The 57,671-nt window shown below is 45.7% G+C and carries 54 protein-coding genes; 31 read left to right on the top strand and 23 right to left on the bottom strand.

From position 1 onward, the window contains the following. The coding region (locus QUA25_RS13770) for a WD40 repeat domain-containing protein (RefSeq protein WP_445305263.1) at positions 1-438 on the top strand (438 nt) is incomplete at its 5' end. Positions 439-666: 228 nt separating this feature from the next. Here the strand turns inward: QUA25_RS13770 and QUA25_RS13775 are convergent. Then, positions 667-1,869, bottom strand: a complete 1,203-nt coding sequence (locus QUA25_RS13775; RefSeq protein ID WP_333038651.1) for a phytochelatin synthase family protein — start codon at positions 1,867-1,869, stop codon at positions 667-669. 152 nt (positions 1,870-2,021) lie between these two features. Between QUA25_RS13775 and QUA25_RS13780 the strand changes: the two genes are divergently transcribed. From QUA25_RS13780 to QUA25_RS13795, 4 genes are all read left to right on the top strand, one after another. Further along, positions 2,022-2,177: a hypothetical protein gene (locus tag QUA25_RS13780; RefSeq protein WP_333038653.1), complete on the top strand. Its 156-nt coding sequence runs from the start codon at positions 2,022-2,024 to the stop codon at positions 2,175-2,177. Between the two features lie 505 nt (positions 2,178-2,682). Further along, positions 2,683-4,203, top strand: a complete 1,521-nt coding sequence (gene exaC / locus QUA25_RS13785) for an acetaldehyde dehydrogenase ExaC (protein WP_333038654.1) — start codon at positions 2,683-2,685, stop codon at positions 4,201-4,203. Positions 4,204-4,295: 92 nt separating this feature from the next. Continuing rightward, a complete protein-coding gene (locus QUA25_RS13790) occupies positions 4,296-4,730 on the top strand; it encodes a DUF779 domain-containing protein (RefSeq protein WP_333038656.1) in 435 nt (144 codons plus the stop codon). A gap of 157 nt (positions 4,731-4,887) precedes the next feature. After that, positions 4,888-5,724, top strand: a complete 837-nt coding sequence (locus tag QUA25_RS13795; RefSeq protein WP_333038658.1) for an SDR family oxidoreductase — start codon at positions 4,888-4,890, stop codon at positions 5,722-5,724. A 5-nt stretch (positions 5,725-5,729) separates the two neighbouring features. Here QUA25_RS13795 and QUA25_RS13800 read toward each other — a convergent pair whose 3' ends face one another. The 4 genes from QUA25_RS13800 to QUA25_RS13815 all read right to left on the bottom strand — a co-directional run bounded on the left by QUA25_RS13800 (position 5,730) and on the right by QUA25_RS13815 (position 7,816). Continuing rightward, on the bottom strand, positions 5,730-6,401 hold the full coding sequence (locus tag QUA25_RS13800) for a hypothetical protein (RefSeq protein ID WP_333038789.1): 672 nt from the start codon (positions 6,399-6,401) through the stop codon (positions 5,730-5,732). Then, the gene (locus QUA25_RS13805) at positions 6,320-6,538 is read right to left on the bottom strand and encodes a hypothetical protein (RefSeq protein ID WP_333038792.1); all 219 of its coding nucleotides are present in this window, start codon (positions 6,536-6,538) and stop codon (positions 6,320-6,322) included. The genes QUA25_RS13800 and QUA25_RS13805 overlap by 82 nt, the downstream gene beginning before the upstream one ends. A 415-nt stretch (positions 6,539-6,953) precedes the next feature. Then, entirely contained in the window at positions 6,954-7,505 is a 552-nt protein-coding gene (locus QUA25_RS13810) for a DUF2854 domain-containing protein (protein ID WP_333038660.1), read from the bottom strand. A gap of 164 nt (positions 7,506-7,669) precedes the next feature. Next, positions 7,670-7,816: a hypothetical protein gene (locus QUA25_RS13815; RefSeq protein ID WP_190657804.1), complete on the bottom strand. Its 147-nt coding sequence runs from the start codon at positions 7,814-7,816 to the stop codon at positions 7,670-7,672. Between the two features lie 9 nt (positions 7,817-7,825). Here QUA25_RS13815 and QUA25_RS13820 point away from each other — a divergent pair, with 9 nt between their 5' ends. Together QUA25_RS13820 and QUA25_RS13825 are read left to right on the top strand one after the other, a co-directional pair. After that, a complete protein-coding gene (locus QUA25_RS13820) occupies positions 7,826-8,086 on the top strand; it encodes a hypothetical protein (protein ID WP_006632500.1) in 261 nt (86 codons plus the stop codon). 202 nt (positions 8,087-8,288) lie between these two features. Next, the gene (locus QUA25_RS13825) at positions 8,289-8,459 is read left to right on the top strand and encodes a hypothetical protein (RefSeq protein WP_015176488.1); all 171 of its coding nucleotides are present in this window, start codon (positions 8,289-8,291) and stop codon (positions 8,457-8,459) included. A gap of 138 nt (positions 8,460-8,597) precedes the next feature. Here QUA25_RS13825 and ppk1 read toward each other — a convergent pair whose 3' ends face one another. Both ppk1 and QUA25_RS13835 read right to left on the bottom strand, forming a co-directional pair. Further along, positions 8,598-10,781: a polyphosphate kinase 1 gene (gene ppk1 / locus QUA25_RS13830; protein ID WP_333038665.1), complete on the bottom strand. Its 2,184-nt coding sequence runs from the start codon at positions 10,779-10,781 to the stop codon at positions 8,598-8,600. Positions 10,782-10,906: 125 nt separating this feature from the next. After that, on the bottom strand, positions 10,907-11,125 hold the full coding sequence (locus QUA25_RS13835) for a helix-turn-helix domain-containing protein (RefSeq protein ID WP_006632503.1): 219 nt from the start codon (positions 11,123-11,125) through the stop codon (positions 10,907-10,909). A 166-nt stretch (positions 11,126-11,291) separates the two neighbouring features. On the opposite strand from QUA25_RS13835, the gene QUA25_RS13840 reads away from it, so the two are divergent. After that, the gene (locus tag QUA25_RS13840; protein ID WP_333038668.1) at positions 11,292-11,762 is read left to right on the top strand and encodes a hypothetical protein; all 471 of its coding nucleotides are present in this window, start codon (positions 11,292-11,294) and stop codon (positions 11,760-11,762) included. Between the two features lie 105 nt (positions 11,763-11,867). Here QUA25_RS13840 and QUA25_RS13845 read toward each other — a convergent pair whose 3' ends face one another. The 4 genes from QUA25_RS13845 to QUA25_RS13860 all read right to left on the bottom strand — a co-directional run bounded on the left by QUA25_RS13845 (position 11,868) and on the right by QUA25_RS13860 (position 18,803). Next, positions 11,868-13,256 carry a UDP-glucose/GDP-mannose dehydrogenase family protein gene (locus QUA25_RS13845; RefSeq protein ID WP_333038671.1) on the bottom strand — a complete coding sequence of 463 codons (1,389 nt, stop codon included), beginning with the start codon at positions 13,254-13,256 and terminating at the stop codon, positions 11,868-11,870. Between the two features lie 127 nt (positions 13,257-13,383). Then, the gene (locus QUA25_RS13850) at positions 13,384-14,322 is read right to left on the bottom strand and encodes a UDP-glucuronic acid decarboxylase family protein (protein ID WP_333038674.1); all 939 of its coding nucleotides are present in this window, start codon (positions 14,320-14,322) and stop codon (positions 13,384-13,386) included. A gap of 578 nt (positions 14,323-14,900) precedes the next feature. Further along, positions 14,901-17,594: a helix-turn-helix domain-containing protein gene (locus QUA25_RS13855; RefSeq protein WP_333038676.1), complete on the bottom strand. Its 2,694-nt coding sequence runs from the start codon at positions 17,592-17,594 to the stop codon at positions 14,901-14,903. Positions 17,595-17,723: 129 nt separating this feature from the next. Continuing rightward, entirely contained in the window at positions 17,724-18,803 is a 1,080-nt protein-coding gene (locus QUA25_RS13860) for an AAA family ATPase (RefSeq protein ID WP_333038677.1), read from the bottom strand. A gap of 159 nt (positions 18,804-18,962) precedes the next feature. On the opposite strand from QUA25_RS13860, the gene QUA25_RS13865 reads away from it, so the two are divergent. The 4 genes from QUA25_RS13865 (at position 18,963) to QUA25_RS13880 (ending at position 20,476) form a co-directional block, all read left to right on the top strand. Then, positions 18,963-19,256 (top strand): hypothetical protein, encoded by a 294-nt coding sequence (locus tag QUA25_RS13865; protein ID WP_333038679.1) that lies wholly within the window; start codon positions 18,963-18,965, stop codon positions 19,254-19,256. A 132-nt stretch (positions 19,257-19,388) separates the two neighbouring features. Next, positions 19,389-19,586: a DNA-binding protein gene (locus QUA25_RS13870; RefSeq protein ID WP_333038682.1), complete on the top strand. Its 198-nt coding sequence runs from the start codon at positions 19,389-19,391 to the stop codon at positions 19,584-19,586. After that, the gene (locus tag QUA25_RS13875) at positions 19,586-19,975 is read left to right on the top strand and encodes a type II toxin-antitoxin system death-on-curing family toxin (protein WP_333038684.1); all 390 of its coding nucleotides are present in this window, start codon (positions 19,586-19,588) and stop codon (positions 19,973-19,975) included. Before QUA25_RS13870 ends, QUA25_RS13875 begins: the two co-directional genes overlap by 1 nt. 54 nt (positions 19,976-20,029) lie before the next feature. Next, positions 20,030-20,476 (top strand): DUF5958 family protein, encoded by a 447-nt coding sequence (locus tag QUA25_RS13880; protein ID WP_333038686.1) that lies wholly within the window; start codon positions 20,030-20,032, stop codon positions 20,474-20,476. Between the two features lie 217 nt (positions 20,477-20,693). On the opposite strand, the gene lepA is transcribed toward QUA25_RS13880, so the two are convergent. Further along, entirely contained in the window at positions 20,694-22,508 is a 1,815-nt protein-coding gene (lepA, locus tag QUA25_RS13885; protein ID WP_006632512.1) for a translation elongation factor 4, read from the bottom strand. Between the two features lie 327 nt (positions 22,509-22,835). Here lepA and QUA25_RS13890 point away from each other — a divergent pair, with 327 nt between their 5' ends. From QUA25_RS13890 to QUA25_RS13900, 3 genes are all read left to right on the top strand, one after another. Beyond that, positions 22,836-23,063, top strand: coding sequence for a type II toxin-antitoxin system CcdA family antitoxin (locus tag QUA25_RS13890; protein ID WP_015176471.1), 228 nt, complete (start codon positions 22,836-22,838; stop codon positions 23,061-23,063). Between the two features lie 569 nt (positions 23,064-23,632). Beyond that, the gene (locus tag QUA25_RS13895) at positions 23,633-25,531 is read left to right on the top strand and encodes an ATP-binding protein (RefSeq protein ID WP_333038692.1); all 1,899 of its coding nucleotides are present in this window, start codon (positions 23,633-23,635) and stop codon (positions 25,529-25,531) included. A 746-nt stretch (positions 25,532-26,277) separates the two neighbouring features. Continuing rightward, entirely contained in the window at positions 26,278-27,087 is an 810-nt protein-coding gene (locus QUA25_RS13900; RefSeq protein ID WP_333038695.1) for a GAF domain-containing protein, read from the top strand. 306 nt (positions 27,088-27,393) lie between these two features. Here the strand turns inward: QUA25_RS13900 and QUA25_RS13905 are convergent, their stop codons facing one another. Continuing rightward, on the bottom strand, positions 27,394-28,932 hold the full coding sequence (locus QUA25_RS13905) for a PAS domain S-box protein (RefSeq protein ID WP_333038698.1): 1,539 nt from the start codon (positions 28,930-28,932) through the stop codon (positions 27,394-27,396). Positions 28,933-29,252: 320 nt separating this feature from the next. On the opposite strand from QUA25_RS13905, the gene QUA25_RS13910 reads away from it, so the two are divergent. From QUA25_RS13910 to QUA25_RS13945, 8 genes are all read left to right on the top strand, one after another. Next, complete coding sequence (locus QUA25_RS13910) at positions 29,253-29,903, top strand: DUF3386 domain-containing protein (protein ID WP_333038699.1); 651 nt, start codon at positions 29,253-29,255, stop codon at positions 29,901-29,903. 279 nt (positions 29,904-30,182) lie between these two features. Then, positions 30,183-30,419 carry a NifU family protein gene (locus QUA25_RS13915; protein ID WP_006632519.1) on the top strand — a complete coding sequence of 79 codons (237 nt, stop codon included), beginning with the start codon at positions 30,183-30,185 and terminating at the stop codon, positions 30,417-30,419. Between the two features lie 172 nt (positions 30,420-30,591). Next, complete coding sequence (locus QUA25_RS13920) at positions 30,592-32,838, top strand: glycoside hydrolase (RefSeq protein ID WP_333038701.1); 2,247 nt, start codon at positions 30,592-30,594, stop codon at positions 32,836-32,838. A 354-nt stretch (positions 32,839-33,192) separates the two neighbouring features. Beyond that, positions 33,193-35,760 (top strand): PAS domain S-box protein, encoded by a 2,568-nt coding sequence (locus tag QUA25_RS13925; protein ID WP_333038703.1) that lies wholly within the window; start codon positions 33,193-33,195, stop codon positions 35,758-35,760. 26 nt (positions 35,761-35,786) lie between these two features. After that, positions 35,787-35,936 carry a hypothetical protein gene (locus tag QUA25_RS13930; RefSeq protein ID WP_333038705.1) on the top strand — a complete coding sequence of 50 codons (150 nt, stop codon included), beginning with the start codon at positions 35,787-35,789 and terminating at the stop codon, positions 35,934-35,936. Between the two features lie 182 nt (positions 35,937-36,118). Beyond that, positions 36,119-36,511 (top strand): response regulator, encoded by a 393-nt coding sequence (locus QUA25_RS13935; RefSeq protein ID WP_190655560.1) that lies wholly within the window; start codon positions 36,119-36,121, stop codon positions 36,509-36,511. A 462-nt stretch (positions 36,512-36,973) separates the two neighbouring features. After that, complete coding sequence (locus QUA25_RS13940; RefSeq protein ID WP_190655558.1) at positions 36,974-37,192, top strand: hypothetical protein; 219 nt, start codon at positions 36,974-36,976, stop codon at positions 37,190-37,192. Between the two features lie 106 nt (positions 37,193-37,298). Beyond that, positions 37,299-37,511, top strand: coding sequence for a hypothetical protein (locus QUA25_RS13945; protein ID WP_333038710.1), 213 nt, complete (start codon positions 37,299-37,301; stop codon positions 37,509-37,511). A 190-nt stretch (positions 37,512-37,701) separates the two neighbouring features. Here QUA25_RS13945 and QUA25_RS13950 read toward each other — a convergent pair whose 3' ends face one another. After that, entirely contained in the window at positions 37,702-37,845 is a 144-nt protein-coding gene (locus QUA25_RS13950; protein ID WP_015176459.1) for a chlorophyll a/b-binding protein, read from the bottom strand. Positions 37,846-38,599: 754 nt separating this feature from the next. Between QUA25_RS13950 and QUA25_RS13955 the strand changes: the two genes are divergently transcribed. The 3 genes from QUA25_RS13955 (at position 38,600) to QUA25_RS13965 (ending at position 41,056) form a co-directional block, all read left to right on the top strand. Beyond that, positions 38,600-39,361 (top strand): NYN domain-containing protein, encoded by a 762-nt coding sequence (locus tag QUA25_RS13955; protein ID WP_333038713.1) that lies wholly within the window; start codon positions 38,600-38,602, stop codon positions 39,359-39,361. Positions 39,362-39,695: 334 nt separating this feature from the next. After that, the gene (gene rnc / locus QUA25_RS13960) at positions 39,696-40,409 is read left to right on the top strand and encodes a ribonuclease III (protein ID WP_333038715.1); all 714 of its coding nucleotides are present in this window, start codon (positions 39,696-39,698) and stop codon (positions 40,407-40,409) included. Between the two features lie 218 nt (positions 40,410-40,627). Then, a complete protein-coding gene (locus tag QUA25_RS13965) occupies positions 40,628-41,056 on the top strand; it encodes a DUF1824 family protein (protein WP_333038718.1) in 429 nt (142 codons plus the stop codon). Between the two features lie 270 nt (positions 41,057-41,326). Here QUA25_RS13965 and glgA read toward each other — a convergent pair whose 3' ends face one another. The 6 genes from glgA to QUA25_RS13995 all read right to left on the bottom strand — a co-directional run bounded on the left by glgA (position 41,327) and on the right by QUA25_RS13995 (position 47,638). Next, positions 41,327-42,754: a glycogen synthase GlgA gene (gene glgA, locus QUA25_RS13970; protein WP_333038719.1), complete on the bottom strand. Its 1,428-nt coding sequence runs from the start codon at positions 42,752-42,754 to the stop codon at positions 41,327-41,329. Between the two features lie 41 nt (positions 42,755-42,795). Continuing rightward, positions 42,796-42,966, bottom strand: a complete 171-nt coding sequence (locus QUA25_RS13975) for a hypothetical protein (RefSeq protein WP_333038722.1) — start codon at positions 42,964-42,966, stop codon at positions 42,796-42,798. Positions 42,967-43,174: 208 nt separating this feature from the next. Next, complete coding sequence (locus QUA25_RS13980; protein WP_333038725.1) at positions 43,175-44,002, bottom strand: trypsin-like peptidase domain-containing protein; 828 nt, start codon at positions 44,000-44,002, stop codon at positions 43,175-43,177. A gap of 357 nt (positions 44,003-44,359) precedes the next feature. Next, positions 44,360-45,331 carry a hydroxymethylbilane synthase gene (gene hemC, locus QUA25_RS13985; protein WP_333038726.1) on the bottom strand — a complete coding sequence of 324 codons (972 nt, stop codon included), beginning with the start codon at positions 45,329-45,331 and terminating at the stop codon, positions 44,360-44,362. Between the two features lie 572 nt (positions 45,332-45,903). Then, complete coding sequence (locus QUA25_RS13990) at positions 45,904-46,932, bottom strand: hypothetical protein (RefSeq protein WP_333038729.1); 1,029 nt, start codon at positions 46,930-46,932, stop codon at positions 45,904-45,906. A gap of 145 nt (positions 46,933-47,077) precedes the next feature. Next, on the bottom strand, positions 47,078-47,638 hold the full coding sequence (locus tag QUA25_RS13995; protein ID WP_333038731.1) for a hypothetical protein: 561 nt from the start codon (positions 47,636-47,638) through the stop codon (positions 47,078-47,080). 190 nt (positions 47,639-47,828) lie between these two features. Here QUA25_RS13995 and QUA25_RS14000 point away from each other — a divergent pair, with 190 nt between their 5' ends. Together QUA25_RS14000 and QUA25_RS14005 are read left to right on the top strand one after the other, a co-directional pair. Next, positions 47,829-48,914 carry a T4 RnlA family RNA ligase gene (locus tag QUA25_RS14000; RefSeq protein ID WP_333038734.1) on the top strand — a complete coding sequence of 362 codons (1,086 nt, stop codon included), beginning with the start codon at positions 47,829-47,831 and terminating at the stop codon, positions 48,912-48,914. Positions 48,915-49,142: 228 nt separating this feature from the next. Continuing rightward, positions 49,143-49,991, top strand: a complete 849-nt coding sequence (locus QUA25_RS14005) for a phosphatase domain-containing protein (protein WP_333038736.1) — start codon at positions 49,143-49,145, stop codon at positions 49,989-49,991. 228 nt (positions 49,992-50,219) lie between these two features. Here QUA25_RS14005 and QUA25_RS14010 read toward each other — a convergent pair whose 3' ends face one another. Together QUA25_RS14010 and QUA25_RS14015 are read right to left on the bottom strand one after the other, a co-directional pair. Next, positions 50,220-51,755, bottom strand: coding sequence for a mercuric reductase (locus QUA25_RS14010; RefSeq protein ID WP_333038738.1), 1,536 nt, complete (start codon positions 51,753-51,755; stop codon positions 50,220-50,222). A gap of 16 nt (positions 51,756-51,771) precedes the next feature. Beyond that, positions 51,772-52,503, bottom strand: a complete 732-nt coding sequence (locus tag QUA25_RS14015) for a TVP38/TMEM64 family protein (protein WP_333038739.1) — start codon at positions 52,501-52,503, stop codon at positions 51,772-51,774. A gap of 77 nt (positions 52,504-52,580) precedes the next feature. Here QUA25_RS14015 and QUA25_RS14020 point away from each other — a divergent pair, with 77 nt between their 5' ends. Both QUA25_RS14020 and QUA25_RS14025 read left to right on the top strand, forming a co-directional pair. Further along, positions 52,581-53,609 carry an isochorismatase gene (locus tag QUA25_RS14020; protein ID WP_333038741.1) on the top strand — a complete coding sequence of 343 codons (1,029 nt, stop codon included), beginning with the start codon at positions 52,581-52,583 and terminating at the stop codon, positions 53,607-53,609. Positions 53,610-53,779: 170 nt separating this feature from the next. After that, positions 53,780-54,268 (top strand): hypothetical protein, encoded by a 489-nt coding sequence (locus tag QUA25_RS14025; protein ID WP_333038743.1) that lies wholly within the window; start codon positions 53,780-53,782, stop codon positions 54,266-54,268. 235 nt (positions 54,269-54,503) lie between these two features. On the opposite strand, the gene QUA25_RS14030 is transcribed toward QUA25_RS14025, so the two are convergent. Beyond that, complete coding sequence (locus QUA25_RS14030) at positions 54,504-55,526, bottom strand: cysteine peptidase family C39 domain-containing protein (RefSeq protein ID WP_333038746.1); 1,023 nt, start codon at positions 55,524-55,526, stop codon at positions 54,504-54,506. 436 nt (positions 55,527-55,962) lie between these two features. Here QUA25_RS14030 and QUA25_RS14035 point away from each other — a divergent pair, with 436 nt between their 5' ends. Continuing rightward, entirely contained in the window at positions 55,963-57,417 is a 1,455-nt protein-coding gene (locus QUA25_RS14035) for a methyl-accepting chemotaxis protein (protein WP_333038747.1), read from the top strand. The last annotated feature ends 254 nt before the right edge of the window (positions 57,418-57,671 follow it).

Raw genomic sequence — 57,671 nt, forward strand, 5'->3', positions numbered from 1 at the left:
CCCGATGGCAAGACATTGGCTTCTGCCAGCGGTGACAAGACTATCAAACTGTGGAACCTGCAAACCCAAAAAGAACTCAAAGCCCTCACCGGGCATAGCAGTTCGGTCAATAGCGTCGCATGGAGTCCCGATGGCAAGACATTGGCTTCTGCCAGCGGTGACAAGACTATCAAACTGTGGAACCTGCAAACCCAAAAAGAACTCAAAGCCCTCACCGGGCATAGCAGTTCGGTCAATAGCGTCGCATGGAGTCCCGATGGCAAGACATTGGCTTCTGCAAGCTTTGACAAGACCATCAAACTCTCGATTTGGGATGTTGATAAACTAATGGCATTAGGTTGCAACTGGCTCGGCGATTACCTCAGAACACATCCCAAAATAGCAGAAGAATACAAACCGATATGTGCTGATTACCTCAACCAAGAGTCAATCAAATAGAATTTAGGCAAAAACCGCCAGCCAGCCAGATGTTCGCACTACATTTTTTTACCACTACTTCGACTTTTTTCGTTGTCTATTCCTCACTCGCATCAGTCACAACCCTAATATTTCCCTGCGGCGAATCTTCCTCCACAACCGCCACCAGCATCGGATTATTAAATGTTTCTATTAAATTTTCACTTTTGTAGTTAGTCGAGGTTTGGGGAGTTCAAAAGGCGGTAGGTGCTAACTCTGAGGGATATTGCACTGATGTCCCTTGGAATATAAAGTGTAAAACTCCTGGAGTGCGGACATTTGTTCTCTCAATCTAGATATCTCTATATCCAAGGGAGGGAGTAGTTTCTCAAGGTGGCGAACCTCACTAAACCACAGTCGTAACTCGGGTTTGAGAGTTGCATAGAGCGTTTCGGGACACGACAGTAATATTGCTGTTATTATCTCTGCTACGAATGGCTGTTGCGGCCACTTCCCTACAACAGACATTGCATCCCCGTCATCGCTTGACAAGCATTGGTGAACAATATCAAACAGTGAATTTAACTCAATAGCTGCCCGTAATTTCTCAAGTGTCTCTGCCGTCTCTGAGGAGGTATTCACCATAGTTGTGAACTCAACAGGCCAATGGTGCAGGATGGTACTGACAAATGAAGCAATTGAATCAGGTTGCTCTTTTCTCAGAATGTCTGGCAGTATTTCTGTAAAGTAAGGAGCAACACTACGCCACTGATGTAAATCACAAGCAACATGAAAGAAGGTTTCTGGCAACCTTTCACTCTTCTGCAATGAAATATAACCTCGACATTGATTAGTGACGGGATCGACAGGTTCAAATGCTTGCCATAACAAAGGCAAAGAAACCCAGTGAGGTGGATATTTGAAACGGGCAACATCCAGCAGAAGAACTAGATCCCGCTGTGGATGATAGCCACCAATTGGTGAAAAGTGACCATCACCCGTTTGTCCCAATACCTTTCGGCTGTAGGAAACAACTAGATGAATATCACCTGACGCCGCAGTCACTTCCTCAACTGCTTGCCGAAAGTTTTCCAAGCTGCTTTGGTGGTAACGATTAGGTTTTACAACAGCACCGTTGCAACGTGCGATACAGACAAACTCATCAAAGGTGATACCGTTTTCTTTAATGACTGAAAGAGGTAAGCAACAGTCTAAAAATTCCTCTCCATACCATCTCCACACCCCTTTCCAAATGCGACCCGGATCGATGGATAAGGCATTAAGAACAACAACTAAACTACCCAATCCACAAAAAGCGGGTTCTGCTTGAGTATGAAACTGTTCAGCTAGAGCAAAATACCCTTCCATACCTCCCAATGCCAACGCTTCTCGAAATATTTGCTTTCCCTCTACCGAGGAAAAGGCAATAGCAGAATCGGGGAGTGAACGACGATAAAACCCTTGAGCCGACATGGAGTGTTTTAACCCTGATTGCTTATGGTCCTAATAAATATTATGCAAAATCGTCACCTTGATAAGGATGAATGCACTTATTTACTATTTTTTTCAATTTTAGCAATAAAACGCTGCGAAGATTTGACTTTCTGGGTGCAAATTTAAAAAACGTGACCATTTGCAAGGTACCGCCAGACATCAAGCTGATGAAAGAATTCGGCAATTTCCCACAGGTTGAGCGTTATGCAGCTCTGAGCAATCAAGCTTTTCTGAATATCCTCACTCACGCAATCGATGTTTTAGAAGAGTCAGCTCAACAGTTGTAATAGTTGCAATCCATCAAATTTAAATCTGTGATTTGGATTGGCACTGAGGTGGTTGATACTCAGGGTATTTATAGTGAGATTGGTGATAACAACAATATGGCAATTAGCAAATAAATATCTCACAGCGCCACTTTCTGCTCCCTTGTCGGTTGCCAGAACCAGCCATCTCGTCAATAATTACTCTCGGATATCGGATAATTCTAGAGCAGAAAAAAAGAGAGTTAAAGTGTTTTTTGCAAGCTGGCAAAGGTACTAAATTTCGGAGATAACTAACTTCTGCTGCGAGAGAGTTAATTAATAGTGTTTAGCGTTAGTGGACGCGGGTTTGTGAGATAGTTAATTTTAGCATGAGATTGTTGGTGAACCCGCCCCTACAGTGAGTGCAAAATAATTGAAAAATGTAAAATTTTGTATATGAATTGACCGAACTTCAGGAAAATAGACGATAGTTGATATGCAAGAGATTTTAAGCGTCGGCGAAAACAAATTTTAATCAGATAATAAAATGGTAGTAGCAGCACCTGTTCAATCCGGCAGTCAGTCGATTTTTCAAACTCGCTACGACAACTTTATCGGCGGCCAGTGGGTGCCACCGGTGAAAGGGAAATACTCGGAAAACCTTTCTCCAATTACAGGAAAATCAATTTGTCAAGTTCCCCGATCGAGCGCGGAGGATGTAGAATTGGCACTGGATGCCGCCCACGCCGCGAAAGACAAGTGGGGTAAGACTTCCCCAGCCGATAGGGCGCGGGTTTTACACAAAATTGCCGATCGCATCGAAGAAAACCTCGATCGCCTCGCCATCGCCGAAACCTGGGACAACGGTAAACCAATTCGTGAAACCCGCCTCGCAGACATACCGCTGGCGATCGACCATTTCCGCTACTTCGCAAGCTGCATCCGAGCCCAAGAAGGGTCGATCGGCGAACTCGACGGAACCACCGTCGCCTACCACTTCCACGAACCCCTAGGCGTCATCGGACAAATCATCCCCTGGAACTTCCCGATATTAATGGCCGCCTGGAAACTCGCCCCAGCCCTCGCCGCCGGCAACTGCGTCGTCCTCAAACCAGCAGGCCCCACCCCCGCGTCAATCTTGGTACTGATGGAAATCATCGCTGACTTAGTACCAGACGGCGCAATCAACGTCATTAACGGGCCCGGCGCCGAAATCGGCAAAACCCTCGCCACCAGTCCCCGGATTGCCAAAGTCGCCTTCACCGGCGAAACCACCACCGGCAGGCTAATCATGCAATACGCCTCCCAAAATGTCATCCCCGTCACCCTAGAATTAGGCGGCAAATCCCCCAACATTTTCTTTGAAGATATCTGCGCCCAAGAGGATGAATTCCTCGACAAAGCAGTCGAAGGATTAGTCATGTTTGCCTTCAACCAAGGCGAAGTTTGCACCTGTCCCTCCCGCGCCTTAATTCAGGAGTCAATCTACGATCGATTCATGGAAAGGGCGATCGATCGCATCCGCCAAATCAAACAAGACAACCCCTTAGATCCGACAACCGCCCTCGGCGCGCAAGTCTCCATCAACCAGATGGAAAAAATCGCCGAATACGTCAAAATCGGTCACGCCGAAGGCGCAGAATGTCTGATTGGCGGCGAAAGAAACATCTTATCCGGCGACTTGCAAGACGGCTATTATTTCCAGCCGACAGTCTTCAAAGGAAACAACAAAATGCGAATTTTCCAAGAAGAAATCTTCGGCCCAGTATTAGCAGTAACCACCTTCAAAGACGAAGCAGAAGCATTAGAAATTGCCAACGATACCCTCTACGGTTTAGGTGCAGGAGTTTGGACTCGCGACATCAACACCGCCTACCGCATGGGTCGCGCCGTTCAAGCAGGCCGCGTCTGGACAAACTGCTATCATTTGTATCCCGCGCACGCAGCATTCGGCGGCTACAAATCATCGGGAATCGGTCGCGAAAATCACAAAATGATGTTAGAACACTACCAGCAAACTAAGAATTTGTTAATCAGCTACAGCCCCAAAGCATTAGGTTTCTTCTAAGTCATATCAAATCCCGTACAACTGGAATCGATCTAATTCATCTGCGTTAATCTGTGTTTATCTGCCCTTATCTCCGGTTAAAAAAAAAGAATTTGTTAACCGCCGATGACAAAGGATTTACGCTGATTCACGCAGATGTCGAGCTTCCATCTTCCATTTTCCATATTCCTTCTTCTAAAATGGAAACGATCGCAAAAGTCACCGCAACAGAAGCCGCTTTAAAATTAATCAACTATCTCAAAACTCAACACGGAGAATTGATGTTTCACCAATCCGGCGGCTGCTGCGACGGTAGTTCCCCCATGTGCTTTCCCGATGGCGAATTGATCGTCGGTGAGGGTGACGTATTGCTGGGCGAAATAGGCGGTTGTCCCTTTTATATTGCAGCGCAGCAATACAAATATTGGCAGCACACGCAGTTAATTATAGACGTGGCATCGGGGCCCGGAGGCAGCGATTTTTCCCTGGAAGGGCCGGATGGAGAGCGTTTTATTACTCGTTCCCGGTTGTTTGTTAATGCTGATTAACTCGGCGTTGCATAATAGAGGGATGATCGGGAGAAAAAGTAGCAGGAAATGCCCAGAATGCAAATCCCATAAAACAGTGCGTAAAGTTTTGTAACTTTGATATATTGTTATCTTGGATGCCCTCTAGAGCCTTCTATATCAGAAGTTAAAAAAACGGATGAACGCTATAATTATTGGTTGTGGCTATGTTGGAAGTGCCGTTGCCCAGCATTGGCGGAACCTGGGTCACGTAATTACTGCAACGACGACAACGCAAGACCGCCTTGAGGAGTTACAGAAAGTTGCCAACCAGGCGATCGTCCTGAAGCGCTGCGATGAAGAGACATTACTGACGATCCTGCAAAATCAAGATGTGGTCTTCCTGAGTCTCGCTCCTACAGCAAACCAACAAGTAGATGCCGATATGTACGAGGAGACATACCTGCATACGGCCAACAACCTTGTCCTTGCCTTGAAGCATTTTCCAAACATAAAACACCTCATATATACCAGTAGTTCTGGGGTGTATGGCAATAGTAATGGAGCCTGGGTTAGTGAACTTTCACCTGTGGCACCAACTGACAGACATGGAGAGATTTTACATGAGACAGAGCAAGTTTTGCTATCAGCATCCAGCCCTGATTTGAAAGTATGTATCTTTCGCCTTGCAGCCATTTATGGACCCGATCGCGAGTTCAAGAAACGGTTAAGTGGGCTTGCAGGCACTACTCGCCCAGGCACAGGCAATCATTTTACGAACTGGATTCATCTGGACGACATTGTATCAGCAAGTGAGTTGGCGCTCGCTCGTCAATTAGAAGGAGTTTATAACGTAGTGAATGATGTTCCCATTACTGCTCGTGAATTGTTTAAACAACTCTGCGATCGCTACGAATTACCTGAAGTGGAATGGGAGGGGTCAGATACAACAAAGCGATCGAATAATCGGCGCATATCCAATCAAAAGCTTAAAGCAGAAGGATACCAGCTCATTCATCCAGTAGTGGAAATTTGAGGCTGTTAAATGGCGAATACATCAGCCTTTTGTTCGGGTTGTTCGTAGATTAAAGTACAGCTTCGGGGGGTGTCTTCAGTATCGGGAGTCCAACGCATGGAGGCATAATATGGAGTTTTGAATCGATCGCTCGAAAGAACAACCTCTATTGCATCTGGAAATTGGATTTGTAGAAAATCGCCTTGTATTTCACTCGGTTGAGGAGGAACTGGCAGTTGAGCCATCTCATCTAGTGAAACATAGGTTCCGCCTGTGGTTTGAGCAGGAAGTTTGAGGCCGTTGACTTGATCGATCCTACAGTCAGTTTGTTGGGACCACCACGGTTTCGCTACCTCTTCCTTAATCTCTCTGAAGAATGAAAACTTGTTGGGCTGAGGGCTATTTGGGGCAGATGTGTAGATTACTACCACACTGGTTCTTTTCCCTGATGCAAGGAGGTAAGGCTCAAAATAGAATCCCTGACCTGTACGATCGTGCCCAATCATTGTGTCAGAAGAATGGGGATTAAAAAGCAGATAAGCCTCTGGATCGACCGGATGGATAATCAGGGGATTACCCAAGGTCAAAACCCATTGTTTCTGCCTTACTGTGTCTGTCATCCGACTCCTGAAGTCGAGGGAATGGGTGACAGTTTGCCGATCGTCAGAAGGAATGAAGCTCCGTACAGAATCAAGAATATCGAGAACCTGCCCTGTGACATCATATCTAACCAATACCCTTGCCAACGTCCGCAGTGATGAGCCATGAGAGTCTCCCACTGCTGTTGAGCAGTTAAAGGTACTTTGGCGGTGATGGAAACTTTGTTCTCTGACATAGGCGTATCCCTGTTTTCCCTATAGATTGTTGTCAATAATTTAGTTTGGCGGATTTAACCTGCTCATTTATCCTACTCAAGACTGAGCCAGGATTATTTGCAACTGAGACTGGTATCATTGACTTCGACGCTTGTTTAACTGCAACTGACAAACCCTGATGCTATGGCGGCCATAATACCTATCCTACTCTCGGACGAAACCATTTTTGCTTCTCCTTATTTAAGATTGCCGATCGGTTCTCAACTATTATTGTAATTAAGGAAAATCTAATTTGCGCGATCGCCCAATTGCGGATTTAGTTGATGTTGATAGCGACAGGTTTCAAGCTGCCGCTAAAATCAGTATCTAAGCTGATGCAGGATTAATGTTTTATTGATGACTTCAAAATTCACGCACTCAAAACTTAAGACTACTTTAAGCTTGAGTATTTTTAATTAGAGCCACTTCAATTTTGTCACCAGTCTTTTTACTGACTTGGGCGCGCAAACCTGGTCCAAAAAAAGTAGCTATTTTGTCTTGCTTTTCTTCCCAGACTTCGATGGGCATTAGCGGCGAATAAAACTCTAGAATTAACCCATAAGCACCGTCAACATCAACTTCCCGCAACCCTTGCAGGAGGGGCCGTTCCTCGTCTGTTGGGGCCAGGCCCAGGCGCTCCAAAGCATCATCTAAGTGCGCTTGTTGGCCGTAGCGAAATCGAGTGACATCTTTGCGGACTTGGTTTTGAGTATCTGTCGCTTGACTTTCTCGCAGGAGAAGAACTTCGGGAGAAGTCGGTTCGGTGAACTCCACTGGTTCGAGTTCGGCGGCTTTCAGAGCCAAACCTCCCAGCAACAGCGGAATTCCATAAAAAAAACCGGCTAGGTTCAGGGTAGGTCTGTCTGTGAAGTAGGCTCCAAACCCGACTGCTGCTATAATACCGCCCACAACTAAGGCTAGGTTTGCTAAAGAAATTTTGCGTAACATATTAGTGAGGTAAGTAGTCGGACAGAAATAATATACTTTAATTATTATCTGTCAAAAAGTCTTGAATAAATTTAGTTTTTTTGCCAAAAGACCTGCAAAAACTGCTAGCATCTATGAGCGCGGGAGCGGTGTGCATCCACAGTCTTGTCTCTAGGTTCAGAAGCTTATCCTGCCGGACTCGCCCGGGCACGCCATCGGTAAATATCCGTGTTAATTGCGCGGCGTTGGTTCCAGAAGGCAATCGAGATCGGCAGTATCATCAAAGTATACAGAGTGGCGATCGCGATCGACACTCTTGCCCTTTCAACCATTTTTCGGACATGATTAAAGACGAAGACAAACAAACTGCTGGAGCAAACAAGGCGGTTCTGGAGCAGATTAACTCGCTCAAACGCGAAGATGAAAGGCTTTATAATATCTTAGCGATCGATGTCTGGGCCCTAGCCAAGACGATGGATGAATATCAACCGGGATTTTGGGCTGCTTTTATGAAAAACCGGGAGAAGGCCCTGAAGCGATTTTTAGCTGGAATGATGAAAAATAAACCTGCAGATACCAAGCGTCCGCCTTTTTTGCGCTAAAATTTGGCTGGAGTTTGGCTGAGGTTTTGATGTACAATCAAACTATAACACAGACCCAAAAACCCTGAGCAGGTTCATCACTTCTCATATAAAAACAGTGAAGGATTTGCCGAAAAAGGTATGTCGGTGGATTAAGAATCTCCGTCTGTTTGCAGGGGGGAATGTCAAATATTTTTGTTAATAGTAGCAAAGGCAAAAAACCATGGATGCACAAACAATCAAAGAGCGCGTAGCAGAGATCGAGAGCAAGCGGGAATCCCTCGTGCGGCTGTTAGATCGATCGGACTTGGGAGCCCTGAGAATAGATGTGAGTCAGGCGATCGAAGAAATTGACGATCTCTTAGAAGAATTCAAGCGTACTTTTAACAGTTAGGGTCATTGGGAATAGGGCATGGGGAATGGGGCATGGGGCATGGGGCATTGTTGACTGTTAACTAATAGCTAATAACCAATAACAGATAGCTAATAACCAATTCCCCATGCCCCATGCCCCATGCCCCATTCCTAATGATTAATTCATCACCATATCCATCAAAATTTGTTGAGAACTCACTTCGGGGCAATTAGCAGGCGGCCGCCGCTGAGAGTAGTGTCCTCCAGACTGCAAATCCCAAGCTTGGCGGTTGTCAGCTAGCATTACTCCCAAAATTTCTTGCAATTCCTTGGCAATTGTCGGGTCTTCCACTTGAACGATCGCCTCAACCCGTCTTGTGAGATTGCGCTGCATCCAATCTGCAGAACCAATATACACCTCTTCGTCGCCACCGTTGAAAAAATAAAACATCCGAGAATGCTCTAAAAAGCGGCCGATAATACTGATAACTCTGATATTTTCGCTAACACCCTCAACGCCGGGACGCAAACAGCAAATCCCCCGAATAATCAAATCAATTTTAACTCCCGCTTGTGAAGCTTCGTACAAAGCAACAATGATTTGAGGGTCAACTAAAGCGTTCATTTTAGCGACAATGCGGCCGCAGCTACCGATACCGCCTTCGGCCTGCAAGCGGCAGAATTCGGCCTCGCGCCGGATTAAAGCTAAAAATCGATCGCGCATATTGACCGGCGCTACCAATAATTTGCGATAAGATACCTGTCGCGAATAACCAGTCAAATAATTAAACAAATCCGTCAAATCCGAACCCAAATCCTCGCGACAACTCAACAAACCCACATCGGTATAGAGTCCGGCTGTTTTGGGATTATAATTGCCGGTGCCGATGTGGACATAGCGGCGGATATACCCTTCCTCGCGACGCACTACCATCACAATTTTGGTGTGGGTTTTGAGTCCCACCAAACCGTAAACTACGTGGACTCCCGCTTGTTCTAACTTGCGAGCCCAATTAATATTATTTTCTTCGTCAAACCTAGCTTTGAGCTCTACTAAAACCGCTACCTGCTTGCCGTTTTCCGCTGCTTGAATTAAGGCGCTGACGATGGGCGAATCACCCGAAGTGCGGTATAAAGTCATCTTAATCGCTAACACGGAGCGATCGTGCGCCGCCTCAGTAATAAACCGCTGTACCGTCGCAGCAAACGAGTGATAGGGATGGTGCAGCATCAAATCCCCCTGCCGGATGGTGGTGAAAATATCCTCGCCCTCTTCAGCATCCAACCTCGATTTGTCTAAAATCCTTGCCGATTCCGAGTTCCGCAATCGCGGTGGCACAACCGGAGTCCAAGGAGGGTCTTTCAGTTCCGGCACCGGCAGCCCCACAAAAGACATCAAATCCTTGAGGCCTAGCAGCCCCTCTACGACGTAAACATCTTGCTCACCGAGATCCAGCTCCTCCATGAGCATATCTCGCAGCGCAGGCGGCATAATCGCTTGAATTTCCATCCGCACCGCAGAACCTCCAAACCGGCGTTTGCGGAGCTCCTGTTCTATTGCCAGCAGCAAATCCTCTGCCTCATCTTCCTCCACCGTCAAATCGGAATTGCGAGTAATGCGGAACGGGTGATATTCCTCTACGTCCATCCCCGGAAACAAAGCTTCTAAATTGTGGGCAATCACCTGTTCTAGGGGCACGCCAGTCCAAACAGGAGATTTGCCCCTCTGCTGCCACTGCAAATCCCCCGGCAGCGGCACAAACCTCGGCAAAACCTGCGGTACTTTGACGCGGGCAAACAATTCTTCCCGGGTGTCGGGGTCCCTGACTACTACTGCTAAATTGAGGCTGAGATTTGAAAGGTAGGGGAATGGGTGGCTGGGGTCAACTGCTAGGGGAGTGAGTACGGGAAATACTTGTTCTTTGAAGTAGCGGTGCAAGTAATTGCGCTGTTCTTGATTGAGGTCAATGTAGTCGAGAATGTAGATTTCGCTTGCTGCTAGTTTCGGCCGCAGGGTTTGCTCAAAATACGAGTGCTGCTGAGTAACCATCGGCAAAAGCCGCTTGTTCAGGGCATCTAGCTGTTGTTGGGGGGTGCGGCCGTCGGAGGTTAATTTGCTGACTTTTGCGTGTACTTGTTGTTTGAGGGCGCCCACGCGCACCATAAAATATTCGTCTAGGTTGGAGCTAAAAATAGCGAGAAATTTGAGTCTTTCTAAAAGGGGCGTGCGGGGGTCGAGGGCTTCGTGGAGCACGCGGTTGTTGAATTCTAGCCAGCTTTGTTCTCGGTTGAAGTAGTATTGGGGGTCGCTGAGGTTGATTTCAGTGTAGGTTTTGGCGGGGGTCTTTTTTGGCTTGGGCATGGTTTGAGGGAGTCTTTGGGAGGCTCTGTTGATCGCATCTGTGAATTAGTATCGCAGGTTAAACTATTTGTTCGCATCTGCTTTTAGTCGATCGCTAAAACATTGAATTTAGGTAAAACTTTCAACTATTTTTCTAGGATTACCACGAAATCCTCAATCATCACATCAAAAGTGCGAGCCAGCTTGTGAACTGCTGCAAAGTCAACCATTGCCATCCCCTGAGAACGAGCATAATTGCTAATCGTACTGTAGCCCACGCCCGATCGCTCCGCAACTTCCTTGAGCGTCCATCCCTTCTCGGCAGCCAACTCTCGAACCCGCAATCTGACTAAGCCTTTGCTCATATTCACTATTTACAAAATTTTGGATTTAGTATAATATATCAAAAAGCGATCGCCCCCGGTCTGCAAACTAAAGACGATCGCCAGTTAAAATTAATCCCGACAGATAATTTCTGTCGATCGCACTTAGCAGAGATAGATTTAGCTACCACCACCAGATGCAACTACAATGATATCAGAAAATCAGCTAAGATCGTCAGCGATCGGCGCATCAAAAATTATTCACAAATCGTCGATCGTCAATCCGCGATCTAGATTTGTCACCGAAGAAACAGTGGCACTCCTGTTCAACATCTCACCTGAACAGATATACCGGATCGATTGCTGCCACAACGTGGTGTATGTTCATGCCAAAGGCCTCAGTCGATTTGTCAGCTACGCTGATTTCCCCCCAATCTTAGAAGTAAAACCGCCCTGTGCTCAAGATTTTGTCGCCTGGTACAAACGCTGGAAACGGACACAAGCACCAGATTTTTGGACTAAATTCTATACGTACAACTTCAAAACGGCTGTTTCAGTGGACAGCTTGCTTGAATGGGGTAAATTAGTTGCTACAGTTAAATCGGTAATTTCTGCCTCAGCGCTGCAACAGCTACGAGATGTTTACGCTCAAGAAAAAACATTGATGGAAAATTTTTAAAGCAGTTGGCGCGAGTAAACCCGCGATTGTTGGCCACCAGCAAGATAAATGTAAGGTGCGCTTCGGCGCACCCTACGAAATAGAGATTCTACTCAAAACTCTTCTTTACCTTCCAATCCCCACATATTGGAAACCAGCCGCTTCTAAAGCCTTCTTGTCTAAGAAATTGCGGCCATCAATCATCACTGGATGATTCATCAACTTCGCCATTTTATCGTAATCTAAATTGCGAAACTGTTCCCAGTCCGTCACCAACACCAAAGCATCGCAACCGTCTGCCAACCTTTCCGGGTCAGTTTCTACCAAAACTCCCGACAAACCGTGACGCATCCCAGTTTGAGAAACGATGGGATCGTAAGCTTTAACTTTCGCTCCCAACCGATTCAAATTCTCGATTAAAATCAGCGCTGGAGCATCCCGCAAATCGTCAGTATCCGGCTTGAAAGTCAAACCCAAAAGTCCGACAGTTTTACCTTTGAGAATCTTCAAAACGTGCTGCAACTTTTCAATAGCAATGAACCGCTGGCGTTCGTTAACTTCCACTGCCGCTTTCAGCAAATGTGCCTCGTAGCCGTAATCGTCAGCAGTGTGAACTAAAGCTGAGACATCTTTGGGGAAACAAGAACCGCCCCAACCAATGCCAGCTTGCAAAAACTTGTTGCCAATCCGTGAATCTAAGCCGATACCTCGGGCAACTTGACTAACATCTGCACCAACCCGATCGCAAATATTAGCAACTTCATTAATAAAGCTAATCTTCGTAGCCAAAAAAGCATTAGCTGCGTACTTAATCATCTCCGCTGAACTGATATCAGTCATCACCACAGGAACCTCCGGCAAAGACGGATTTTCTGCAAACTTGCGATCGACAATCGGCCGGTATAACTGTAGCATCATATCCATAGCCCGCCGAGAGTTGCTGCCGAGAACAATGCGATCGGGATTAAAAGTATCGAAAACAGCACAGCCCTCCCGCAAAAACTCCGGGTTGCTAACCACATCAAATACCACACCTTTTTTTGCTGCTACTTCCTCACCCGTAGCCGCATCATTGGTTTGAGCTTTTTGACGTTCCGCCAAACCGTCGAGGACAATCCTCCGCACCCAGTCCCCGGAACCGATGGGAACCGTAGATTTATTGACAATTACTTTATAATCGCCATCGAGGTGAGCTCCAATTCCACGAGCAACCGCTTCCACGTAGCGAGTATCGCTTTCCCCAGTAGGCAAAGGAGGCGTCCCCACGGCAATAAACAAAATGTCCCCGTGAGCCACTCCGGCTGCTAAATCCGAAGTAAATTCTAGATTGCCCGACGCAGATGCAGAGGACATTAATTCAGACAGTCCGGGTTCAAAAATAGGCGACTGTCCCGACTTCATTAATTTTACTTTTTCTTCGTTGTTGTCTACGCAAATCACGTGGTGGCCGATGTGGGCCAAACAAGTGCCGGTGACTAAGCCAACATATCCTGTACCGATGACGCAAACATGCATACAAATGTCCTCAAAGTTAGTAAAAAAATCAGATAGGAATTGGTAATCGCAAATCGAGAATTGGGAATTGGGAATAAGGAAGATTTTTTCTCTCCCCCACTCTCCCAGTCTCCCCCTCTCCCAGTCTCTACTTTTGGTTTCCCTCTATGCGATCGCGAAAATCCTTTATAGTCAACTCTAAACCTTGATCGAGCGGCACAGTTGGCTCCCACCCCAACCAATTTTTAGCACGAGTAATATCCGGTTGTCGCTGTTTTGGATCGTCTTCCGGCAGCGGTTTAAAAATAATTTCTGCCCCTGGATTAATCGTGTTTTGAATTTTTTGTGCCAGTTCCAATATAGTGTATTCGCCAGGATTTCCCAAATTCATCGGTCCGATTTGGTCGCTATTCATCAAACGAATAAATCCTTCCACCAAATCAGAAACGTAGCAAAAACTCCTGGTTTGGGAGCCGTCGCCGTACACAGTCAGCGGTTGATTCCGCAAAGCTTGAGCAATAAAGTTGCTCACTACTCTACCGTCATTTTCCAACATCCGGGGGCCGTAGGTATTGAAGATTCGCACAACTCGAATGTCTACCCCATTTTGACGATGGTAATCAAAAGATAAGGTTTCAGCTACTCGCTTCCCTTCGTCATAACACGATCTGATCCCGATACAATTAACGTTGCCACGATAATCTTCTGTTTGTGGATGAACGTCAGGATCTCCGTACACTTCGGAAGTCGAAGCGAGAAAGAATCTTGCTTTTACCCGTTTGGCCAATCCCAACATATTCATCGTGCCGATGACGTTTGTTTTAATTGTCTTGACAGGGTTGTACTGATAGTGTATTGGGGAAGCGGGACAAGCCAGATGGTAAATCTGATCTACCTCTAACCGAATCGGTTCCGTGATGTCGTGGCGGATTAGCTCAAAATACGGGTTGTCTAGCCATTTGAGGATATTGCGTTTAGTCCCGGTGTAAAAATTATCCAGGCAGACTACCTCATGTCCTTGGGCCATTAAGCGATCGATTAGGTGAGAACCGAGGAAACCTGCACCGCCTGTGACTAAAATTCTCATTGTGGAAACTGCCGTTCTGTTTAGGGGTAGGACTGTGGTACAAAAATTCAGTCGCTAGAATGAAACTTTCTAATAGAATAACAAAATTGCGATCGACAATGTAAAGACTTATGCGTCACTTTTATAAAATCTTTAATTAACTTAGCATTTTCAAATACTTGGAACAAAGTGCTATAATTCGCAAATGTCGGTAGCAATTTTTATTTAAGCTTTAATATTTCCGAAAAAACACTCTTGACATTAGTTAGGTTATTTGTTAGTGGTTATTGGTTATTTGATGACTTCGGTCTGAGGTTGGGCGATGCGCTAGGGGATAGCTGCGCTTCACTGGCTTATTTGAAAAAACCAGGGTCGATTTATCTGAAAAGCAATATGAGAGAAATTATGTCGATCTAAAAAATTAGGTAATAATTTCAGGAAAACTGTAGTTTTACTTGAACCGTTAGGGCAGCCAATAATGTAAATATTTGGCTTAATAGTAATATTAATTTGATAGCTTTTCTCTTAGTCCCCCTCTGCTGGGACGAGAGTTTGTGTAGGATTGGTTTCAAGCGCCGAATACTTAAAGGGATCACTAACTATTGCTTCCCTCCCCATGACATCTCAACCCAGCGGCGGAAGAGTTCGACAGTAATAGAGTAGCAACCATCAATTTCTCGAACCACATCGTGGCGTTCGAGAGTTTTTAGTGCTTCCAGTAAACTTGTCTCATCCATCCCTGTTTCTTGACTCAGCCTGTCGAGATTCATCCCTTCTAAGTGAGGTGCTAAGGCTTTTAAAATCTCCTGTTGTCCCGATGCGCCTTGCGCTGCTTGACCCCAAACTCCTGTAAAATAGTAGCGACCTCTGCTGAAGAATTCTGTGTCATTGATGACAGTTGCTACGTCTTCTAGTGCAAACATTGGATCGCGGGGGCGTCCGATTTCAAATACTTGGTCGTTGTAGAGGCGGACTAACAGAAATCCTACCAATTGCGTGAGGTAGGGTTGGCCGTGAGTTAGTTCGTAAATGCGATCGAGTGCTTCTGGTTTGTAGTCGAGGAGAAAATCATCATCGGGATTGGCTAAAACTTGGCGAGTTGCACCAAGACTCAGGAAACCTACTCGGATGGGGATAATGCTAGCAAAAAAAGGATTGAAATAATCCTCGGTCATTTCATCCAAGGTGTGCAATCCGGCAAAAGCAAAGGCTACTTTAGAACTCATTTGCACCATTCCTCGCAAAAAACCGATAAAATCTTGATTGATTTCCCCAGCGTCTATCAATTCTTCAATTTTTTCAAACTCGTCTAAAGCAACGATTAATCCACTTTCTATATTTGGTATTACTTGTTCGATGTAGCGTCCAAAAGTGACATAGGGTAAATCGAGTAAATCGCGATCGGCAGGAGGTGGAATCTTGACTGTTTTGGCAATGGCATCGGTGATGAATATTAGCAGTTCGCCGACTCCTTGAGAGCAATCTCCTACCCGCAGCAAATTCACATAAGCCACCTGTACTTTTGAGCCTAAGCAGTTGCTAGCATTCAACAAAATCGAAGTTTTCCCCATCCGCCGATGACCGTAGAGTGCCACAGATTGAAGCGGATTGCCTTTTACCCACAACTCCTCTAGCTGTCTGATGATGTCTTCTCGGCCGACAAATATCTTGCCTTGGACTGGATCGCCAATTATATAGGGGATAGTAACAGGTTGAGTAATCGAAATAGCTCCGATTTTACCTGTCAATGGTAGTAATATGTCTATCCATTGTATGACAGTTTTACCAATTAAAATTCGTTCTGCTTGTGGTATAATATCTGCATTCTTGAGGATAGTTGCAAGCTGACCTAATGCTCGGTTGAGGGCAAGGGAACGGGCAGAATGAGATACGCTATTCTGGACGACTTGAACATCGGCAATTACCCGCCGTAGAGAAGCAATTGCTTCCCAAGTAGTGCCACGCAGCAGAGGTGGATTTGGGGAAGCAGGCAGCTTCAGGGAAGCAATCTCGGCTAGTTCTGCTGTTTGGTGAAAATCTGTGAGAATCTGCGCTAAAGTAAACATCTCGTCTCCATAAAGCAGATCTCGCACTACTGCGAAAGCTTCTATAGCTTTGTCTGGTTTTTGCTCATTGAGATACCAGAAACCAGCAGCAGAGGCACGGGCAGGAGTATCTAAACGAATTTCTGTTTGAAAACGAGCTTTAATTTGTTCTTCCCAAGGTGTGATGGTAAAAAAACCTGCTACTGCTTCTGACTTCATTACTTCACTGAGAGAAGCTGAGGCAAAACGCACTAACTCGCAATCATAAGGATCTTCTGATAATTGAGCGACGCGATCGATAAGTTGTTCTTTTGGCGTCTCTGCTAGCACGCTATTTACAGCTTTAACAACAGGGATAAACTGAAGGGTAAATCGTAGTAATTGGTTAATGTTGTGCAATCCTATTTCCCAATCCCGCCTCAGCCAATTAGCTATTTGAGAAGACAGGTAGGGAAGGGGAAGTGGGGTAATGTGAGGAAATTGTCTATTTTGCTGTTGACGCTGGAGTAAGGTAAACGGTACAGCGAAAAGCCAATTTTCAGGACGTGCGAACGCCACGCTGAACACCACGCCCCAGGCTACGCCGAACGCCACGCCCGCCACGCCGAACCCCACGCCGAACCCCACGCCGGACGCCACGCCGGACGCCACGCCGGACCCCACGCCGAACGCCACGCCCAACGCCACGCCGGACCCCACGCCGGACACCACGCCGAACGCCACGCCCGCCACGCCCAACGCCACGCCCAACGCCACGCCGGACGCCACGCCCAACGCCACGCTCAACGCCACGCCGAACGCCACGCCCCAAGCCACGCCCAACGCCACGCCCCAGGCCACGCCCAACGCCACGCTCCAGGCCACGCTGGACACCACGCCCCAGGCTACGCCGGACGCCACGCCCAACGCCACGCCGAATGCCACGCCCAACCAATCGATAGAAACGCCTATTTCTTCAAAAAATCTACTCAAGCCTACGGGGATAACAATGATTAACATCAAGGCTTGTAGAATTAACTGACGCTGGACGGAATTTTGACGCAACCACTCCCACTTTTCTCGCCAGGTTTTCGCGTCTTTTAAATTAGATTCCCCCCCAAAGGTAGACTCATACCACCGCAAAGCTTGAGGAAAGAAAAACACCCAATATAACAATCGCAGGTAATCTAAAGGATTCCACAAAGAAAGAGGATGCTTCAGTTTGGGAGCTAAATCTAACCGAGGAACAGGGCGATCGTTTTGACTCATAAATAGGTGGGAATGAATAAACAGGACTTACGCACGGGTGGTGAGAAACCGGGTTTTTTACCGAATCTGCGATTCTCTAACGAAATATTTTCGTAAAAAACCCGGTTTCTGGGCCCCCATGTGTAAGTCCTAGTTGATATAACCAGCATAAGTTTGATAGCATAACTGCATCAATTTCTGAGGATAGCCGCCACTTTCCGCAATTAACCCCGCAATTTCTTTCTCTGTAAAATTCACGGGCTGAGCAATAGGTGTTAACCAGGAAGCCTGGAGGCGACTAACAATAAATTCGCGGCTGATTCTTTCATCCCATTGCGTCAGATTTTCCTCAATACAAATCCCTTTAAAAGGAGATGTCATATTTCTGTCTTGACTGTCAGGAAACAGGGTATCGAGAGAGGTGCAGGCGGCGACAACTAGACGCAAAGGTGCGTTATTTCCCTCAGCCAAACCCCGCAGTTGGCCGCGTACTTGGTTAGTAAATCCATCCCAGGTCATTTTCTCGACTTCATCTAAAAGCAACAGCAATCGGTGCGATTCTAAAGTCCGTTCTAGTAAATATCCCTTCGCTGTCTCGATACCCGCTTTGTCGCATAAAGCACCGTAAAAGTCATCTTCATCGCAAACATTTTTTAAATCGAGGTAAATGGGTTGGCGCGGATGATGGAGTTGATTTGGGGCTTCTCGGTAAATGGCTTGTAGCACAGAACTTTTGCCGATCGCTCTTTCGCCAATGATTGCTACGCTACTGCCACTATTCAGCGTCTCGAATACCCGCCGAATTTCCCTTTCTCTACCAAAGAAAAATCGCGGATCGTCTATCTTGCCATGCTGGGGAATAAAAGGATTATTGTGGTAGGAATTATGGCCTCCCATCGAAGAAACCGGGTTTTTTATCGAATCTACGGGCTGCAACGCAGTGTCTTCGTAAAAAAAACCGGTTTGTGAGCCCCCATGGGTAGTTATATTGGATTCTTTAATTTCTTGCCAATTTAATTCTAAAGCCTTGCAAATTGCCACAAAATACTGGGGCTTGACATTCTTTAGGTTGAAAAATTTATGAACAGTTTGAATATCAATACCTTCCGGCTTTTCGCCTTCCACCACAACGTAATTGGCTAAGTCTTGGCGACTCCAGCCTTTGTCTATGAGAGCTGTTTTTGCTTTTTCGATTCCAACCTGGGATGCTGTGAGCTTTGGTTGTGGCATACCTAAATTACAAACCTTTTAAGTATTATAGCGAGCGATCGCCAACCAAACGCATCCTAAACGCATATCAAACTCATAGTATTTGAAACCCATACACACCTTGGCTTTCAAGGTTTTGCCCTTTATGATTAAAACATCACCAATCAAAAGGTAGCAATTATGAAAGCTCAACCAAATATGACACCTGCTAAACCCAAATCTACTAAAATTACTCGTAAAAACCCTTCTCCTCAATCTCCCTCTCCTTTCCAGTACGTCTTCGCCACTGTTATCTTTTTTACCTTACTTTCTGGAGGAGTCTCTTTACGAATTAGTACCGAAGATCGGCCATCTCCCCAACAAGCTCGCATTTTTGAGACTTGCAATAGCACTTGGAATATGGGTGTGGGTGCGATTTTCGGACTTTTAAGTAGTAAGGTAGTTCAAGATAATGAAGATGATGGTGATGAGTAATCTCTGATAGTTTATTTGCAAAAGGGCGATCGCCCTTTTGCTCCAAAAGTGCGATCGCTCTTTCAAAAACCCTAACTCCTACTCAGACAGTTGACGTGCTACACTCAGAGTATCGTCACAGCCACAAACATAATGCAAACGATTACCATCACAATTCCAGACGAGCGCCTGCACAAGCTCCAAGAAACCGCCAACCGCCTCGGCGTTTCCCTAGAAGCATTACTCCTTGCGGGTGCTGAAAACTTGCTCGCACCACCAGAAACATCCTTCCAAAATGCTATGGAATACGTCCTCAAAAAGAATGCTGAACTTTACCAAAAGCTCGCGTAATGCGCTATCTAACTTTAACTGAAGTCTTAGAAATTTATCGGCGCATTATCGAGCAGTCTGGCGGAGCATTTGGCATCGCTAATTTAGGAGCCTTACAGTCAGCTTTAGCTCAGCCACGCATGACGTTTGACGGGGAGGAACTTTACCCAACTATCGTGGAAAAAGCTTCAGCCCTTGGATTTGCTTTGATTAAAAATCATCCTTTCTTAGATGGTAACAAACGCATCGGTCACGCAGCAATGGAAGTCTTTCTAGTTTTGAATGGCTTTGAGATTTCTGCACCTGTGGAAGACCAAGAACAAATTATATTACAAGTCACATCAAGCGCGATCGCCCGCGATGAATTTACTGAGTGGCTGCGCTGTCATATTGTTCCTAATTCTATTTGAGAAATTATGACGGAGAACCTCACGTTATATTTCAGCCCGACTTAGGAGAGGCAAATGAATCTAGGCGATGAAATTACAATCAATCAAATTCAACAAGAATTAATTAGCCAAGAAAATGCAAAAAACTGGTTTTTAAGCTTCCCAACCGAAGACCAGCAGGAAATATTGCAGTGGCTATCCTACATGACCCTCCAAGCAGGGGCGCGAGAAGAAGATGTTTCCCTAGCTATTGCCAAATCAAAACTTCGCCCAACTTACACCCCTTGTGTGTTGCTGAGTAGAGGGCGATTAAAAGAACAAATGGCAAAGCTTTTGAAACTGCCGCCCTCAGAATCTATCAAAACCTTTTTCCTGTTAATGAGTTTATTGGCAATTGCCGATGCGCGCAGGTACTGCAAATATTGTCAAGATGGCTGTAGCCACTGGTGGCATCGCGATTTGAGCGATCGCAAAGTTGTAGATGAAATTCAGCGCGAGTTTCAACAAAGCATTCTTGTTTAAGTTGTAGTAAGCTGTGATGCGATCGGGCGATCGCCACTCAGGCTGCAGCCTTATTCTGGGCTTCCACAGGGACGGGCAAGATGCCCATCCCACAATCAAATTGACTCTTCGCTTCACAGGCATCTTGCCTGTTCTAGATGACTGGAAACAACTACAAAAAAACAGACTCTTTGTGCAACAGGCCCGAAAGCCTGTTCCTGACAAAAAGCCACACAGATTACGAATCCCGATCGAGCTTCAGCACAGCCATAAAAGCCTCCTGCGGCACATCCACAGTACCCACAGACTTCATCCGCTTCTTACCCTTCGCCTGCTTTTGCAGCAACTTCTTCTTCCGCGAAATATCGCCGCCGTAACACTTCGCCAACACATCTTTTCGCAAAGCCGGAATGTGCTCCGAAGCAATCACCTTAGCGCCAATTGTCGCTTGAATCGGAACCTTAAATTGATGGCGAGGAATCAACTCCTTCAGTTTTTCCGTCAAGCCGCGGCCCACATTATAAGCCTTATCCCGGTGTACGATCATCGCCAAAGCATCAACCGGATCGCCATTAATTAAAATGTCCATTTTCACCAACGGATTTTCGCGATAACCGATAAGGTGATACTCCATGCTCGCATAACCGCGCGATCGCGATTTCATCTGATCGAAAAAGTCCGTCACCACCTCCGCCAAAGGCAACTCGTAAACCAGCGTAGTTCGGCCTTGACTCAGATACTTCATATCCATAAAAATGCCCCGCCGACTTTGAGACAGTTCCATCAGCGCGCCCACATAAGTTTCCGGCGACAGCATTTCTACCCGCACATAAGGTTCCTCAATTTTTTCGCGATACTGAGGATCGGGCAAGTGGCTGGGATTGTCAATTGTTAATACTTCTCCTTTAATTGTTGTGATTTGATAAACCACAGAAGGAGCCGTAACAATCAAATCTAAATTGTATTCTCTCTCCAGTCTTTCTTGCACAATTTCCATGTGCAGCAAACCCAAGAAACCGCAGCGGAAACCAAATCCCATTGCACTCGAAGTTTCCGGTTCGTAAGAAAGCGCCGCATCGTTGAGTTCGAGTTTTTCTAAAGCTTCCCGCAAATCTGGAAATTGGTCAGCATCGATCGGGAACAAGCCGCAAAAAACCATCGGCTTTGCCTCTGTATAACCCGGCCAAGGCTCCGGTGCAGGCTTTTTGACCAAAGTAATCGTATCGCCAACGCGAGCATCAGCTACTGCTTTAATTGCCGCGCCCAGATAACCAACTTCCCCCGCGTGCAGTTCGTCTACTTGAACTTGAGTCGGTGAAAGGATGCCTAATTCATCGATGACATATTCCTTACCCGAAACCATCAACAAAACTCGATCGCCCTTTTTGACACTTCCGTCCATCACCCGGAAATACACAATTACCCCGCGATAAGGGTCGTAATAACTATCAAAAATTAGCGCCCGCAGCGGTTTGTCCACAGTATCCTGCGGCGGTGGCACCAATTCGACGATCGACTCCAAAATTTCATCTATACCAATTCCTTCCTTAGCAGAAGCCTCAATTGCCCCGCTACAGTCCAGACCGATAATTTCTTCAATTTCCCCTTTTACCCGTTCCGGTTCTGCCCCCGGCAGGTCAATTTTATTTAAAACTGGAATAATTTCCAAATTGTTTCCCAAGGCAAGGTAGACATTTGCCAAGGTTTGTGCCTCCACGCCTTGAGATGCGTCTACCACCAGCAGCGCCCCTTCGCAAGCAGCGAGCGATCGCGACACCTCGTAAGAAAAGTCCACGTGTCCGGGAGTGTCGATCAGATTGAGCACGTACTCCTGACCGTCCTTGGCAGTGTAATTCATCCGAGCCGCTTGCAGCTTGATCGTAATGCCGCGTTCGCGTTCGAGATCCATATTGTCTAAAAACTGCTCCTTCATCTCCCGTGCCTGCACAGTCCCAGTCGCCTGCAACAGGCGATCTGCCAAGGTCGATTTTCCGTGGTCGATGTGAGCAATAATCGAAAAATTACGAATGCGAGATACAGGGACGTTAGTCATGTTTTTTATCGAAGAGCTAATCGGCAAAGGATACTTTTTGTTGTATGATTACACAAGCAAGAGTAGAGTGCTTACTTCAACCTCTTACTGGGGATTGAGATGAAACCACAACTGAGACAAACCTCAAGAGTATCAGTTATTACCCTTCAAGTGTCCGGGCTCGGTCGGACACCCAAAAGGAAAAAACTTTTCTCTGTCTCATTGTACAGAAAGCTGTTAAGCGGTTGAGGAAAGGTGGGGTGCAAATCAGGGACTGCAAATATCTAGTCCAGTCGGTTGTCATCAAAAGAATTGAAACTTAAGAATTAAAACTAGGATTTTTTAACTATGAGCCAGTCAAGTATACCCTCCCACAGTTCGTCAGAAAAAGTGGAACTATCTATCCATATAGATTCTGAACTCCTCGACCAAATTAAGCACTTGACGAATGACCCCAGCAAAGTCATTGAAACAGCAATCAAGCAGTGGCTCAGAGGCGAGCGCCGCGAAGACGAGCTGGCTCTGAGTTTACGCCGCAACCCTCCAGTGCCGCCCCGCGGTGAGTGGAACGACTGAGGTGCTCTCGCCCCAGACGGCGCGCGCAAATCTGCAGGCTGTGAAATTTAGATCGCGCGGGCGAGCTCCTCTCCTGCAGATTTCGTGGCTAAAGCTACAGGTGGTGGGCGAGTGAACTCGGCTAAATCACAACCTCGGAACTATTCCAGGTGAGGGAAAAAATGCGTGAGCCAGTCCCTGGCTTGAGTTGTTGGCAGCCTCAGATTTTGGCGTAATTTTCAAACTAGATCGTTAATCGGTGCAGATTCCTAATTCCTCAATCTTAATTTTTATCTTTAAATTACCCAAAACGTCTGAGAACGAATAGTTTTGAGTTTTGAGTTTAGTTCACAGTTAAATAATTAATATTTTATGAGTTCATTAATCACTCAAAAGTCAATAGTAGAAGCCGAAAATTTTTGCAAATTGTGAGTTTTGAGCGATTAATGTTTTAATTAAAAAGCCAACAACTTTTTAATTGATTAATAACTCACAAATTAACAGTAGAACCCCCAAACAAGGGGGAGTAGTGAGTTCTTTATAAAAAACTCAATACTCCAAAATCCGAACTACTATCATCCCCTACTCTGATGGACTCTAACACAGATTTCCGGCGATCGAGCCTCGCCTCTACAGTTTTTTTTCAAGAGTTAGGGGCAGAATTAGTATTTACCCAAGACGCCTCTGGTCGATATCTATCTTTTTACTGGCAAAAAGCCGAGCAATACAACCTTACAGCAGAACAAATTGTCGATCGCCCCTTCAGCGAAACCCTGCAACCCATCCCCCCTGCGCCTTATCTCGATATCCTGCGGCGGGCGCTCGAAACCCTCGTACCGCAACGGTTCAGCTATCCATTTGGCCACGCCGGACAATATTTTCTCTTCGATTTGACACTCACTCCGGCGATCGACTCAAACGGCAAAGCTACAAAAGTCTTAGTTATGGGAAGGCTGCTGTCTGACAAACCCACAGACAGACGGCCCGACTCCCCAGAATTCATGCTCTATCGAGCTTTGCCATCCCCCTTGGACGCCCGCCAACAAATGTCGCTTCCAGCGAGCCGTATCCCCGGTCGATCGCTCCCTCCCTACTCGGAAATAGACCGTAAAATCATCTCCCAAATCGCTCAAAACCTGCACAAAACCCTCGATTTAGCAACCATTTGGCAGCAAACTGTTAACAGCTTGGGTCAAGTTTTAAACGCGAGTCGCTGCATCATCTGTTCCTACAAAAAAGACAGCGAAAATCTCGAAACCTCCCCCTTCCTTGCCTCCGAAAATCAGCCAAAATCGACCGCAGCAGCAGCCGAATTACAACAGTCTATAGCTAGCTACCCCTCGCCCCCGCTTTCCCCAACTCAAATCGAAAATCTCCAATCGAAAACTTTTAAAGTAGTAGCTGAGTACCGCCAAGAAGCTTACTCTTCTATGCTGGGAGTAGAACTGCGCGCAGCCGAACAGCCAGGGTGGATTCAAACTTTAGCCACCTTAAAACCAGTAGCAGTCGATTACGCCTCCCCCGCCACCGATCCCTTCCACCGCCATTCCGTGCTCGTAGCAGCTACCTCCTATGAAGACCAACCCAATGCACTGATATGTTTGCACCGCTGCGGCAGTTCCCCGAAATGGAGTCCAGTCGAACTCGAATTCGCCCGCGAGTTAGTCGCTCAAGTCGGCAGTGCGATCGCCCACGCTACACTTTACCAAGAATTAGAACAGGCCCGCGCCGAAGCCGTAGCTCTTTCCCAACTTAAAAGTCAATTTCTTGCTAATACTTCTCACGAACTCCGCACCCCCCTCAACGGCATCCTCGGCTTCCTAAAACTGCTTATGGACGGCATGGCAGATGACCCCGAAGAAGCGCACCAATTTATCGAAGAAGCTTACCGATCAGCAGTACATTTGTTCAATGTGATTAACGATATTTTGGATGTCGCTAAAATCGAAGCTGGCAAAATGGAGTTAGATCTCGCTCCCGTCAAACTCGGCGAACTGTTGCAACAAGTTGAGAATTTTACACGGGTTCAAGTCGAGCAAAAGCGATTGCAATTTCAAATCCAAAAACCCCCTGTGGAGGACGAGATTATTGTGTACGGCAACTACCAACGCCTGCTTCAGGTAATCTTGAACCTCACGGGCAATGCGATTAAATTTACCGGGGAAGGGGGAATTCGCATCAGTGCCGAGGTTATTAAGAAAAAGGTGACTGTTCACAACCAGCAGTTCCCCGGAATGGTGAAAATTCGAGTTGCTGATACTGGCATTGGGGTTTCTCTCGACAAGCAAGATAAATTATTTGAGTCGTTTTTTCAGGTAGACGGTGCTCGTACCAGACAATACGGCGGCACCGGTTTGGGATTGGCTATTTCTCAAAAACTGGTAGAAGCAATGGGGGGTACAGTAAATTTTTACAGTATGGGGGAAGGACTCGGCTCGACGGTTACTTTTACTGTGCCGCTTTATCAAGAACCACTATTTAAAAATTAATCATCGGTAATTGGTCATCGGGACGTTGAAGGAATTAGGAATCAGCACAAATTAAGAAGCAAGAGGGAATCAGGAAGCAGAAAAAAAACTGCTAGAGCGATTCTCAATTTTTGTGAGGTACTCGCCAGCTTTTTTACCAATTACCAATTACCCAACTGTACCTTACTCACTTAAAAATTGCTATATTCGTGTATCCGTGAGTTCCGTTTCGTGAATAAAAGCCATCAATAATTTGTAATTATCCTACAAACACAGTTCGATCGCCCACCCAGGTATCAATTTTGACTTTTATCCGTCGCCGAGCTCCCTCCTTAGGAGTTTTGGACTCATATTCATCACCCCCGCCACTTCCGATCCCCACCCAGAATTGGCATAAATCAAATCAGGGGGATACGGATAACAGCTAATCTTTAATCTGTCGGCTGGCAGCTCACACCTCCGAGTAAACCCCCACAAACCGCCAACTTTACAATAACTTAATGGCTACTTTTAGCACTGATTCAGCTTTCCAATCCCCTACTGTCAAGGATTTTTAAGAAAATACAACGCTCTCCCTTCTATGTGAAAATCATAAAGATCTTGTAAAGACACCGCAAATACTTAGTAATGTTTGACTGCCTGTGGCAATATTTAAGTAGAATTACGTAATCCATAAGTCGGACAGCGGCAGGCTGACAAATTCAGTAACTTCCTGCTCTGTTGCCGGAGTGGTAAACTTTTGCCAGTCTAGTAGAAAAAGGGTTGCTATGAATCAGCAAATATCAGCTCAATCGCAAAAACTTTTACTCCAAATTGGCAGAAATATTCGTCGCACCTTGGATCTCCATACCATCTGGCAGCAAACAGTTAACACTCTGGGAGAAACACTAGGCGTGAGCCGCTGTATCCTTTGTCCCTATGAAAGTTCTAGCCTGCAAGTCAAAGTAGCTGCTGAATACTGCCAAGAACCATTTTTACCCATGCTGGGAATGGAAATTTCGCTGACAGCAGCACCTCATTTCCTTCAAGCTCTAGCCACCCTCGAACCGGTGGTAGTAGACTCCTTTGCAGCCAATGACCCTTTTGGGCCGCAGTCGCTGCTAGTGGTGGCTACCGCTTACCAAGAGCAACCTAACGGCATAATTAGCTTGCATCAGTGCAAAGGTCGATCGTCGGGGAAGGGTAAGACCGATCGACCTTGGACTCAATGCCAGATCGAATTCGCACAAGAACTCGCCGAGCAAGTAGGAAGTGCGATCGCCCTCGCCACCCTCTACCAAGAGCGCACCAAGCGAGTACAAGGACTATCCCAACTCAAAAAGCAATTTTTGTTGAAGGCGTCCCACGAGCTCCGCACTCCCCTAAATCACATCATTGGCTATCTACAACTAACCATAGACGATCAAGCTGACGATCCCATAGAGGAGAGAGATTTTATCCAAGAAGCTCACCGTTCGGCTATCCACCTTTCTCAGGTAATTTCCAATATCTTAGATTACATTGAGTTAAGTGAAGCTTGCCAAACTCACGCAGAGTTAGCCACTTTGAGGAGTCAGGAAAAATCTGGGCATCAGTAAAGTTTTTAGTGGCGTATTCAACAAGTCTAATATTTACCGTGCCAACAAATTTTACCCTGAAAAAGCTGAAACTTTATCGATAGATTCCCTCAATAAATTCGGTAGCTAATTCATCAATTTTTTTTAGGGAATTATAGTTTTACACAGTACAGCATAGCAAATACTACACGTAGTAGCTCGGTGTATTTATCATATTATGTCCGGTCGAACGACTCCCATCAAATAGGTTATTTGACCCGAAAGGATATGGGAAGCATAAAATTGCACTTTCGCACTTTTAATGCTTTTAACTTGTGCTTGATAGCATTACCCACCGCCCTTTTTTTTCGGAGTTTTTGGAGGGCTGACATAGCGCGCCCAAAAAGGCTCCTCCATATCTTTCATCGCTGCTAGCTTTTGGCGCTCTTCCTCTATGCGCTTGCGTTCTGAAAGATCAGAAAATATGTTGATACTGCCGACAGTCTGGCCGCCCGCATCTCGCACGCGCGCCGCCCAAAGCCAAACATTGATCGAACTACCGTCTTTTTTCAACAAAGATATTTCCAAACCGTTTTGCGGTTTGCCATTAGACGCAGACTTTAGCAGCGCGTAAAAATCTTGCTTTTGGCCTTCAGGAATATTTGGTAAAGGTTTCCCTAAAACCTCAGCCGCAGTCCAGCCAAAAAGTTGTTCGGCGGCGCGGTTCCAAACAACGGTATTGCCGTCATTGCTGGTACAGTTAATCGCCAGCGGCGCCGATGCTATCTGCGCTTGCAAAACTTGGTTAACGAGTTGCAGTTTCAATTCTACTTGCTTGCGATCGGTAATTTCCTGACAAGCGCCCCACAAACGGACAACCCGTTCAGCAGTTTTGTCCCACACCACTTGCCAGTAGTCCTGCAACCAGCGCACCTCGCCTTTTTGATTAATAATGCGATACTCATTGGCTCCAGTGCGGCTGAAAGTACAGCCTTCTAACTGTTTAATTAACATTTCCCTGTCGTCGGGATGAACGAGTTCGGAGTTCCACCAACCAAACGATTCTAATTCTTCAGGAACGCAACCGGTGCAGCGCTCAAAAGCTTCTGTCGCCCACTCGCAGGCGAACTTGCCGTCGGGCAGTCCCTTAAAAGAATAGGCAAAATCCGAAGTAATTTGCGACATAACTCTGTAGTGGAGTTCTGACTCTCGGACTGCGATTTCTGCTTGCTTTCGTTCCCCTATTTCCCGCGAATTAATTATAATTCCCTGCACGCTAGAATCGTAAAGCAAACTATTACCTATCGACTCCATGTAGAGCCAAGAACCGTCAGCGTGGCGTTTCCGATATTCGATTGCCCCTCCAATTCCCGGAGATTCTAACAACTTACCAAAATACGTCTGCCAAGCCAGCAAATCGTCTGGATGGATTAACTCGCCGTGAAATTTGCCAATTCTTTCTTCTGGGTTGTAACCCAAAACCCGCTGTAGGGCTCCGCTGTGGTATCGAACTCGCCCGTCGGAGCCGACAATGCTAATTAGATCGGGAGAATTACGCAGCATAGCTTGCAGTTTTGCTTCACTTTTAGTTAATGCTTGAGTGTCCCTGCGATGCTGGCTAATTTGTTTTTCCAACTGCTCCCGTAGCTGTCTGATTTGCCCTACTTGCTGGGCTACAGTGCGTTCCAAAAGGCGATTATTTTTTTCAAGTTCAACCAGCTTTGCGGCGTTATTTGTGGCGCTTTCAAACAAGCGGCTGCCTGCCATTTCCTGTAGAGAATTCGATAAATCTTCCAATATTTTTGTAAAAATTGCCTGTTGCGGCTGTGGCAATTCCCTAGCTTGTTCCTGCAATGTTTCTAAGTGTTGGTAGACAGTTTCTAGCATTTTATTAAGGGGGGAATCTAATAGTTGCCTGCGGGTGCAACCCCTAAAAAGCGGACACAAGTTTTTTCAACATAACCCATAACTAAGACTGGTGTCTGGCGATCGACCCATCGCGCTCTCAATAACCAGGCATTTTGTGACTTTATTTTCAAATCATAGCAACCGATAAAGAAAGTAAATTCTTGTTGCGCCCTAATTGCCAGCCCAGCAGCACCCCCAACAAGTGCTCGCCAGGAGTGCGGGTAACTCCCCTACCCAGCGAATGTGGGGCTTCTCGCGGTTAAGCTAAACTAGATGGGTGTCAAGAGAAAGAGGGATTTATGACAGAGCAAGCCAACGCTCGCGATTTGTTTCGCGCTGCTTACGAACACCGCTATACCTGGGATGCCAATTTTCCCGGTTACAGTGCCGATATTGAACTCAAACAGGGCGACGAAGTATATACGGGTCATGTTTCCATCAAACCCGACATGAGCGTGGAAGTCAGCGGCATTGAAGATGAGGAAGTGCAGCAAAGCGTCTACACCCAAATGCGCGATATTGTCACCCACCGCAAACGCTCGACATTTGAAAAATCTCACGGCAAAAATAGCTTTACCCTGGGCGAGAAGGACAGCACCGACGCTGTGGACATCTTGGTGCAAGGCGACTCAATGGGCTCGAATTATAAAATCCGAGGTCTCTCAATTTGTCAAGTCAGCCGGGTGATGGGCCGCATGGCTTTCGTAATTGACACACACAAAAGCTTAGAGACACCCGAAGGTTCTTTGGCGACTCACTACGATGCCGTTTTCCGCAACCCCCAAACAGACGAAATCATCAAAGAACTCGAATTTGAAGATACCTTTGAGAAGATAGGCGACTATTATGTCATGACAAAGCAAGTAGTTCGAGCAAAAGAAAAAGGTCAACTGACAACAACCGAGTTCAACTACTCCAACGTCAAACTGCTAGAACCAGCAGTAGTGTAGCGCGATCGAAAACCCAATTTCTTAAATAAAAGGGTTTTTTTGGTTAACCTATCAGAATCAACTTGATTTGGCGGCAAGTAACGCTACGATCGAACGAGAGAGCTAATTGGGATCGAGCATCAGCGTGACAGAAACCGGGTTTACTGCCGCGGACTCACCTGAGTGCCTAAGTCTTTTATCAAAAAACCCGGTTTCTTAAATCCCGCGCGGGTTGAGAATGCTGTCCTTAAGTCAAATCGAACTTTCATCAACTGCAAGAAATCATCACAGAGGCGAAATATGACACTAGCACTAACCAGAGATAACGTCGAAACAGTTCTCGATGAAATGCGCCCCTACCTGATATCCGACGGTGGCAACGTCGAACTCGTAGAAATTGACGGCCCAGTGGTACACCTGAGACTACAAGGAGCTTGTGGCTCTTGCCCGAGTTCCACAATGACTCTGAGAATGGGCATTGAACGTCGCCTGCGCGAGGCTATCCCAGAAATTGCCGAAGTCGAACAGGTAATGTAATTAGTCAGTTGACAATTGGTAGTTGGCAGTTGACGGTTGACGGTTGACGGTTGAGGGTTGACTGTTGACTGTTGACTGTTGCCAATTACCCAATTTAATTGCTAATTACCAATTACCAAATTTAATTACCAATTACCAATTACCAATTACCAATTACCAATTACTAAATTCAATGTCTCACCCCCTTTATGTAGCCTTCATTTGGCACCAACATCAACCGCTGTACAAATCCAGAATATCAGCTAACTCCACAGAGGCTCAATACCGACTGCCTTGGGTGCGCTTGCACGGAGTCAAAGACTACTTGGATTTAGTGCTAATGCTGGCAAAATATCCCAAACTTCATCAAACCGTAAACCTGGTTCCGTCCTTGATTTTGCAGATAGAAGACTGCATCGCAGACAAAGCATTAGACCCTTACTTGACGGTGACATTAAAGCCAGCAGAAATTTTAACCAGCCCAGAACAAGAGTTCATTTTAGAACACTTCTTTGACGCCAATTACCACACTCTGATTCAGCCACACCCCCGCTACGCTCAACTCTACACTCAGCGGCAGGAAAAAGGCATTCAGTGGTGTTTGGCCAACTGGAAATTGGAGGATTTTAGCGACTTGCTGGCGTGGCACAATTTAGCTTGGATTGACCCGCTGTTTTGGGACGACCCCGAGATTGCAGGGTGGCTGAAACAAGGACAAAATTTTAGTTTGGTAGACCGAAAAAACATCTACTCAAAACAAAAAGAAATCCTCGCTCGCATCATTCCCCAGCACCGTAAAATGCAAGCTGAGGGACAGTTGGAAGTCTCCACAACCCCCTACACGCACCCGATTTTACCGCTGCTTGCCGACACTAATGGCGGCCGCATAGCTATTCCAAACATGACGCTGCCACAACACAGGTTTCAGTGGGAAGAAGATATTCCCCGACACCTGAGAAAAGCCTGGGAAATGTATGAAGATCGGTTTGATTGCCAACCGCGCGGTTTGTGGCCGTCGGAACAAGCAGTCAGCCCGGAAATTTTGCCCTACATTGCCAAACAAGGCTTTAAATGGATAGTCTCGGACGAAGCAGTATTGGGGTGGACAATTAAACACTTTTTCAACCGCGACGCGACAGGGAATGTCTACGAACCAGAATTCTTATATCGCCCTTACCGTTTAGAAACTCCTGACGGTGATTTAGCTATAGTATTTAGAGACCACAGATTGTCCGACTTGATCGGGTTTACCTACGGTTCGATGGAGCCGGAAAAAGCAGCATCAGATTTAGTGGGACACTTAGAAGCGATCGGCAGAACTCTCAAACACCGACAACCCGACGGTCAAACAGCTTTAGAAAATCCCTGGTTAGTGACGATCGCCCTAGACGGCGAAAATTGCTGGGAATTCTATCCCCAAGACGGCAAACCGTTCTTAGAATCCCTCTATCAAACTCTCAGCGACAATCCAGATATCAAATTAGTCACAGTCTCGGAATTTCTCGACAAATTCCCAGCAACCGAAACAATTCCCGCAGCCCAACTGCACACCGGTTCCTGGGTGGACGGTTCCCTCACAACTTGGATCGGCGATCCCGCGAAAAATCGCGCTTGGGACATATTAGGGCCCGCCAGACAAATGCTGGCAAACCATCCAGAGGCCACAGAAGAAAGCAACCCCGAAGCTTGGGAAGCGCTTTACGCTGCCGAAGGTTCCGACTGGTTCTGGTGGTTTGGCGAAGGCCACACATCGAACCAAGATGCCATGTTCGACCAGCTATTTCGGGAACACGTAGCGGGAATTTACGAAGCTCTCGGCGAGCCCGTCCCCCCGGAAGTGCGGCGACAAGTAGAGGTGCACGAGGTTCAAGGCGACCACCTGCCGCTGAGCTTTATTCACCCGGTGATTGACGGTATCGGCAACGAACAGGATTGGGACAAAGCCGGCCGGATTGAAGTTGGGGGAGCAAGAGGTACGATGCACCGGAGTTCGGCAATTCAGCGGCTTTGGTACGGGGTTGACCACTTGAATTTTTACATTCGTGCCGACTTCAAGGTAGGGGTGCGGCCGGGAATTGATTGCCCGCAGCAGTTAAATTTGTTCTGGTTTTATCCCGATCGCACCATGCACAACAGTTTGATTCCGCTGTCGGGTTTGCCTGACGAAGCACCGCTAAACTATAGATACCACCATCAGTTAGAGATTAATTTGCTGACAAAATCGATTTGGTTTCAGGAAGCAGAAGAGGGCGATGAGTGGCAGCCCCGCATTAGCCGCGCCCAAGTGGGAGTGGATAAATGTTTGGAGGTAGCAGTGCCCTGGGCAGATTTGCAGATTATGCCCGACTGGCAGGTGAGGCTGATTGCGGTTTTATCGGAAGGGGCGACTTATTCTAGCTGTATGCCGGAAGATGCTTTTATTCAGATCGGAATGCCGTAAAAAGCCATTAGTCATCAGTCATTAGTCATTAGTCGGTAGGGGCGGGTTTCATAGAACTGACAACCCAAATAAATATAAACCCGCCCCCTGAATTAGTCATTAGTTATTAGTCATTTTTTGAACCAACAAACAATTAAAGAATTATCAAATTTTATTAAATTGGGGATTCTACTCTGGCTACCTAATGCCTTGATAATTTCGATCACGTCCGGTCGATCTAAGGCTATAAAATTTGTTGGTAGGGAGGGCTTCATTCCTCATAAAAAAGAGGAGTTAATTCTTGACTACACAACATAATATAATGGTTAATTTACCGGACATCATATCATTAGTCATGGGAAAATTAACAAACTAATGAGCCGCATTTTACTCTTGGTCGATCGCCACCAACAACTTAATTTGCCGATCGCCCACCTCAACACCGAGCATGAGGTGATTGTACTCGATCGCGCTTTAAATCCCAACTCCGACTTTCCCATTCCCCAAATCGCTTTCGACTTGTGCATTCTCGACGAGGCAAATTTTGATCGCATCGGGCCGTTGGTAGAATCATTAAAAACTGCCGCCGAGCCGATTTTTTTACCGTTCTTGCTTGTTAGTCAATCCCAAACGCCTGCTCTTGCTGAGCAGCCATTTTCGCAGCAGGCAAAACAACTCGAACCCAGAATAGACGATTTGATAGTAAGTCCCGTCGAACTCACCCAACTGCATTTGCGGGTAGAGAATTTGTTGGCCCGCCGGTGGCAGTCGTTAGAACTCCACAGACTTCAGGAAGTAATTAAAGAACAGACTTTTACAGAAAGTTTGTTAAAGGACTCGTTGCAAAAGGCAAACGAAAACCTGCAACGGGAAATCGCCAAGCGGGCGGAGGTAGAAACGGCACTGCGAGAAAACTCCTATCTCAACTCGCTGATCAATGCCATGCCAGATATTGTCTGCTTCAAAGATGGCGAGGGCAGGTGGCTGGAGGCAAATCAAGCGATTTTGGAAGTGTTCGACCTAGAAAAAATCGACTACCGCGGCCTGAAAGATTCTCAACTAGGAGAACTCAGCAGTTTTTACCGCGAGGCACTACAGGCGTGCGAGGTGACCGATAGAGAAGCGTGGGAAAAAGGTGAGCTTTCTAGGGGAGAAGAAGTGATTCTCCGCTCAAACGGTACTGTGAAAATCTACGACGTGATTAAAGTACCCGTATTTCACCCCGACGGCAGACGCAAAACTATAGTGATTTTGGGTCGCGACATTACCGAACACAAGCAAACTAGAGACGAACTCGTGCGCTTGGCGTCGATTGTCGAGTCTTCCGACGACGGCATCGTCGGCAAAACCCTCGCCGGGACAATTCAGAGCTGGAACTCAGGAGCCGAGAAGATTTACGGCTACTGTGCTGCGGAAATCAAGGGCCAGTCGATCGAGATTTTAGCCATACCCGAACGCCCCAAGGAAATGCCTCAAATATTGGAAAATATTAGGGCCGGAGCCAGCATCGACCATTACGAAACCGTACACTTGCGGAAAGACGGTCAACAGATAGATGTGTCCCTGACGATTTCTCCGATTAAAGACGCGACTGGAGCGGTAACGGGCGTTTCGACAATCTCTCGCGACATCAGCGACAGCAAGCGAGTCGAAAAAGCCTTTGAACAACTCCGCCACCAAACAGAAATGATTTTGTTCTCGGCAGGAGAAGGAATTTGCGGATTGAACAAAGAGGGAAAAGTAACTTTTGTCAATCCTGCGGCGGTGAGAATGGCTGGGTGCGAATCGAAGCAATTGATCGATCGACCACTCTATGAAAGCTTACACCGTGCACAGGAAGAATGCTCAAGGGCGATCAAGCAACTGTCACCTGCAACAGACATCAATTCAGGGTCGGAACTTGTCCCACACTGCGCCGCACCGCAGGCGGGCAAACTGCTGCCGAACCGGGTAAGTTCTCAAATTTTAGCCACCTTGGAAGACGGAGAGGCGCGGCGCGTCACCGATGAGATTTTTTGGCGGCGAGACGGCAGCAGTTTTCCGGTTGAGTACGTTGTCGCTCCGATGCGAGAAGAAGGCGAAATTATTGGAGCTGTGGTGACTTTTAAAGATATCACGGAGCGGCTTGCCGTCGAGCGCATGAAAGATGAATTCATCTCTGTTGTCAGCCACGAACTGCGGACACCCATGACCTCAATTCACGGAGCCCTGGGCCTTCTCAATAGCGGTCTGCTTGACGCTTACCCCCAGAAAGCTAAGCGGATGCTGGAGATTGCTGTCACTAACACTGACCGTTTGGTGCGCTTGGTCAACGACATCCTAGATTTAGAGCGGATGGAGTCGAGTTACAGCACTGCTATCAAACAAACTTGCAATGTGGCGGAGCTGATGTTGCAGGCGGCTGACGAGATGCAGGGAATGGCTCAGCAGGCGGGAGTTACTCTGTCGGTGAAGCCTGTAGGGGCGCAATTGCAAGCTGTTCCCGATCGGCTAATTCAAGCCTTGACAAATTTACTCAGTAATGCTATAAAATTTTCTCCCTCCGGCGCTACGGTTTGGCTGAGCGGGGAGTTGACCCACAATCCGGATTTGGCAGAAAAAGCAGCCCACAAGTCGGTGTCGTCTCCGTCTTTGTTGTCTCCTGAGCCTGCCGTCGCGCCTCCGCACTTGCCAGTTGCGAGCTCGTGGTACATCGTGATTGCTGTGAAAGACCAAGGGCGGGGTATTCCGCCAGACAAGCTGGAGATGGTCTTTGAACGCTTTCAACAGGTTGATGCTTCTGATTCTCGCCAGAAAGGAGGTACTGGTTTGGGGCTGGCTATTTGTCGCAGTATCGTGCAGCAGCACGGGGGACGGATGTGGGTGGAGAGCGTGGTGGGGGAGGGCAGCACTTTTTTCTTAAGTCTGCCACTTCTGAGGGAGGGGCTGGCAACTGAAAGTTAAGTTCTACCCAGGTGTACCCAAAGTTAATGATTTTGTGCAGATTGTTTGATCGAGTCATCGACAAACAATCTCAGCCTTTTCTGGAGTTTGGGGACAGCAGGCAAAAAGCGCGATTTGAGGTGGAAAAGCGGCTTTTTTGGGTGGGATATTTTACAGCAACCGCGCCAGACGGTTAGGATGTTCTTAGTTGAAATCCTGCCGCTCGATGGCAACTTCGGTCTTCCTTGTTCCTTCTTTCTTCAACATCTGCTATACAGTTTTGAAAATTTACTGTAAAGTCTGATCGGCTAAAATAATTTGCTTTACAAAATATTCACATTTCGCCTCTAATCTGTGATCAGTTCTCATTTCTAAAAAAATGTTAATTTTGACTGCCAAGCGCATCTTGGTTATTGACGATGCGGAAGATATTCGGGAAGTAGCTCAAGTCAGTCTTGAACTGGTGGGGGGCTGGGAAGTCCTGACAGCGAGTTCGGGCCGCGAGGGGGTTGCTAAGGCTCTTGCCGAACAGCCTGATGCTATTCTATTGGACGTGATGATGCCCGACCAAGACGGGCCTACTACTTTTCTACAGTTACAAGCTAATAAGGCTACGCAGCACATTCCGGTAATTTTATTGACAGCTAAGGCTCTGGCTGGGGACAGGCGGATGTTCGCTGATTTGGGGGTGGTGAGCGTGATTGCTAAGCCTTTTGAACCGATGTTTTTGGCGGCTCAGGTCGCTGAGGCTTTGGGCTGGGAGCAAGAATAGATCGATCGCGCGCCTTGAATTGTGCAGCTTTTCAAGCAGTAGTTTTGCAGGCAAAGAGAGTTAAAAAAACTTGGTTTCTTTGGTATGGTTCCTTAGATAGAATCGGGGCGATTGGACAGGATATATGTAGCGATTTAGGCCCCGAACCTTTCGTCGTGTCAGCTTAAGACTCAAAACCTCAGTCCGGTATCAGTTTCAACCCTGTCGGTCTTGGGGTGAAATTGATACCAATTAGGGATGCCTAAATCCCTATTGGTAGTGCGTTCATTTAACCTGATTCGGCCTCAACCATGAGCTCAGTATTCCTACTGATTTATCGGGAAAATATAAGCTGGCAGGATTATTTTACTTTTTGTAACAACTCACTCGTCTTCATAAGTTCTTCAGGTTTTAGTTTTATGTTTAAGCAGAACGTCAGGGATCGCTCCTGACTGTTGGCAGACACATTGGGAGAAGACGACTATGCCCTCAGCTTACATTTTGCTACTAATAGTTTCTCTGGCAGCAGTCTGGGTTTATTGGCAAACCTCTCAAGATATTTTTGTTCTTGTGGCTTGGGCCGGGCTGGGTTGTTTTATTTGGGGTTTCTCTTGGGCTCCTTGGAGCGTTCAGCTTTTGATTGTGGTGTTACTGTTGGGCCTCCAAAAGTGCTACTTGCGCGACGCTCAAAGCTGTGAGTGAAAGAGATTTTTTATTTTTGTGCCTGGAATTGAGATGTGCAGGCCTTCGTGAATCTCTCTAATGATTGGGTTATCGCTCCATATCTTCAAAAAAGGTTTAAAATATCATGAATAGTTGCCCTTGTTGCTCCTCTAAATTGCTCCGCCACGCTCGCCACAATCGCGTTTATTGGTTCTGCTCGCACTGCTGGCAGGAAATGCCCGATCTGGCGGAGATGATTTTAGGTAACAGCACGCGGAGTCACAAACGCGACGGTTTGGTGAAGATGGCGACTTTGACTCCTAAATTGAGGATTTTGGATTCTGTAGAAATTGCTTAGTTTGCTGGAGTTAGTCTCGCGATAAATATTGAGACGGAAAAGATTTTTGTTTGTGCTATCTGTGGGATTTTTGGATAAAAAATGCAAAAGCCCCCTCCGTGTGAAGTGAAGGGGACTTATTAGCGGGGGGGCTTTTGCACTTATTATGGGGTTAATCGCCTGAATTTCAGCTATTGTGCAGTTAAGCTGATTACATCAAACCGATTTGAGAGAGAATGCCTTGACCGGTGAGGAATTCGGTAGCTAGACCGATAACGAAGCCCAACATTGCCAAACGGCCGTTCCAGGTTTCAGCAAACTCAGTGAAGCCAACTTTTGCGTCTTTGTTTTCCATGACCAGAAACCTCGTTTAATTTCAACCTTATGTAACTAAACTTAACACAGCAGTACAAAGTTTGCAACATATTTTTACATTTAGTGTTCAAATGCCGGAGATAAGCGGGATCGGCCCGCAGGGAGAGGGGTTCGCGGGGGGAGGGAGAGAAGGGTTTTTATGTGGGAACGGTCGATCGGTGTCAGGTTGGCGAAAACCTTGGTGAGATGTCTAAGGATGTAAGAAAATTATTTTGAGTTAATACTTGACATCCAATAATTAGAACGCTAGCCTAAAAGCACAGCTAAAACTAAATATCGCATTCAAAATCAAGGAATGTTGATTGAGTCGTCTTAGCTACACGGTTTATACAACTGGGGCAAGTTTCTAGCACCCCGTTGAGCGGAAAGTAAGTCTAATGTCGTTTTAACAAGTTGATACAAGTTTGAGAAAATCGAAACATTATTGAGTTCCATTTCCCTGCGCGGAATGTGAGTCTAATGTCGTTTTAGCAACTTGATACAAGCTTGAAAAAATCGAAACATTATTGAGTTTCATTTCCCTTCAACGGGCTGCTACTAAACTCGTTCCAGTTATGTAAACCCTGTAGCTAAGACGCTAATCAAATCCCTACAAAATTACAGTGTTTTGTGGTAACAGATTGTCCTTTGCCGAGATGTTCATTTTTGACCAAATCCACAGGCAACGTTCCATTAATGCTAGATGCGTGATATGTCGAGGCTGTCCAGTCAACCTCTTTGTAGGACATAATCAAATGAAGGAGCAGTTGCAGGCTTTAGTTTCTATTTACATCGATCTTCAGAACGCAAACTCAATTAAACATCTAGGTAGTCAATTGCTAGAATTTGCCAAAGTTGAGGGGAGCTTGATTGACGCAAAAATCTACTACAATTCACTCTGTCCCGATCAAGTCTCTGCAAAAAACAAGCTGCAAAGCCTTGGTTTTAAATGTATTGATGTTCCCTGTCCTCTAAAAAATAGTGCAGATAACCAATTGATGGCTGACTTTGTTAATGATCTTTACAGAAATCTGCCTCCCGATACAGCTATCCTTGTATCAGGAGATGGGGACTTTGTAAACTCGGTTCGCAATTTAAAAGATCGTGGCAAAAAAGTTATAGTCTTTGCTCAGCGAGGTAATGTTAAACAAAAGCTGAAAGAACTTGTAGGTAGTGATTTTCACTTTCTTGATGAATTGCCTAGCTTGATAGTAGCCAAAACTCAGCAGCAAATAGAAAATGTTCAGTGTCATCTCACTTACAATGAGGCTGTTGAGTATTTGATCGAAGCTATCAAAACAGCATTAAGCAAAGGGAAGGGTACAGGATTAGGTTTTATTAACAACCTAATGTTGCAGCTTTTTCCCAAGTATCAGGGAGTAACTTTTGTCTGCCAACATCAGGGAAAAACATTTTCACGCTTTAGCGAGTTGGTTAAGGCTGCCGTGAAAGATGGAAAAATCAGATTGCAGGATCAGCAATTGTTTGTAATAGAAGCAGACAGATTATCTGCATAAAGTTGCACAATCCGCCAGGGAATGAATTCCCTGTCTAATAGCTAAAGTCGGTTAAAACCGACTGACATACAGTTAAAAAAACACAATTATCAGTCCTCTTTAGAGGACTTTAGCTATGAGCCAGGGGTTTTAACCCCTGGCGGACTGGCGGGCTGACGGGGTAACGGACTAATAGTATAACCGCCCAATATCTGTTAAAATTCACCTCGCTGCAGATAGCAAAAATCTAGTTTATTTGATAAACTAGATTCTCCAAACCAACCGCTATCTGCGGCTCTTTCATGTCCACATAATAACACCAAACTCCACAAACAATAACCCTTACAAAACTCCCATGCCATTAACTAATCCAACACAAGAGATAGAAATAACCCTTCCCGAATTCCACCATGAAAAACTGCTGCGCCAAGCGCTCACCCACCGTTCCTACGTCAACGAAAACCCCACATTCCACGAAGAAGACAACGAACGCTTAGAATTTCTCGGCGATGCTTTGCTGACTTTTCTCAGCGGCGAATATCTCTATCAGCGTCATCCAGAAATGGGAGAAGACCAACTGACTCGCCGACGTTCTGCATTAGTAGATGAAAAACAATTAGCCAGATTTGCTACTGAAATAGGTTTAGACTTAAAAATGCGGCTCGGAAAAGGAGCTTATCGAGAAGGTGGGATTACTAATCCAAATTTGCTCAGCAGCACTTTTGAAGCATTTATTGGCGCTTACTATCTCGACACGCAAGACATGAACAAAGTTCGCCAGTTTGTGCAACAAATGTTTGATTCTGTTCCCGAAAATGTTGTGGAAACTCGATCGACTGTAGACTCGAAAAATCGCTTTCAAGAATGGGTACAAGCCAACGGTGACACGACTCCCCCTAAATACGTGACAGTTCAAGCAGGAGGCACACCCCACAAGCCGGAATTTCTCGCTAAAGTTTATGTCGCAGAGAAACTCTATGGAGAAGGTAAAGGCAAAAGCAAAAAAGATGCTGAGAAAAATGCGGCCGAAGATGCGCTAGCAAAGCTGAAAAAACGCGGACTGATCTAAACTTGAAAACATCGCTAAAAACTACTAGCTTTTTTGTGGATTCGGGCGTTGGCTAAGCCATTGAAGACGATCGCCCGAATTGATTGCCAGAGCACACAATCGGCTATAATCAGGACTTGTGCAAGTGTTACCGCCGTCGATTGAGGGTTGCAATGGCAGAAATTCGTTGACGAGTGCCCGATTGTCGATCGTAATTTTGGGAAATATCAGAGCAATTCATGTCTACTCACAACCCGACTACCCTAACTGTTGAAGAAGCACAGCAAATCCTCAAAGATTTCACTTGTCTGGATATGCAATCTGTAGCATCGCCGCTGGAAAAACAGGCACTCCGTCAAGCGATTTTGCTGGTAGCAAGTTTGTCGGATTATCAAATGTTGGGAGTGTGCGCTTCTTCGACGGATGAGGGTTTTTTAGCTTTAGAAGCTTATTTGAAAGCTTTGGGATATCAAGTTGTTTTAGATCCCAATGCTGTCTCGACCTTTGCTGGTTCGGTTTATATTAAGTTCAATACTTTGAAGGGTTCGTATTATGTTGACGGCTATCCCGGAACTTACCGGGGCGTTTTGATTTCTTGTCAATCTTCCTCAGAAGATGGAGTTAGTGGAACTTACGGTCATTTACCTCTCGATTTATTTGTTGATTAATTTTTCAGTAGTCAGTAGTCAGTAGTCAGTAGTCAGTAGTCATTAGTTAGTAGTCAGTAATCAGTAGTCAGTAGTCAGTCGATCGATTAAATTGAATCAAAAACCGACTGAAAGCATCCAGGATACAAGCCACCGGACTCATCCGTGATGTCAATGCTTCAATCTAAAATCTAAAATCGATTGACTGATGCACCTTACTAAGCTGTAGGGTGCGTCAGCCAGCCCTTCGATTCAGTTGAATCAAACACCGACTGACGCAGCTTACTAAGATTAACCCTTACCAACGATCAATTCTGCCTCTGGTGCCGGTGCGGTTTCTTCCGGCGGCAGTCCCAAAATATCGCTGTACAAGTTGACGTATTTCCGGGCCGAAATATCCCAGCTAAAATCTTCTCTCATGCCGCGCTGTTGCAGTTCTCTCCACTTATCTTTGTAGCGGAAACCTTCCCAAGTTCTGATCATGCAGGTGAACAAGTCGAGGGGTTCGTAGCGATCGAAACAGTAACCTGTACCGGTATTGTCGATCGGGTTGTTGTGGGAAACGGTATCGACTAAACCGCCGGTGCGGCGAACCATTGGCACGCACCCGTAGCGGAGGGCGAGCATTTGGCTAATTCCGCAGGGCTCGAAACGGCTGGGCATCAGGAAGCTGTCGCAGCCTGCGTAAACGCGCCGGGAGAGGGCCTCGTTGTAAAGTAGTTGGGTGGACATCCTACCGGGATAGCGGGCTGTCATTTGCCAGAGTTGGGTTTCGTAGTAGCGATCGCCCGTTCCGAGTACAATAAATTGAGCATCGGTATAGGCCATGAACAGATCGAGCATTTGAATTATCAAATCCAATCCCTTCTGTTCTACCAGCCTTGTCACCATGCCGATCAAAAAGGCATTTTTATTTACTTCCAAACCGACTTCTTCTTGCAGCGCAATTTTATTAGCGGGGCGCTTTTCAATAGTATCAGCACTAAATTGTTGATGGAGGTACTTGTCAGTTGCTGGATTGTAAGATTCTGTATCAATTCCATTCAAAATGCCCGATACTTTACCGCCGAGGTAAGAGAGCAAACCTTCCAAAGTTTCCCCATAAGCTGGCGTTTTGATTTGCTCGGCGTAAGTCGGTGAAACTGTATTTACTCGATCGGCAAACTGTACTGCGGCAGCCATTGTATTGTGACCTTGCATATACCAAGGACACCAAGTCATCTGCTCCAAACGCCAGCGCCATGGCCCTTGATAAGCTAAATTGTGAATAGTAAAAACCGTGCTGATATCGGGGTCTTGGCTCATCCAAACAGGTATCATCCCCGTATGCCAGTCGTGACAGTGGATAATTTGGGGCTTCCAATGATTCCAGGCAAATTCAGCCGCAGCATTGGCAAAGAAAGTGAACCTCCAATCTTCATCTACACCGCCGTAAACGCGGCGCGGCAAGAAAGATGGATGTTGTAATAAGTATAAAGGTACATCGGTTCCCGGCAAAACAGTTTCAAACACCGAGAAGCTTTGGAACATGGCAGACCCATCCCAAACAGGTTTTTTGGGAACGTCCATTTTGTCGGGGACGAAACCGTAGTAGGGCATGAAGATGCGGACATCGTGGCCCATGCGCCGCAGAAATTTCGGCAAAGCGCCGACGACATCGCCCATACCGCCCACTTTGGCGAGGGGTGATGCTTCGGCGGATACAAATAAAATACGCATTATTTTTTTGTGTTCCTTGAGATTGTTAGTCTAGATTAAGTTTAAAGGGCGAGCGGCACAATATTAACGCGCCTGCCAAAAACAAGTATAAATCTCAGTTGCTGTAGCGATCGCAGTTTACTCAAGAAGGCGATCGCCCTTTTTCCATCCGCGTCGCTGTGCGGTGAAAAAAATAGCGATCGCCGGGACTCCCCTCCCGCGACAATTTTCACGTTCTAATCAAATTTATATGTCACTTTCTGAATAACGGTAAACATCAAAAATGGTATGCTGTTTGAGATTTTTTACGCATTAGTAAAACTGAAGGCAAAGGCATCAGTAATGTAATTCAGTATGTAATTAAGGAAATAGCGATCGCCTTTTCCATCCCCTCTCTGAAAAAGGGCGATCGCCCGAATGACATATTACATAAACTCCCGACTAATTCTGAGAATTTTCCTCAAAAGTCTCCTCAAATCCTGCTAGAAAATCATCCAAAGCTTCAGAGGCGATCGCCAAATTAATATTATCAGCATCTTCCCATCCCCACGTGTTCACCCCAACCACTTGACCGGCCATATTAATCAGTGGGCCGCCGGAATTTCCAGGATTAATCGCCGCATCAGTTTGCAACACCTTCACCTCACCCACATCATCTTCGTCGTCATCGCCTTCTTCATATTCCTCGGGTTCGCGAATTGCACTCACAATACCTTGAGTTACAGTTGAAGCAAACTGCCCCAAAGGATTGCCCACAGCAATTACTCTATCTCCTACTTTCACATCAAAAGACAACTCTAGGGGAGGGTATTCTTGGGGAGAATCCACTTGTTCCCCTGTGTTCGGGTCGAAGGTAAAATCGCTAATTAAGAGTAATGCTAAATCTTCTTCAGCATTACCAGTAAACACCACCTCGGCCAATCTCAATTTTCCGTCGTGAGTTTCGACTAAAACCTGTTCGATTTCATCTTCTTCATAGAAGTAATCTTGATCCGCAATATCTTCTATAACGTGATAGTTCGTGACAATTATGTCCGGCGATACAAAGAACCCGCTTCCAGAAGAAATCTCTTCTTCTGTATCCCAATCCATGACGTAAATTGACACTACCGACGGCAAGACTTGCTCGACTACATCCGACAAATTTCCTGGTTGAGTTTTGAACTCTTTCAATTGCTTCTGCAAAGCTTGTTGGTCGGCCTGCATTTTGCTATACAGTTGCTGAACCTTTTTCAATTCCAGCTTTAATTGAATTTCTCTAGCGCTCATATTGGGCTTTTACCTGAAATAAATTGCTGATTAATTTTGGGTGTTTGATTGTAGATTGTGGATGGGTAGGTTAAGAATTATAAGACTTACGAAAAAAAACCGGTTTTTACCATAAATCTTGGGCTATACAGCGAGACTTACATCAGAAACCGGGTTGCTTAACACCCGTGCGGAGCGTCCTAAATTAGTCAGATATTTTTGAAATCTATCGCGCAAGTCCTACCTAAAATCCCATCAAAAATCTACAACCAGACTGCTACTCTACCTGTTTTGCCAAAGCAAACCGCCTGTTATTTTTATTTTACAAAAGGCGATATATCACGTCTAAAAGCATTGACAAAGAGATGCGGATTGGTTTTAAGAACCGCGCTGAACTTGGACAAATATTTCCTCCAAAATTTCACTAGCTCCCTGTTGGCGCAAGCGGTGAGCGAGGTCAATTCCGATCATTTCAGCAGTCTCGGCGGCGCCGGAAACACTATCTTTGACGAACCGCTTGCCGTCGAGACTCGATACCATTCCGGTTAAGGTTAATTGACCGTTTTCTATTTTGGTATTGACGCCGATCGGCACTTGACAGCCGCCTTCTAATTCCCGCAGAAATGCGCGTTCTGCATAACATCTTTGGGCGGTTTCCGAGTGTTCGAGAGCTTTAATCACTTCCATGATTTCTGTGTCTCCGGCGCGGCATTCGATGCCCAAAGCACCTTGTCCGACGGCATGAAGGGAAATTTCAGCAGGGATAATTTGGTGGATGCGATCGCCCATTCCCAATCTTTCGAGGCCGGCAACTGCTAAAATAATCGCGTCGTAACCGCCCTCATCTAATTTAGCGAGTCTAGTATTGAGATTGCCGCGAATATCTTTAAATTCAAAATGAGGGAAATGGTGTCGCAGTTGAGCTAGCCGCCGCAGGGAAGAAGTGCCGATTACTGAACCTTCTGGGAGGGTGTCGAGTTGCTTGTCTTTGTGATTGGAGTGAACTACCAGGGCGTCAGCGGGATTTTCCCGTTCGGTGACGCATCCTAAAATTAAACCTTCGGGCAAATTGGTAGGCAAATCTTTGAGGGAATGAACGGCAAAGTCCGTTTCATTGTTAATCATCCCCGTTTCTAATTCTTTAGTGAAAAGTCCTTTATCGCCAATTTTAGCGAGGGCGACATCAAGAATTATGTCCCCTTGGGTGGACATGGTGTGGACTTCAAAAGTGTGTTCCGGGAAGTGTTTCTGTAGCTGTTCTTGCACCCAGTGGGTTTGCACGAGAGCGAGTTGGCTTTTGCGGGAACCGATGCGAACGGTTCGGGAAGGGGCAGATGTGGTTGGGGACATAAGATCGATCGGAGGATAGCTTGAAATCAGCCAATATATTCACCTGATCTAGCGTACCGCAGGTGGGGACTTTAATTGCTGGTTGGGATAATTCGGGCGATAAAATAGAAATACCAGGTTTTGACCGCCTGTGTGAAAAAAGGAGGCAACGGTAGGCAAGCTCCAAACCTTTACATAATAAGCCATTGCCAATCTAAAATCTAAAATCTCAAGTCGAAAATGGTATGACTGCCAGTAGCAGTGAGTCTTGATGATGTTTCCCATCCAGCATTGCCCGTCGCTGGCATGGTGGCGATCGACTTCCGAAGCAAAGGCTGCTGGCGATGTACGATTTACCTAGGGTAGAGCCGGATGAATCTGGTTGACATGAGGACTTAGCTTAGCTGCAGCGAGAAAGAATTAGCTCAAAAGTTGGGGGATTTGGAGAGAGAAATGTAGTGGCGAGGGGAAAAGGGCGATCGTATTTATTTGTAGCAGCTTCGTTGACCAAAGGGCGATTCCCTACCCTGCGGGAAGCCACGCGCGTTCGGGATAGCTTCGCTCGCGGGTACCTTTTCCATTTCCCGCAAAATTTAACGTTGCCCTGCTTGAAGAGCAGAATTTGCTATCTGGACAACTTCTTGCTGCCGTGCGTTTTTCCTTGTGACTCGGTACAGCACCCCCAGCCTTTGCCACTCAACAAAAGCAGTGCAGTAAGCACCGCAATTATTGAAATAAATCCCCCTGAATCCGCCCGCCAATTCAATGCTTCTGTTAGTATCCTGCGGCAATTGCGAAGGAGGCGAAAACGGTTCATTTCTTTTAGCTTCGATTGTGCCGAAATAACAAGCTCCCGCGCGGCATCCTTTGCCTAAATACATTCCCACAATGTAACCGTCGGCCCCCGCTTGCACATCAAAATCAAGTTGCTGAATGTCTGATAAAGGAAGCCTACTCGGGAGAAAAACAGGCACTCGCGTTTTGCCTTTGATTTGTCTAAAGATGTTACTCGCAGGAAAACGACTGTTAGCTTGGTTTGCACCTGAGTTATCGGGGATTGGCGTCAACTTTTGCACAAAATTCCTCCACTGCACAACTCTATTTTTAGCAATGTTAAAAGTGGGAATAGAGTATTTTTCTAGAGCAAAAGAAGGGCGACCAGTTTTCAGGTTGAAGCTGCGGCGAATCATTGTAATTTCTGGTTTACCTAACCCGTAAGCTGTGGCTATGGAACGGGCGAGATTGCAGCTAATTTTGAAGCGTCCCATCTCAATATTGCCATTTTCGGCTTGATAAGACCAATTGTAACCCTCAGAAGCACGAGCGCGATCGCACAAAAAATGAGAAATCTCAAACATCTTGGCAATATGAACATCGTACAACCGCAACTTGCGGCTGCCGGCAGATTTTGCAGTGTTGCGATCGGGTACAATAAATTGTATCGGTTGCCAGCTATCTTCAGGGGAATAATTAAACCAGCGGATTTCTGTAATCGGGAGTTCAGTCCTTGCTAACGCTGAGTTTGGTGTCAAAGGTGCGTGAAGCGAAGCTATCCCGAAGGGAATCGTAAAAGCAGTCACCACACAAGCAAAAATTGCCGCAAATAGCCATCTTCCCCTCATCCTGATTTCCCCCGAAGTAGGTAAGCGCAAAAAAATATAGCATCTTGTAAGGGGCGAGTGCGAGTTAAGATATATCATACAATAACGGTAAGGTGCGCCCTTACGCACCCTACATATAGAAGTTGTGCCTCCCCGACTGCCAAACTTAACGCTTCCCAGCTTGAATAGCAGAATTTCCTATTAAAATTAAATCAGATTCTCGTCCGTTCTTAATGGCTACAGTATACATAAAACCCTGATTTTTCCACTCAAGAGTTGCTGTGCAGTAAGCGCCGCAACCGTTATGAAAAACTCCTTTCACTCCGCCCGCAAGCTTGACATTTTTTAACGTCTTAGTTACCCCTTCTAGTTTTGTAGTAAACTCCCCGCCTTTTTGACCTTGAATTGACCCAAAAGTGCAAACAGTCGTACCGCCGCAATCGGGTTTATACTCGATTGAAATACTATAGCTGTTTGCTTGTGCTGTAGTTGGATAGTACATTTTTTGCGAAACCGGAACCTTGCTGGGAATAAAAATAGGCACTTGCGTTTTGCCTTTTAACTTTCGCAAAACTTCATTTACTGGAAACGCAGTGCCTCCTTGAGCAATTTGTGTTGTTCCCGATTGTCGCTGCGACAAGTGCGAAGATCCAAAAACAACCGATAGAGGTACTAAAGCAGTTAATACACCAGCAGAAGTAGCCAAAAGTAATAATTTCTTCTTCACGATTTTTTGCCTTAATATTCCAAGAGTTTAGTTGGGCGGCGAACCGCATTCACTTATGTACAACCTTAATTCAAAATACCAAATTAACACTCGCTTTTCCGGGAGAAATGTTTTTTGACTATCTTGAGAAGGTTGCCAGAATATGAAGTCATCTATAATATAGAGAAGGCGAGCAATTTAGGAGTCGATCGTGAAACTGCAAGAGTATTTGCGCCAGCACGGATTGGAAAATTTGTCCGAAACTTATCATATCAAAGTTACCCGCCACCGCCAATATCCCGATTTAGTCTGTCTGAAATACTCGCAGATAGAATCTCCCCTAGGCGAAAAGATAGTCCAGCAGTGCCGAGGCATTATTTTAGATTCATCTCAAGATTGGCAGATAGTTTCTTATCCCTACGACAAATTTTTTAATTACGGAGAAATTCACGCCGCTGCAATTGATTGGAGAAATGCCAAAGTTTATCAAAAACTAGACGGTTCTCTAACTGTACTGTATTTTTACAAGGGAGAATGGAGAGTGCAATCTAGCGGCACTCCCGACGCCGCCGGCGAAGTTAACGGTTTTGGGTTCAGCTTTGCGGAACTTTTTTGGAAAGTCTGGCAAGAATTGGGATATCAATTGCCACAAGAAACCGACGAGTGTTTTATCTTTGAGTTGATGACGCCTTACAATAGAATAGTTGTCCAGCAACAAAACAATCAAATCGTGCTGCACGGGGTTCGCAACACTCAAACGCTGCTAGAAACAGACCCGAGTATTTGGGCCAATAAATACGGCTGGGAATTGGTCGCATCCTATCCTTTAACTAGCTGGAAAGAAGTTATCGAAGCGGCTCAACACTTAGATCCGATGGATTCGGAAGGGTATATTATCTGCGACGCTAACTTCAACCGAGTTAAAGTTAAGTCTCCGCAATATGTCGCGATTTCCCATCTCCGCGAAGGGTTTTCGACGCGCCGCCTGATAGAAATTGTTTTAACTAATGAAGGAGAAGAGTTTTTAGCTTATTTTCCTGAGTGGAGTGAGTTGTATCAAAAAGTTAAGGACAAATATCAATCTTTGGTTGAAGAAATCGAGGAAGCTTACCGACAGCACGAACATATTGAAGTTCAGAAATATTTTGCATTAGCTGTGAAACATTTGCCGTATTCCGGGATTTTGTTTTCTTTGCGGGCCCGAAAAGTTGCGGGAGTGAAAGAAGCTCTCCGTGATGTTACGATCCATAAAATAGAGGAGCTATTAAGTTTAGATTACATCCATCTAGGTTTGTAGTAACGACTACAGTCGTTTCTTGAATGAGGAATAAAATCCTCACTACGCACGAAGATTAACATTATATTTAGGTGACAGAATAAAGAAGTAAATGCACCTAATTAAACCTAAGATACAGGTGGCTAAAAAGCTTGCTGTATGAGCATTATTCCTTCTTCCTGACATCCGTTACATCCGTCGAGCTAATCCGTTGCCGAACTTCCTTCTTCCTTCTTCCTTCTACTTACCATGAAAAGAGTTATTGTACTTGTTGGTTTACCTGCTTCGGGAAAATCTCAATTTGCTAGGGAATTACTGCTGTCGGAACCTGCAAAGTGGGTGCGTAGCAATAAAGATTTGCTCAGAGAAATGGCTCACGCTTCTCATTGGTCGCCGGCGAATGAAAAGTTTATTGTGCAGTTGAGAGATACGATTATTTTGATGGCTTTGGAAAGCGGCAAGCACGTCATTGTTGATGATACTAATTTCGGGTCTCACATCGAGCATATCAAGGAGTTGGTTAAAGGTAAAGCTGTTGTGGAAGTTAATGATTCTTTCTTGCAAGTTCCGGTAGAGGAATGTATTAAACGAGACTTGAAAAGGCTTAATTCGGTGGGCAAAGATGTGATTATGAAGATGTACAATAAGTACGTGCGGGTTCCCGTTTTGCCGCCGGAATATAACCCGGATTTGCCGGATGCAATTATTGTTGATATGGACGGCACGCTGGCACTTCTCAATGGCAGAAATCCTTTTGATGCTTCGACGTGCGATCGCGATTTGCCCAATCAGCCCGTCTTAGATACCGTTCGCAAGTGGCAGTCCAGCGTTAATATTATTGTAGTGTCGGGCCGGACGGATGATTGTCAGCCTCAAACTGAAAAATGGTTGCAGCAGTACGAGGTTAATTATGCCGCTCTTTATATGCGGAAAACCGGAGATATGAGGAAGGATGCGATTATGAAGGAAGAATTTTATCGGCAGCATATTGCAGGGAAATATAATGTTAAGTTTGTGTTGGACGATCGCCAGCAAGTTGTTGATATGTGGAGAGGCTTGGGATTGACGGTATTCCAAGTAGATGAAGGGGATTTTTAAGGCAGGGTTTGTTTGCGCGGGCGATATCCCAACTCCTAATGCTACACTCAAAGTAACCCGGAATTGAGCTAATTCATCTGCGTTAATCTGTGTTTATCTGCCCTCATCTGCGGTGAAAAAAAGATAATTTCTCGGGCCGCAGATGACAAGGGATTCACGCTGATTCACGCAGAGGTCGAGAAGAGAGATAGGAATAATTCCGATGCTAACAGATTTGAGATTATTTACTTATCGCGTCCAAGCCAGCCAGCGATTAAACAAATTTTTCACAAACGGAGTCAAACGAGTGCGATTGTAAGCATCTCCCGCTTTCCGAATTGCATCAGCTTGTGTCGGATACGGGTGAATTGTGCTAGCAATTTTTCCTAAACCAATATTGTTAACCATTGCTAAAGTAATTTCGCTAATCATATCCCCAGCGTGTCGCGCTACAATAGTTGCACCTAATATTTTATCGCTGCCTTTTTTGACGTGAATTTTCACAAATCCTTCCTCTTCGCCGTCAATAATTGCCCGATCGACTTGACTGAAAGGAATTAAAAATGTATCGATATCAATGCCTTTTTCCTTAGCCTCGTGTTCCCCAATTCCGACGCGCGCAATTTCCGGGTTTGTGTAAGTACACGAAGGTATCGTCAAAGCGCTGAGCTTTTTGCGTCCGAAAAATAGAGTGTTTTGAATTACCATTCTCGCGGCAAAATCAGCAGCGTGAGTAAATTTATGTTTCATGCAAATATCGCCGGCGGCATAAATGCGGGGATTAGTAGTTTGCAAATTGTCGTTGACAAATACGCCTTTCTGTGTATCGTATTCAACTCCGATTGCCTCCAGATTCAATCCTTCGACGTTGGGCGATCGCCCTGTACTCACAATAATTTCATCTACTGTTACCGATGCTTCATTATCTTGACATTTATAATAAATTACTTTGCCTGCATTTGTTTTCTCAACGCGCTCTATTTGGGATTCTAGTATTAGTTGAATTTCTTCGCGTAGAAAAGCCTGCTGCACGATTTTAGCAGCATCCGCATCTTCTTTGTCTAAAATCTGAGCATTTTTGTGCAGCAATACGACTTCCGAACCCAGCCTGCGGAATGCTTGAGCCAATTCGCAGCCGATCGGCCCTGCGCCAATTACGGCCAAACGCTGAGGTCTTTCTGTCAGGTTAAAGACAGTTTCATTTGTCAGATATCCAGCTTCTTGTAAACCAGGAATTTGTGGTTGTAGCGCCCTTGCACCTGTGGCAATTACTGCTTTTTTAAACCGGAGAGTTTGACCTGCAACTTCTACTGTATTATTGCTAGTAAAACGACCAGAACCTAAAAAAACATCAACTCCTAATTTGTACTGGTAGCGTTCAACAGAATCAACATCGCTGATTCCTGCCCTGATGCGGCGCAGCCGTTCCATCACAGCGGCAAAATCCACTTCTACACTGTCAGAAACATTAACTCCAAATTTACTTGCTTCCCAGATATCGCCGACAGTGCGAGACGATCGAATTAAAGATTTTGAAGGCACGCAACCGACATTCAAACAGTCGCCGCCCATCAAATGTTTTTCAATCAAAGCAACTTTCGCGCCCAAACCTGCCGCACCTGCAGCAACAATTAATCCAGCGGGTCCCGCGCCAATTACTACTAAATTATAAGAACTAGCTGGCTGGGGATTTACCCAATCGGAGGGATGCAAATAGGAGACTAATTTCTGGTTGTGTTCGTCCATTGGGGGGACTATTACGCGATCGACTTTTGACTCCGGCATTTGCAAATCCTCCTAATTAAATACTTTCTTCCAAAGCTTGGCTGGCTATCCTAGTGAGAAAAACAGTTACCGCAACAGTAGCCAGAAAACCGAGGATATTGAGCGACCATTTTGCTGCTTCTGTTTGGGGATTTGTTGACTGACATATCGCGCCTATCGCCGCAATATTACCCACCAAAGAACCGGAGTAAACGTACATGATTGTACCCGGTATCATGCCCAAGGAACCCAGCACGTAATCTTTCAAAGAAACTTGAGTAATTCCCAGAGCGTAATTCAATAAATTGAAAGGAAATAAAGGACAAAGACGAGTCAAAAAAACTATTTTTAATCCTTGTTGAGAAACGGCGCGATCGAGAGCTTTAAACTTGGGGTGAGATTCCATATATTTTACCACGCGATCGCGACATAAATAGCGCCCGATCGCAAAAGCAAATACAGCACCTAAAGTCGAAGCCGCAAAGACGTAAACAGAACCCCACCACAAACCAAAAATCGCCCCCCCTCCCAGCGTCAGTACCGAACCCGGTACAAACAGCACAGTAGCCAAGTTGTAAGTAGCTACAAAAGCCACTGGCCCCCACCACCCTAAATCCTCAATCCGCATTAACAGACTTCTCAAAACATCTTGAAGGTAGGGATATCTAGTTGCTACAATTAAGAGAGCGAGCAAAAGGGCGATCGAAAAAAACAACACTATGCGTTTAAATTTTACCCTAGCATAATCTTGGATTCGTTCTTTGACCATGATTCACGCGCAAATATTTATCAGCATTATACTCCAAACTTAAATTATTACTGTAAACTAGCCTAAAAGCGATTGTCATGACACCAAAAGCCCAACTTCCAATTCCCGAACATTTTGACCCCAAAAAATTAGGGGAAGTCTGGCGAGTCCCCTACCGAGAACGAGCCGCCCAAGCGAAAGATTGGGCAATTCAGCACAGCATTCAGCCAGCATCTAGCGACAAAAACCGCATTTGTTTGCTGATAATTGATGTCCAAAATACCTTTTGTTTGCCAGAATTTGAACTATTTGTTGGCGGGCGTTCCGGTAGCGGCGCAGTTGATGACAACCTGCGGCTGTGCGAATTTATTTACCGCAATTTAAATGCAATTACAACCATTGCGCCGACAATGGACACCCACACCGCCATGCAAATTTTTCATCCAATCTTTTGGATCGACGAAGCAGGCGAACACCCCCTACCAGCCGCCACTTCTATTACACTCGAAGATGTCCAAAAAGGCATTTGGAAAGTCAATCCCGCCATCGCCCACAGCATCAGCGGAGGGAATTTTTCAGCACTGGAAAAACAGGTTTGCCACTACGTCAAAAAACTCAGCGCCGATGGGAAATATCCCCTGACAATTTGGCCATATCACTCGATGCTGGGTGGCATCGGACACGCGCTGGTTTCGGCGGTCGAAGAAGCAGTATTTTTTCATACTATAGCCCGCAACAGCCAAGCACTTTTTGAAATCAAAGGCGGGAATCCACTGACAGAAAACTATTCGGTTTTGCGGCCCGAAGTTTTAGATGGATTCGACGGCAATCCAATTGCGGAAAAGAATGCTAAGTTTATTGATAAATTACTCGATTTTGATGCAGTAATTATTGCCGGACAAGCCAAAAGTCACTGCGTTGCTTGGACAATTGATGATTTGTTAACGGAAATTTTGGCGAGAGATCCGAATTTGGCAAAGAAGGTTTATTTGCTGGAAGATTGCACTTCGCCTGTGGTGGTGCCGGGTGTTGTTGATTTTACGGAACAAGCAGATGCAGCTTATCAAAAATTTGCGGCGGCGGGAATGAATGTTGTTCAATCTACTCAGTTAATTCTGGGCGATTAAAGACGCTTGTTTTCTGTTGAGTTTTTCAGTGCCAAAAAAGTATACATTATCAATCCTAGGCGATAATTTTTGTTTGTTTGGCACTCTGCTGCGATCGCATTTAACTGATTACTTATGATATCATATCCGATAAATCACTTGCGAGAGAAGCGTAGTTAAGGAGTTTCCCGATGACTGAAAGCGAAATTTATAGTGTTGTTTTGTTTCGGGAGGCGAGTATGCAAGCAATTTCAAAACTCTCGGTGGGCATCGCCACGACTATTCTGAGCACAGTTGTCACTGCAACCCAAGCCTACGCAGTTCCCGTAACCTACGATTTCACCATCACTGTTACCAAAGGCGGTTTAGCGGGGAATTCATTCAACGGTTCTTTCAGCTACGATGATGCCAAATTGAAGGGAACGGGAGTAGAAGAATTGGGAATTACTGACGGATTAACGACCTGCCTAAATTACCTTGGACGCACTTATCGCGAAACCGATGATACCAGTTATCCTACCTTTCCCACACTCAGATTTGAGGATGGCAAGATCACGCAACTAAACTTTTGGATTCAGCCGAATCAGCGAGTTAATTGGTGGAATTTACCTGGATGGGAAGTCAAGCTGTCTGAGCCTAAAATGGGCGATTCAACTGTTCCCAATTGTCAAAAACGGTGAGGCGTAGCCAAGGTGCGATCGACGGTAAAAATATAGGAGGAATTAGATGCAACTGCCTACGCTTACGGTAATTTCATGCAGCCACGCTACCAAGGTGCGAGCGTCGATCATCTGCTGGGGCGATCAAATTTTTGCGAGCGCTATCAACGAATGACTCAAAGATTGTTTGAAAAAACCGCATGATTCCTCTTCCCTGTCGGTCAAGAGTTCCTTTGCGGTTGACGATTTTCCATAACTATTTCCCATCCAGTCTGGGGACTTCTTGCAAAAAACTGCCGCTCAACATTAATTCAGTCATCCGGTCTAACTTACCGCTGACTTTTAATTTTTTATCGGTTTGAAAGCGCTCGATATTTGCTTTTAAATCGCCGCTATTATATCCTAATTTACTCAAATAGTCCATAGCTTGTTTGTCACTTAACCAGATATCCGCAGAACGAAAAATCGGCACGTATTCCTCCCGCCAAATCTGGGCAAAAGTTGCCCTATCTAAATAGAAAATCCTGCCCCGCGCCGGGTCTCCAATTGCAGCAATACTGTCATTCATTCCCAGCAAAGCCACCGCGTGCGGTAGCTTCCGAGGGCCGTCAAACAGCCAAACTGCTAGCACTCCGGGGCGATTAATTTGCTGAATTTGCTCCCAAGTCGGCGCCAGTTCGATCGCATTTACGCCTAAAGCTCTTGCTGCTATAATTAACTGCGGCATCGAAGTTCCCAAGCGACTCGTCCCGGCAAAACGCGCTACACTCGATTCCGTCGCATCGATTCCCCAACGCCTTAACACTGTTGCTAGGGCCGCCGGCGCGCAACTGCTGTTAGATGTTTGCCGAAATACACCGTTTGGCTGCAAATTATCTATTAAATCAGCGTAAATTGGCGCCATAAAATAGTTTTCAGCGCCTGTAAATCCTCCCAATCCCAACAAGCAAATTAAAATTACTGCGATTACTTGGGGTCGCGCTGTCAACCAACTTATACTAAAGCCAATACCGCAGACTCCCATCAGCATTACTCGTAGCAAAGTCCAAGTAACTCGCATCCCGTGAAAGCGCCACTCGATCGGCAAAGCTGGCATTTGAGGCAGATTTAGAGCCAGTAGCAGCAAGGCAATATAAAAACCCAAAAACAGCAGGGCGATCGAATTTCTGCCCTTAAACAAATCATTAGCCGTCACTCCAGATCGAACTAACACCCGCCCGAACCGCATTCCCCAAACAAACAGCACCGAACCCAGCACCAGCGTCACTACTATTTCCATGAACTCAAAATTTTGTTGCTTAACTAGGTTGTAACATTTATGCGATCGACTTGAACCCCAATCAATAGTAGGAGAGAGCAAGAGTGGGAGAGAGCAAGAGTGGGGGAGAGAATTTGACGATGTTTGGGTTTGGTTACTGAATTTCCCGCTACAATCGAATAAACAGGATTTATCCAAAATCGAAGCAGGCGAAACAACCATCAATCCTAAAGACTTTGATTTGCATAGCTTGCTCGATATTAAGTTTTTTCAAGTTTTTCTTGATGAGTCTGAGTCAATGGTTGAGAATCAAATAATTCAGCGACCTAACCGAACAGGAGATATTGCCATGTTTGCCAACTTAAAGCTGAGAAACCGGGGGCGACTCGGATCGGCAGTTCCCATTGTTTTGAAGGGGATTAATTAATTTATTTTTAAAACACAGGAACAAATTAAGATGATTAACTTCAAAGCCACCAAATTAAGAGAGCGTATCCTGTGGGGATATTCCATACCGATTTTGCTTTCAGTTGGAGCTGCTACTTTGGTTTTTTTTAATGCTAAAGAAGTAGAAGAAAAAGCAAAGCTGCTAAATAATTCTCATGCTGTTGTTATAGATTTGAAAGAGCAACAGCTAGGATTTGCAGGTATGCAAAAAGCTGCTCGCGGGTATTTTTTGGCAAAAAATAGCGATTTCTTAACTGAATACAATGAAGCGGTAAACAGCTTTGACCAATTCTATCAGGATTTACTCAAGCGGGTTCAAAACCCACAGCAGCGTCAGCGGCTAGAGGAAATGAATGTCTTACAAGATCAGATAGACAAGGGCTATAACCAAGCCTTTTCTTTGGTTGAGCAAGGTAAGCAAGAGGATGGACTTAACTTATGGAAGAGCCAAATTGTACCAAAGCTTCGTCAGGTTGATGCTATAGCTAAGGAGTTTCAAAGAACCGAGGAAAGTAATTTATTAGCTCAAGAAAATAAACAGATTCAAGCTTTGCAGTTCCTGAGTACAGTGGTGATTTTAAGCACTGCTTTAGCTGCACTTACGGCAATTGCGATCGCTCTGTGGATTGCTTCAGGCATTGCAAAGACAATGAATCAGTCAGTCAATATGATTGTTAGTTCTTCCACAGAGATTGCGGCCACAGTTGAACAACAGGAACGCACAGCCGCACAGCAATCGAGCTCTGTAAATCAAACTACAATCACAATGGATGAGTTGGGCGCGGCTTCCCAACAATCAGCCCAGCAAGCCCAAGCGGGTGCGGAATCTGCACGGCAAGCTTTAAAGATCACTGAAAAGGGAACCCTAGCAGTGGAGCAAACACTGGAATCGATGATAATATTGAAAGAAAATGTCGGGGCGATCGCGGCACAAATTCTGCAATTGAGCCAACAAACCCATCAGATTGGCAATATCTCTACTGATGTCACAGATTTAGCAAATCAAACAAATATGCTGGCACTGAATGCCTCAGTAGAAGCAGTCCGGGCAGGCGAAAATGCCAAAGGTTTTACTGTCATAGCCACAGAAATCCGCAAACTAGCAGATAAAAGTAAGAAATCAGCCGAGAAAATTAACCGCCTAGTCGATGATATCAAGAATGCGATAAATTCCACAGTAACGGTGACAAAGGAAGGTACTAAAACAGTAGAATCAGGAACCAAAATCAGTCAAGAAACGGCAGCAGCTTTCTCGGAAGTAGCAAATGCTGTTAATAATGTGGTATTGAACAATCAACAAATTTCTCTAACGGCTCAACAACAAGCAGTTGCTATTAAACAAGTAGTGGATACTATGAACACCCTCAACCTATCGGCAAAAGAAACAGCTAGTGGTATTAGTCAAACCAAAGTAGGCACTCAACAATTGAACGATGCAGCCCAAAATCTCAATTCAATTGTCTAAAGGGTGCTCAGTGTTTTGGACTAAGAGACTAGCAATTGATAGCATTGAGTCATGAATTGATCTCGCTGCCCTCACAGCTTGTCAAACAGTCGGCATTGAAGTCAAAGTGTTCGCAGGCGAGTGCATCGCCAAAGCCAGGGCAAGGGAATTTCTGCCCTTAAACAAATCCTCTTCTGTAACGGACGATCGAACAAACACCCGCCCGAACCCCATTCCCTAGACTAACAGCGCCGAACCCAGCACCAGGGTCACTA

It is taken from the genome of Microcoleus sp. Pol17C6, assembly GCF_036701145.1.
Classification (GTDB): Bacteria; Cyanobacteriota; Cyanobacteriia; order Cyanobacteriales; family Microcoleaceae; genus Microcoleus.

Excerpts from the sequence above, each read along its gene's own strand:
- QUA25_RS13890 (WP_015176471.1), top strand. The coding sequence starts at position 22,836 with ATGAGCCAGTCAAGTATACCCTCCCACAGTTCGTCAGAAAAAGTGGAA.
- QUA25_RS13955 (WP_333038713.1), top strand. The coding sequence starts at position 38,600 with ATGAAGGAGCAGTTGCAGGCTTTAGTTTCTATTTACATCGATCTTCAG.
- QUA25_RS13925 (WP_333038703.1), top strand. The coding sequence starts at position 33,193 with ATGAGCCGCATTTTACTCTTGGTCGATCGCCACCAACAACTTAATTTG.
- glgA (WP_333038719.1), bottom strand. The coding sequence starts at position 42,754 with ATGCGTATTTTATTTGTATCCGCCGAAGCATCACCCCTCGCCAAAGTG.
- QUA25_RS13910 (WP_333038699.1), top strand. The coding sequence starts at position 29,253 with ATGACAGAGCAAGCCAACGCTCGCGATTTGTTTCGCGCTGCTTACGAA.
- QUA25_RS13860 (WP_333038677.1), bottom strand. The coding sequence starts at position 18,803 with ATGCCACAACCAAAGCTCACAGCATCCCAGGTTGGAATCGAAAAAGCA.
- QUA25_RS14005 (WP_333038736.1), top strand. The coding sequence starts at position 49,143 with ATGAAAAGAGTTATTGTACTTGTTGGTTTACCTGCTTCGGGAAAATCT.
- QUA25_RS13845 (WP_333038671.1), bottom strand. The coding sequence starts at position 13,256 with ATGCATGTTTGCGTCATCGGTACAGGATATGTTGGCTTAGTCACCGGC.
- hemC (WP_333038726.1), bottom strand. The coding sequence starts at position 45,331 with ATGTCCCCAACCACATCTGCCCCTTCCCGAACCGTTCGCATCGGTTCC.
- QUA25_RS13825 (WP_015176488.1), top strand. The coding sequence starts at position 8,289 with ATGGATGCACAAACAATCAAAGAGCGCGTAGCAGAGATCGAGAGCAAG.
- QUA25_RS13850 (WP_333038674.1), bottom strand. The coding sequence starts at position 14,322 with ATGAGAATTTTAGTCACAGGCGGTGCAGGTTTCCTCGGTTCTCACCTA.
- QUA25_RS13840 (WP_333038668.1), top strand. The coding sequence starts at position 11,292 with ATGATATCAGAAAATCAGCTAAGATCGTCAGCGATCGGCGCATCAAAA.
- QUA25_RS14010 (WP_333038738.1), bottom strand. The coding sequence starts at position 51,755 with ATGCCGGAGTCAAAAGTCGATCGCGTAATAGTCCCCCCAATGGACGAA.
- QUA25_RS13900 (WP_333038695.1), top strand. The coding sequence starts at position 26,278 with ATGAATCAGCAAATATCAGCTCAATCGCAAAAACTTTTACTCCAAATT.
- QUA25_RS14025 (WP_333038743.1), top strand. The coding sequence starts at position 53,780 with ATGACTGAAAGCGAAATTTATAGTGTTGTTTTGTTTCGGGAGGCGAGT.
- QUA25_RS14030 (WP_333038746.1), bottom strand. The coding sequence starts at position 55,526 with ATGGAAATAGTAGTGACGCTGGTGCTGGGTTCGGTGCTGTTTGTTTGG.
- QUA25_RS13965 (WP_333038718.1), top strand. The coding sequence starts at position 40,628 with ATGTCTACTCACAACCCGACTACCCTAACTGTTGAAGAAGCACAGCAA.
- lepA (WP_006632512.1), bottom strand. The coding sequence starts at position 22,508 with ATGACTAACGTCCCTGTATCTCGCATTCGTAATTTTTCGATTATTGCT.
- QUA25_RS13820 (WP_006632500.1), top strand. The coding sequence starts at position 7,826 with ATGATTAAAGACGAAGACAAACAAACTGCTGGAGCAAACAAGGCGGTT.
- QUA25_RS13980 (WP_333038725.1), bottom strand. The coding sequence starts at position 44,002 with ATGAGCGCTAGAGAAATTCAATTAAAGCTGGAATTGAAAAAGGTTCAG.
- QUA25_RS13895 (WP_333038692.1), top strand. The coding sequence starts at position 23,633 with ATGGACTCTAACACAGATTTCCGGCGATCGAGCCTCGCCTCTACAGTT.
- QUA25_RS13795 (WP_333038658.1), top strand. The coding sequence starts at position 4,888 with ATGAACGCTATAATTATTGGTTGTGGCTATGTTGGAAGTGCCGTTGCC.
- QUA25_RS13950 (WP_015176459.1), bottom strand. The coding sequence starts at position 37,845 with ATGGAAAACAAAGACGCAAAAGTTGGCTTCACTGAGTTTGCTGAAACC.
- QUA25_RS13915 (WP_006632519.1), top strand. The coding sequence starts at position 30,183 with ATGACACTAGCACTAACCAGAGATAACGTCGAAACAGTTCTCGATGAA.
- QUA25_RS13945 (WP_333038710.1), top strand. The coding sequence starts at position 37,299 with ATGAATAGTTGCCCTTGTTGCTCCTCTAAATTGCTCCGCCACGCTCGC.
- QUA25_RS13930 (WP_333038705.1), top strand. The coding sequence starts at position 35,787 with ATGATTTTGTGCAGATTGTTTGATCGAGTCATCGACAAACAATCTCAG.
- ppk1 (WP_333038665.1), bottom strand. The coding sequence starts at position 10,781 with ATGCCCAAGCCAAAAAAGACCCCCGCCAAAACCTACACTGAAATCAAC.
- QUA25_RS13880 (WP_333038686.1), top strand. The coding sequence starts at position 20,030 with ATGAATCTAGGCGATGAAATTACAATCAATCAAATTCAACAAGAATTA.
- QUA25_RS13905 (WP_333038698.1), bottom strand. The coding sequence starts at position 28,932 with ATGCTAGAAACTGTCTACCAACACTTAGAAACATTGCAGGAACAAGCT.
- QUA25_RS13775 (WP_333038651.1), bottom strand. The coding sequence starts at position 1,869 with ATGTCGGCTCAAGGGTTTTATCGTCGTTCACTCCCCGATTCTGCTATT.
- QUA25_RS13990 (WP_333038729.1), bottom strand. The coding sequence starts at position 46,932 with ATGAGGGGAAGATGGCTATTTGCGGCAATTTTTGCTTGTGTGGTGACT.
- QUA25_RS13870 (WP_333038682.1), top strand. The coding sequence starts at position 19,389 with ATGCAAACGATTACCATCACAATTCCAGACGAGCGCCTGCACAAGCTC.
- QUA25_RS13835 (WP_006632503.1), bottom strand. The coding sequence starts at position 11,125 with ATGAGCAAAGGCTTAGTCAGATTGCGGGTTCGAGAGTTGGCTGCCGAG.
- QUA25_RS13935 (WP_190655560.1), top strand. The coding sequence starts at position 36,119 with ATGTTAATTTTGACTGCCAAGCGCATCTTGGTTATTGACGATGCGGAA.
- QUA25_RS13805 (WP_333038792.1), bottom strand. The coding sequence starts at position 6,538 with ATGTCAGAGAACAAAGTTTCCATCACCGCCAAAGTACCTTTAACTGCT.
- QUA25_RS13920 (WP_333038701.1), top strand. The coding sequence starts at position 30,592 with ATGTCTCACCCCCTTTATGTAGCCTTCATTTGGCACCAACATCAACCG.
- QUA25_RS13810 (WP_333038660.1), bottom strand. The coding sequence starts at position 7,505 with ATGTTACGCAAAATTTCTTTAGCAAACCTAGCCTTAGTTGTGGGCGGT.
- QUA25_RS13865 (WP_333038679.1), top strand. The coding sequence starts at position 18,963 with ATGAAAGCTCAACCAAATATGACACCTGCTAAACCCAAATCTACTAAA.
- QUA25_RS14020 (WP_333038741.1), top strand. The coding sequence starts at position 52,581 with ATGACACCAAAAGCCCAACTTCCAATTCCCGAACATTTTGACCCCAAA.
- QUA25_RS13940 (WP_190655558.1), top strand. The coding sequence starts at position 36,974 with ATGCCCTCAGCTTACATTTTGCTACTAATAGTTTCTCTGGCAGCAGTC.
- rnc (WP_333038715.1), top strand. The coding sequence starts at position 39,696 with ATGCCATTAACTAATCCAACACAAGAGATAGAAATAACCCTTCCCGAA.
- exaC (WP_333038654.1), top strand. The coding sequence starts at position 2,683 with ATGGTAGTAGCAGCACCTGTTCAATCCGGCAGTCAGTCGATTTTTCAA.
- QUA25_RS14035 (WP_333038747.1), top strand. The coding sequence starts at position 55,963 with ATGATTAACTTCAAAGCCACCAAATTAAGAGAGCGTATCCTGTGGGGA.
- QUA25_RS13875 (WP_333038684.1), top strand. The coding sequence starts at position 19,586 with ATGCGCTATCTAACTTTAACTGAAGTCTTAGAAATTTATCGGCGCATT.
- QUA25_RS13855 (WP_333038676.1), bottom strand. The coding sequence starts at position 17,594 with ATGAGTCAAAACGATCGCCCTGTTCCTCGGTTAGATTTAGCTCCCAAA.
- QUA25_RS13815 (WP_190657804.1), bottom strand. The coding sequence starts at position 7,816 with ATGGTTGAAAGGGCAAGAGTGTCGATCGCGATCGCCACTCTGTATACT.
- QUA25_RS14015 (WP_333038739.1), bottom strand. The coding sequence starts at position 52,503 with ATGGTCAAAGAACGAATCCAAGATTATGCTAGGGTAAAATTTAAACGC.